This window comes from Colwellia sp. Bg11-12, from assembly GCF_014076955.1.
Taxonomy (GTDB): Bacteria; Pseudomonadota; Gammaproteobacteria; order Enterobacterales; family Alteromonadaceae; genus Colwellia_A.
In genome coordinates, this window is record NZ_JACGUZ010000052.1 from 1 (window position 1) to 56,580 (window position 56,580).

Consider the following 56,580-nt stretch of genomic DNA (forward strand, 5'->3'; position numbering starts at 1 on the left):
GTTTAAGTTATTGTATTTACAAAGCTGTTCACCTAACAAGCAACTCAAGACGGACACAAACAGTTGGCTGTGCTCGTACCTCGCAAATTATAGCCAACTATTTTTAGCCGCTTAGTAGGGCGTTAGCATTACAAGGAAGCTTGAGTATTATAATTGATTATTCACAATATACTTTTGAAGACTTACTTGATGTAAAAGTAAATATTGATAAAGATAAATATCCAGAAAACTTTAACGCATTAATGTGCGAGTTATCAAAAAGGGATAATGAACTTGAGCAATTCAATATTGAAACCCTAGAAGAGGCAGTAGTAAAAAAAGAGATAATGAAGGTTAGTTGTTCTTTTAAAAGGGTTACTGGTGTTCTTTTTTTTAGTTTTATAGTTAGTATTCCTGTTGTACTGTCAGCAGAACCTAGTACATTCAAAGGCTTAGATAGGTTTTATTCCACACTTATTTTATTAATGGTTGGTTTGCCTTTGTTGCATTCTTTTCGAAGTGGTTGGACGTTAAGTAGGAGCGGCATAGTTACAGTCACCGAAGACGCTTTCTCCTTCACGATTATGCAATTGTTTTATGGGTATGTTTTTTGTTTAACTTTATTATTTACCGTAGCTAGGTGGTCGTAGTACAGCTAACAAGAAAATTAAGTGGGACTGCTAACAGTTGGCTAGGTTTCGCTCCGCTTTACATATTAGCCAACTATTAATCAGCCCCTTATTTGGGCGTTATATTCGTGAGGCACGATGAAATACCAGTTAATTCCTATTCTACTTTTAATCTTTTGTACATCTAGTGCTTTTGCTTGTTCACCTGGTACGCGATCTCATTTTTATATCGATTCAGATGCTGATGTAGAGTGGAGTAGTGATTTATTTCCCCCTGAGATAAACAGCATAAATATAGAAAGAGGGCAATTCCCCTGTAACCACGGAAGATTAAAAATCGAAGTGTCACTACCAAAGAATAGCTTTTATAAAATGACAGATGTAGGGTTTTATTTTATCCATGATAGCTACAATCTTATTGATTCGATTTATCCTGATAATCCGCTAATTGTCAGAAAGAGTGAAGATGGTAAATTCTATTTGGAATTTGAGTGGCTTGATTTTGAAAAAAAATTGAAGACATCATTTTATCTTGTAACTGTTCTAAAGGACTCTAGCATTAGCAGTTTAAGTAAGCGTATTACGATTAACGACGAAACCGAATATAACAAGCCACTCAAGCAGGACAAATAACAGTTGGTTTTGTTCGCTTCGCTCTCTATTATAACCAACTATTATTTGCCGCTTAATATGGGCGTTAGTTGCCTATGAAACTTAAGCGTGTAATTTACGAGTTGTTTGAAATTGACTTCGGTTCTCTGAAGGGACAATCAGATTCTGAATCTCATGAAATAGATCGTGAAATTTACTTAGAATTTGAAACGGGTGAAAAGTTTTATTTCTCTTGGTGTAACGAGCCTGTTCAATGTTGTATTGGGTTCAAGCCTGAAAGGTTCAACGAAAACGAACCTGATCATGTTATAGAAGCTACTAGCTGGAAAGTTTGGCGTGAACTAATAGGGCAAGATATAAGTTTTGTGTTTATTGATGAGTCACATCAAGTTTTAGAATTAAAAGGTCAGTCGTCATCTACCTATTTATCAAGCCAAGAAAACGGTTCTTGGGTAGCTGATGTATTACATATTTCAATAAGTTTACCGGTAATCGGCAACTAACAAGGCATTCAAACGGACAAAAAAAAGTTGGCTGTCGTTCGTTCCTCACTATTTTAGCCAACTAATTTTTGCCGCTTAATATGGGCGTTATGTGTAAATGATGAAACTGATATTATCGAGTCTATTTATAATCATATTATTATTAATTTATTTAATAGTGCCCAAAAATACAGCGGTATTAACAATAATTAATAGTTCTGATTTAATTGTGACTAATCTTGAAGTAAGTATTAGAGGTGAGCCTTGTATTAAGTCTCAATTGTTACCTCAAAAAAGCACAAAATGTACTTTTAAAATTAATGGCGATGCTGGTTATAAAATTTTATGGGATGGCAAAAAAGCAGAAGAACTTGGCTATGTAACTAACAGTATGGATTTTCGAGATCGATTAACAATATACAACAATGGCAAATTAGATTTAGAATCTGTTGCCTTGTAAATTACACATAACAAGCCATCAAGCAGGACAAATAACAGCTGGCTATTTGCTCCTTCGTCGCTTATTTTAGCCAACAATTATTTTCCTCTTAATGGGGCGTTATATTTTCAAAGAAGGTTGAGTATGCGAATTCTTTTAGCTTTATATTTCTTTTCATTTTTTACAAATGCAACTAGCTGTATTGCAAATGAAGAGTAAAATGCTAAATGGGATGCTACTTATGCAAATAAATTTAAAATAATTAGTAAGTTAAATAAAGGCAGTTTTAGTGTTGTCGTTTCAATGCCTAAATATATTGAAGAACAACCATTTAATTTAGCTGGGATCATTATCGGTGATGAAGATAATCCTAGTTTCTTTTCCTCATTAAAAGTTTTTGAAGATGAAGGTGAAACTAAAGTTTGGTTTCTAGTTAAAGCAGACTCAACTGAAAAGCATCAATTGATTTTTAGTTACGGAGATGGATGTGGTATATCTATAACTGTACCAGTTGTATTAAACTGAAAATATAACAAGCAATTCAAACGGACAAATAACAGTTGGTTTTGTTCGCTGCGCTCTCTATTTTAACCAACTATTATTGGCCGCTTAATTGGGCGTTATACGCAAGGATGAACATGGTCACAAATTTCACTAAATTTTTATTTACAGCTTTTTTGATAGTAACAATTTCTGGTTGCTCTTCTCGTGGTGCCGCTGAAGTAGGTTGTAATTTTACTTCTGGAGCCGATCATAATAAATATGACAAAGAAGCTTCTGGTAGCTCTAATTTTTTAAATAGTATCTTTTTAGGTTTATTCAATACTGTTTTACAAGGTGCGCATAGAGTTGTTTCACCAGACACTTACGACTCATGCGGTAAAGAAGATGTAGCAACTTGTATCGATTCTGATGGTAATATTAAGAAAGAATGTACATTAACTAAATAACTTATGGTTTAGTGTTATTTGCGTATAACAAGCCATTCAAGCAGGACAAATAACAGTTGGCTATTTGCTCCGTCGTCGCTTATTTTAGCCAACTATCATTTGCCTCTTAATGGGGCGTTAGGCATAACCATAATGTTCAAGTTGTATTCACTGTTAGCTCTTTCAATAATGATGTCTTCAGCATTCGCAGGAGTGAAAAAGGTTGAACCAATAACTTCCTATGGAGGTTTTACATACTTTGGTAGTTATGAGCCTGAAAAACCAAAATCTCCATTAGATATACCAAAAAATATCCGTTCACAACTAATTCAGCATCTAGTAAAACGACTAGGTTCAGAATTCTATAGCTCTCTTACTTTTAATGGGGGGCAGATTGTTAACATAGGTGAGCTATATGAAATGGAGCCGAATGTTAAAAATCACGAGTGGGAAGTTCATTCTTTCGATTTGCACTTTGAATTGAGTAAACCTGAAATAGGAATTCAATCATACATTGCACAGATACAGTTACGTCAAGATGGCTCAATTATAAATGAAATTAACTTACCGGATTTTTCAAAGAACCCAGAAAAATTAAAAATTTATTCCTTATCTGATGCATATAATAAATCTCAAGAGTCAGGATTTGACACCGAACATGTAAATGTTACTCTCGCCTATGATACTAAAACTGATAATTTAGTTTGGAAATTTGAGCAGAGAACCTATGATGATGGTTTAACCATGGTTTATAAAAACATTGAAATATCTGCGCATTCAGGTGAAATCATTAAAGAGTATCAAAGCCATGGAATACGATAATATGCCTAACAAGCCATTCAAGCAGGACTTTTAATAGGGCGTTAGAGTTTTCTCATGTCATACGATAAATTGTTAGTTGAGAGTAACGGTGAAGAATATCCGTATTCAGAATTGTTAGAAAATGAAAGGTACCAATATTTTATTAGTATTACTTGGGATGACAAAGATGGTGAACTAGTTGTTTTAAATACAGGCGCACATATAGAGTTTGATGTTGATGGTAGTTGGTTAATTTTTAAAGTTGCTCCTGAGAGTATATTTCAAAAGCGACTAAATTATCTGAAAGCGAGTTAGTTAGATTTCTTTCAATTCTAGAAGAGAATGTTGCAAGTGCAACGCTTCACTCTAAAGAAGAAATGGATTCTAAATATCAACATTATTTACAGAGTAAAAAACTCTAACAAGCCATTCAAGCAGGACTTTTAACAGTTGGTTAGGTTCCGCTTCGCTTCACATTATAACCAACAATTAAAAGCCTCTTAATGGGGCGTTAGAGTTACAAGGAGCTAGAAGTATTTTGGAATTCGAATTTTCTTTAAATAAAGATGATATTTTTAAAACGTGTCAAATAATACAGAAGTCGAATAAAAAGCCGAAAGGAGCATTTGTGAAGCTATTCGGTTTACTTTCTGCTTTTTTATTTATTTATGGGTTTAACCATTATCAATCTGGTGGTCAACAAGGACTTGTATTTCTATTTGTTGGTTGTTTTACTGGGTTAGTTTACTCTGCAATACTTTTATCGTTCTACTCAACTCAAGGCCAAAATAACTTCAATCTGAATTCAGATGGTATGATTCTAAGCCAACGTAAGTTAACTATTTCTGACAAAGGCATTACTCAAGGAAATAGCAAATATACTACTATTTATTATTGGGGATCTATTAATAATATCATCGAATCTGATGAATATATTATAGTATTACTCGATAATTTATTATTTCAAACTATTCCTAAGTCGATCTTTAGTGAACAAAATTTAAACGACTTCATTGATTTAATAACTGAATATTATGGTGTTCCTAAAAAATTAATGTCATCTACTAACATAAATAAAGAAAATAAAGGGGAAGGGTGGTAATTGTAACTCTAACAAGACGTTCAAACGGACAAAAAACAGTTGGCTGTGCTCGTACCTCGCAAATTATAGCCAACTATTATTTGCCTCTTAATGGGGCGTTAGCAGGCTCTCGGGCTTTGCACTTATCAATCAACTTCAATTATTAAAAAGGAATTAAAATTATGGAAAAATCAAAAAACAAATATACAGCTGGAAGTTTAATGCTAATTACGATTGGAACTTTATTAAGCATTCAAAAACCACCGTTTTATTTAGATATAGTTATTTTATGTGCAGCTTTGGCTTTCGGCATAATCGGCTACAACAAGGGTGAGAAATAAGCGCACTGTTAACAAGGCGTTCAAACGGACAAAAAACAGTTGGCTTTTGTTCACTACGCTCTCTATTTTAGCCAACTATTTTCTGCCGCTTAACGTGGCGTTAGAGCTATAGGTCAATTTCTGGAGATGTAATGGATAATAGAGATGAGTTAATACGTTTTACTAAAAAGGGGATCGGTTTTCCATTTGCTGGATTAATCGTAATGTGCCTTTGCGCTTTAGTCATTAATTTTCTCCCACAAAGGCAGGCTTTGATAATGGTTATCTTTGCTACTGGTAGTACATTTCCAATAGCTTTCTTTATATCAAAAATATTCAAAGTTAATCCATTTGCTAAATTACCGCCATTATCAAACTTGGCCACAGTTTTAGCCAGTGCTCAATTTTTATATTGGCCAGTGCTTATCTTAGTACTTCAATTAACTCCCAATTGGTTTCCATTCGTTTTAGCTATTCTTTTTGGCTCTCATTTCATTCCTTTTGGATGGCTTTATAAAAGTAAAGCTTATTACTTTTTAGGTTTTGCTATGCCTGCTGTAGGATGTGTAATGGCTTTTGGAGGGAGCGAGTTTTCTTATACATATACTTTTTTAGCTCTTATCCCTCTGTATTTACTTACGTGTTTACTTCTTCTTAAAGAGAATTCAACAGTCAAATATGCAGTAATATAGCCCTAGCAAGGCGTTCAAACGGACAAAAAACAGTTGGCTGTTTCACTCCGTTCACAATTTTAGCCAACCGTTTTTAGCCGCTTAATATGGGCGTTAGGTTACATGGAGAGTAATTTGAAGTATCCAGTATTTATCACATCATTTTTATTATTGATTTATTGCGCCTCAGGCTTTTATTTACCTTCATATGTTGAAGAGTTATCTATTATTGAACCTAAAACAGAGTTAATCGAGAAACTAGAATCTAAAATTGAAAGTGCTGATGAAGATATACTTAGAGGTTTAACGAGAATGATGTTGGATGATCTAAAGACGGACTTACCTAAAAGAAATGAAGTTCAGTATCATACGATAGGGATGTACTTGGGTTTTAATAAGATTTTAGTTGGTTTATTAATCTTTCATTTTATTGCATTATTTGGTTTTTACAGGGCTTGGCGTAAAAAGTAACCTAACAAGCAATTAAACAGGGATAAAAAACAGTTTGCTGTTTTCGTTCCTCAACATTTTAGCACACAATTTTTTGCCCGTTAATTGGGTGTTAGGTTAATAAGGAGGATTCACATTGAAGTGTCCACATTGCGATAAAAAAATAAGTCTATTTTCTAAAACTTTGAATAAATTTGGCAAAGTTAAAGTATGCCCTCATTGCTCTGAACAATTTAAATCATTTATAAATTTTAAAGTGGCCGCTATTTTATTTATACCTACTCTTGTATTATCGTTATTTATTTTAAAGCCATTCATTATATCCCTTGGACTCACTGGAGGTGTTTCTAAAGGTATTATGGGCGGATTACTTGTTTTATTATCTATGCGACTAAAGAAGCTAGATTAACCTAACAAGGCATTTAAACGGACAAAAAACAGTTGGCTGTTTTCACTTCGTTCACAATTTTAGCCAACAATTTTTTGCCGCTTAACGTGGCGTTAGTTGCCAAGGAGTTTGCATCATGGATGAGTCTACAGTTGAAGCTTTATTTATTATTATTTTCGCAGTTTTACCTTGTGGCATTTTCGGGTATCTAATCGCTTTTAAAGGGCGCAGAGGTTTAATTTCGGGTTACAGTGAAAAGAACTTTTCTAATCCTCAAGCATTTGGAAAAGGTGTAGGTGTAAGCCTAATATTGTTTTCTGTTTTTATGGTATTTATCGCATATTTTTGGCACTTGGGTCTCCTTACAGAAAACCGAATGGCTTCTTATGTTTTATTACTCATTATTGGTGTAGTGTTAAATTACTTTTATGGTATTGTTAAATATCGTAAAAAAGGCAACTAACAAGCAACTAAAACGGAACAAAAACAGTTGGTTAGGTTTCGCTTTACATTTTAACCAACTATTTTTATCCGCTTAAGTGGGCGTTAGTTGCCTTCTGCCATCACTTGTAGCGCATTAATCAAATTTAAAGTAAACTGTATATATACAACCGCATGTTAGGAGATGTTATGAAAGCTTTATTAGGTAATCTAGCCAAGAAAATAAAAGGCGACCCTTCTGGAAGTGAGCAGTTGAGAGCTTTTATATCTAGTAGCTCAAAAGAGTACGAAGTTATCACCTTGTCAAACGGTAAAAAATATCGAGTTTCTACTTCTCCTAAAGAGAAAGCCGTGGCATGAATATAGCTTTTCCTGCTTTTTTTATTTTAGTACTTATTATTCCCGGTTTTATATTCCAAAACTCTTACGAAAAATTAGAAAATACAAGTATAGAAAAAAAGCCATTTGATGTTTCTTCATCTTTGGCTTTTTTTTATGCGTTAATTTTACATGTTTTTTTAATTGCTGTTGTAGTGCCTCTATCAGGTAACGAAATTAATTACGATATCTGTATAAAACTGTTAACCGGCTCTAAATCAATCTCTGCATCTGATTTAGGAGCTATAAGCGGTAACATCACTAAGATTATTTTATATTTTTCTAGTTCTTTTTTACTTGCGTATGTATTTGGTAAATTTTTTCAAAAAATAATTTTTTATTTTAATCCCTACAAATCATCAAAGTATGCTTTTGACACTCCATGGTACTATGAGCTTACAGGTAAATTGTCTGAAACTCAGGACGCAGAGTTAATTAAATTATCCTGCTTAGTAGAGTCTAAAAACACATCCTTCTTATATTATGGTGTTCTTGAAGATTTTTATCTTGATTCTAACGGTCAATTGAATCGAGTTGTTTTATCTGGTGCAATGAGAAGACCAATAGAGTCAGACGATTCTGAACCAACAACCCCACCAACTACACGTTTTTATGAGATAAAGGGAGATCGCCTTATTCTCAAATATGAAGACATTAAAAATATAAATATTGAATATCTTTATATTATTGAGGAAGAGTAGGCAACTAACAAGTCACTCAAAATGACAAATAACAGTTGGCTGTGCTCGTACCTCGCAAATTATAGCAAGTTATTTTTAGCCGCTGAGTAGGGCGTTAGGTATCAATATAATTACTGGAGGATTTATGACCAAATCGGAGTTTGCAACCAAATTGGTAAGATACGAAAAGAAGCAAGCTAGAACTAAATGGGTGTGTTTTATTATTGGAATCTCTTTAGTTATTTTTGCTTTCATTCCAAATATTGATGTTTTTATAAATGAAAGTTTATTTTGGCTTCCATCAATTTTTTTTGCTTGTGCCGGTGGTTTTTATTTGAGTAAAGCATGGGATATCAAAGTTGGTACAGAAGAGCATGAGCTTTTAATTGATGCTTTAAATTTACTTTCTGATAAAACTGATACCTAACAAGCAACTCAAGACGGACACAAACAGTTGGCTGTGCTCGTTCCTCGCAAATTATAGCCAGCTATTTTTTGCCGCTTAATGTGGCGTTATATGTTAAAGAATATATTCCACATGGAGGTTATAAATGCGTAAAGTTGTAATATTTAACAAAACTAAAAAATGGTGGCATGAAACACCCAATTTAGACTTACTAAATTCTCAAATAGCTGAAATAGAGGGTGATAATTGGAAAGTTATTTCCGTAGCAGCCAATACAAATCTGTTTGGAATTGTCGCTTCATTCACGATATTAATAGAATCAATTGGTAATTAACATATAACAAGCCATTCAAGCAGGACAAATAACAGCTGGCTATTTTCTCCTTCCTCGCAAATTATAGCCACCTATTTTTAGCCGCTTAGTAGGGCGTTAGGCTTTTCTATAATTCAGGTGTACATGGATATTATGACGAATAAAAGTACCAAATTGGAAAAAGTAGGTTTTGTATTAGTCGCACTCATAGTTTTATTGCAGGGCTTTTATGGTACTTTTGCTTTCATTGACCCAACGATGTTTTCTGTTGTCAGAGGAACTGAACTTTTCTCGGTTATGGATGCTGACTGGGTGGCAATATATGGTTCTCGTACAATCTTTATTACCTTGATTTTCGGATATCTTTTATATACTCGAAATTATGCTGTTTTAATGTGGGGCGCATTATTTGCAGTTGTTATGCCAATTACAGATGGGTTACTTGCATATGAAGCTCAAGCACCATTTAAGGTTGTTGCTAAGCATGTTGTCACTATTTTATACTTATTAATTATATTCTTTGTCTTAAAGAAGGTTGTTGCCAACAAAGCCTAACAAGCCATTCAAGCAGGACTTTTAACAGTTGGCTAGGTTCCGCTTCGCTTCACATTTTAACCAACAATTAAAATCCCCTTAGTAGGGCGTTAGTTGTACAACCATTGAGTAAATCTTATGAAGCAAAAGTCTACTATTTTTTACTGGGTTATAGTGTTAATTTGTTTAATTGTAATACTAGTTGGTGTTTATCAATTAGGTAACATAATTGGTTCTGCGCTGTACTCCAGTAGTTTCAGTTTTGAATCAATTAGTATTTGGCAAATAGGGCTTATTGGTTCCGGCGTTTGCGGGATATTCGAATTTATAAGAACGATTAAAAAACTGAAAGTGTCACAACAGTACAACTAACAAGGCATTCAAACGGACAAATAACAGTTGGCTATTTGCTCCTTCGTCGCTTATTTTAGCCAACTATTATTTGCCTCTTAATGGGGCGTTATGTTTCTTTCAAGGATGGATTATGAATATACTAAAAGGGATTACTCTCACTGCTTTTTTAAGCTTATTAGTAGCATTGTTATTTGCTTTTTTTTATCGTTTACCAATCCCTATGGGAGGAATAATTGGTCCTTTTGGGGAGTATGGTTCGGGAAGCAATATCTTAGAAACGATTAAGATGGTATTCACAGCTTGGGTATTTTACGGGTTGTTTGGTGGTTTTATTGTTCTTTCAATTTTTGGTGTTCTTGCTGGATATTTTGGTTCTAAAGTTTCAGATACATCAATTAACTCAAGTCTAAAAATTATACAATACTCATTTATAGGAGGTTTTGTTCCCGTTTTATTTATTGCTACATTAGATTTTATTATTGGTCCGTGGTAAAAAACATAACAAGGCATTCAAGCAGGACTTTTAACAGTTGGTTAGGTTCCGCTTCGCTACACATTTTAACCAACAATTAAAAGCCGCTTAGTAGGGCGTTAGCAGTTTAAATGCATAGGTTGAATCATATGAACGTAGTATGTGAAACAGAACGACTATATATCAGACAGTTTAATACTCAAGATACTGAGTTTATTGTTAAGTTATTAAATGACGAGTCGTTCATTCGGAATATAACCGATAAAAAGGTTAGAACTAATGCTGATGCATTGAATTATCTTATTAATGGCCCTTTATCTAGCTATCAAACCTTTGGTTTTGGTCTTAGTTTGGTTTTACTCAAGGAAACAAAAACTCCAATAGGAATGTGTGGGTTGTTAAAAAGAGAAGAATTGGATTATCCAGATTTGGGTTATGCGCTTTTACCTGAGTTTTGCGGCAAAGGTTATGCAAATGAAGCGTCTTCTTCTCTTATCAAAGAAGAAATGGCTTCTTATTCTTTAAATACGGTTTTGGCTGTTACGTTTCTAAATAATTTAAGATCTAATAGTTTATTGAACAAAATAGGCTTTAAGTTGAAAGGAAATATAGAGTTGTATGGGTCTCAGAATAATTTATATGAGTACAGTTGTAAAACTGCTAACAAGCCATTCAAGCAGGACAAATAATAGTTGGCTCTTAATGGGGCGTTAGGCAAATTTGGAGATTTAATGAAATTTTTTACATTGTTTTTACTTGCTTTATCTTTATCTTCATTTGCGTCAGAAGAGTATTCCAATAAAATTTTTATGGAAATTGATAACGCATTGGTTAGTCAGTTATTGTATGTAAAAGAAAAGGAAATTTATACTCCTACTAATAAATTCGAACCAATAGTTAATTTTGCTTGTGGTTATAGTGTGTCTATCTATACGTTTGATGAACAATTAAAGTCAGAATATATTAATGGCAAGGTACGAGTTGTTTCTACTTTTAAATCAAGTGGTAATATAATATCTTATACGCCATTAAGGGATTTAAGTGGTTCTTCTATAAGACCTGCATTGTTTAAAGGCCACTATTTTATTTCCAAGTGATATTTTGCCGAACAAACAACTCAGACGGACACAAACAGTTGGCTGTGCTCGTATCTTGCAAATTATAGCCAACTATTTTTAGCCGCTTAGTAGGGCGTTAGGCAATATTAAATAAAGGGGTGCTTGGTTCATGTTAGATTCTTATTCAGTTGCTTTTTTCGGTATATTAATAATCATATTGACTGTTGTAGTACAAAGTCTTGTTGCGGCAAAATCTAAAGCTTCACAGCCAGATGCTATACCAGGAAAAATTGACTCATCACTAAGTCACTCTTCATTCGTGTTTCGTTCAAATAGAACATTCGCCAATTCTCTAGAAAATATCACGGTAATGCTTGGTGCTTCATTTTTAGCAATACTTGTTGGGGCTAATGTTTTTTGGACTGGAATCATAATTTGGGTCATGGCAATATCCAGAATAATTCACATGATTCTGTATTACGCGATATCAACAGAAAAAAATCCAAGTCCAAGAAGCTATTTCTATTTAATCGCCTTAGTAGCAAATATAATACTTCTTGGTTTATGTGGTTGGGCTATTGCCTAACAAGGGAATCAAAAGGACTAAAAAGTGCTGGCTGGCGTTCCTCACTATTTTAGCCAACAATTTTAGCCTCTTAATAAGGCGTTAGGCATACAAGGAGAGTTCAGTGAAAAAATTAACTTTAGTATTTATATCCCTTATTTTATCTTTTTCAAGTTCCGCGAATGACAAATTCACGACAGATCAGTTAATCGAAAAAGCTAAGGCATTTGTATCAGCAAAAAATGCTCGCCAACAACCAAATACAACTACTAAAGAAATTGACCATTATATATCGCTATTATCTGATGACTTTATTGATGAACATGTTAAATTCAAGTTTACGTATACTGAGAAGTCTAAACTCCGTACAGACATGGTTGGTAAACTAAAAGATGAAATTATAAGCAGTAATATTGAGATAAACGAAATTATGGTAGGGGCTAATGTTGTTTTTATAAAAATGTCTGAAATGGGTAAAGTTAAGCCTGCACATTTAGATAAAACTATTGAATATAGTAAAACTAATATTGTCTCATTAGAGTTTAACGAATCAGGTTTAGTAAAGCATATCCGCCGACACCACGGTTAATGTATACCTAACAAGCAACTCAAACGGACACAAACAGTTGGCTGTGCTCGTACCTCGCAAATTATAGCCAACTATTTTTAGCCGCTTAGTAGGGCGTTAGCATGATTAGGATGTTCAATATGAGACAAATGCTTTTATTAATATGGATGATAGTTTTTTGCCCAATTGTTCTTGCGGTAGAATCCGAAAAAGATATTCAATATCATCATGTTGTTGAAGAAACGATTGCAAACACTGGGTTTAATGGCACCGTTTTGATAAGTACAGATGGACGTATAATTTTTCATAAAAATATAGGGTTTTCCGATGATGATAGGAAAACCCTAATATCAAACAAACACTTGTTTTGCCCTGGCTCAGTAGGTAAAGAGTTTACTACCATATCGATTATGCAGCTCGTTGAGCAAGGGAAATTAAGTTATGAAGACAGCATTTCTGACTATATATCAGGTTTTCCTTCTTGGGCAAAAAATATAACTGTAGAGCATATACTTACTCATACTTCAGGTTTACCTAAGGTCAAATGGGAAAAATATATTGATACTTCCGATGTGATAAAGCAGATGAAAAATAGCACTCTAGCTTTCGAACCTGGAAATGATTATCTTTATACAAATTTAAATGTAGTTTTGCGAGCTTTGATTGTAGAGAGAATAACGGGCGACACTTATTCTAATTTTGCTAAAGAGTTTATTTTCGATGTTGCAGGAATGACTGATTCATATTTTCAAGTAGATGCTAATAATCTTTCCAAGTTAAAAGTAACAGGTGACTATCCAACTGCTGTGAATGGGGTGACTTTATATGTTACACCACTCGACTTGTTAAAATTTGAAACTGCCTTAAGAGGGTCCTTATTTCTGCCCATCGAGAAGATAAAAAAGGCCTTGCTAGGTGATGAATTATCCGGAAAGCGTAATCGCGCTTACTTTGACTTTGGGAAGTTTTACAACGATAAACATGGAAGTATTGTCTATTGGGAGCATGATGGTTCTAATCCTAGCCATCACACAATTAAACATTCTGATTTTAAAAACAACTATACAATAATACTAATGTCGAGTGATGGCAATAAATCAACTCTGTACAAAATTAGAAATGCGTTAAAGATCCAGTTAGGAAAGAATAATTCGGGTGAGACATAAGGACATCATGCTAACAAGCTGTTCAAGCTGTTCAAGCGGGACAAATTACAGTTGGCTGGTTCCGCTCCGCTTCACATTTTAGCCAACTACAATTTGCCCCTTAATAGGGGATAACTACGTAATCATTTAAATATCATTATGAACCGCAATGAACAATGTTATTATTTATCTATTTGATATTAAACGTTAATATTCAATTGCTCTTGTTTGTTGTTGTTCTTGGTTCTTGGTTGTAGCATAATGATGTTGCTACAAATGAGCTACAAGGATGATTACTATCTGCCAATTAAAAGTAAGATAACCAATATCAAAAATCTAGTACCAACCGATAAGCGTCTAAATGACACTGATATTTCTGGTTTTCATGCCCGTATTACTCCATTAGGTTTGATAACGTATTATCTGTTTTATCGCTTGAACGGAAAACAGGTAAATTACCGATTAGGTGTTGATGGTCAAATGACACCTGCTCAAGCAAGATATTTAGCAAAAGTAAAATTGCCGACGTTACTCAAGGTGTAGATGTTCAAGCGTTAAGAAAAAAGAACGTATTAGTACCAAGTATTCCAAATACCCTACACTCCAATACTTCTTAGATGTAAAAATACACACCTTGGCTTAAATCACGCAATCCAAAAGCAGCCGAAAATACAGTTAAAGCCTTTAAATCGTCATTTCCTAAGTTGATGGACTTTCAATTATCCGATATTAACGCGTGGGAGATCGAGAAATGGAGAAATAAGCGTTTAGCTGATGGTAGCCTGCAACCCTTAATCGTCAAATAAACACGATTAAGGGTTGTTTAAGTCGGGCGGTTGAGTGGGGTGTTATTGATAGTCATGATTTACGTAAGGTTAAAACACTAACTGTTGATAACTCAAAAGTACGTTACTTGTCTAAAGATGAGGAACGTAGATTACGTGAAAGCCTTAAAGCATGTGATACAGCGTTTTTAGAAGTCATCGTTTTACTCGCAATAAATACAGGCATGCGCAAAGGGGAGTTACTATCTCTACAATGGCATGATATTAATTTTGATAATAAAATACTGACAGTAGATTTTCAAAACGCTAAGTCTGGTAATACTCGTCATTTACCGCTTAATATAAAGGCGTTTAATGAACTTATCCAGTGGCAAAAACTATCAGGTAACGAAGGTTATGTTTTTAAAGATAGGAACAATCAACCTTTAAAAGACTTTCCCTCTCTTTGGGGGGTAATATTAGATGAAGCTAACATTGCTGATTTTCGTTTTCATGATTTACGTCATCACTTTGCCAGTAAGTTAGTAATGGCAAGCGTTGATTTAAATACAGTGCGTGAGTTATTAGGTCATAGTGATTTAAAAATGACACTAAGGTATGCGCATTTAGCGCCGGAGCATAAAGCGGCGGCAGTTAATTTGATTTGCTAATGACTTCTTCGTGCGCTTTACTTTAGAGATGATTTTTTTGCGATATATTTTCTAATGAATTATTCGTGTCTTATTACTGAGAAGTCTTAGTAATATCCATGTTCTGACAAAAATATAAAATTTGTATTTCCTAAAGCTATGAAATTATGGGATATTAATATCAATTAAATAATATTTATGGGGCGGACATTACTGAGAAGTCTCCATAATAACCTGTTAGGTTTAAAATAAACTATGAGTCATAAAATTGAAATCATTGAAAATCATGAGATAATTATAGTCACTTATGAAGGAATTATGACTTTAGAAGAACGATTGTCTTCAGTTCATGAGTTGTGTTGTAATTTTAATATTTTTAAGAGATTCAAGCTATTAATTGACGTTAGAAGTATAAAGCAAGAAATGACTAACATTGAACAGGAAATTTTTGGAAAGTATATAGCTACCAAAGAAGAGTTTAATATGGCCTCAGTCGCGGTGCTTGATAACATTGAAAAGCCCACGGATCAAATTGTAACTAAAGAAGCCGCTGAAATGGGTTATCAAATACAAAAATTCAATAGTGAAAAAGAAGCATTAGCTTGGCTTGAAAATTAAACCTAACAAGCTATTTAACAGAGAAAAATAACCGTTGGCTTTGTTCGTTCCTCACAATTTTAGCCAACAATTATTTGCCCGCTAATTGGGCGTTATGTACCAATTTATATAATCAAATTTTGGAGTTGTTTTGAAGAAAGTAATATTAGTTTTAGCTGTAGTTATCGTTGGATACTTTGTAAATTTAAAGTTTGTAGAGGTAGCATATTCATTAGGCTTTGCTGAGTTAAAAAAAGAAGCTGTATTAATTAATTCTGAAAAAATGAAAGTTAAATGTCATTCATATGCTCTTGGCTGGTTTGATGAAATTAAATTAGAGAATAAATTTCAAGCATGTGTCAACGAGCATGAAGCTAAAGGCTATAAGGTTGTTGATAGTTCTAGCACATAACAAGCAATTCAAACGGACAAATAACAGTTGGCTGTTTCACTCCGTTTACAATCTTAGCCAACAATCTTTTGCTGCTTAATGTGGCGTTATATGCAATTTATGGTTAAGAGTAATACCCAAGAGTATAGTATGAAAAATATAGTTGTAATTAGAGAATCACAAGAAAGTGATCACTCATTTATTTATGAACTGTCACCTAATTTAGCTGAAGTTGCTAAGTTAGAGTGGCACACTGATGATGTTATTCAAAAGATGCAAGACGATTACATTTCTGAAATGCTTGCTGAAACATTGCAACCTAATTCCACATTTATTGCTGAAAGTAATAATATCCCGCTGGGTTTTATTCATGTGCGCACACATAAAGATAGTATTTCGGGTGAAACGTGTGGAACTATACCGCTACTCGCTGTATTACCTAAGTCACAAGGTTTTGGTGTTGGTAAGCTTTTAATTACTCACAGTGAAAAGTGGGCTAAAAATTTAGGGTGTAGGTTGTTACATTTAGAGGTGTTTGCCAATAATACAAATGCAGAAAGTTTCTATCAAAATTTGGGCTTTAAACCTGAAACCGTTCACATGATAAAAGCAATATAGAGTCATTTGCATATAACAAGTTACTCAAACGGACGTTAAACAGTTGGCTAGCGTCCGTTCCTCGTAAATTTAGCCAACAATTTCGCGCCTCTTAGAAGACAAAGGTTTAACACTATTTATCAGGATTGATCACCAAAACAATGCCAAAGGTGTCAATTTGGAACTAAGGCCAACGGAAGTCATTATTTTTGGTAACCCTAAAATTGGGACTCTATTAATGCAATGTGCTCAAAATTCTGCAATTGATCTTCTCAGAAAGTTCTAATTACAGAAAATTCAGAAAACAAAGTTTGGCTTTCATATAACAACCCTGAATACATTAAAGTACGCCATCATATTCAAGGTTGAGATAAAGTCATAAATAAAATTTCAGCAGTACTTAATAAACTTAGCACTGCTGGAACACCCAAGTAGTAACCGCCTAACAAGGAGTATTCAAATTATGTCGTCTAATTTAAAATTGAATTATGTCGAGTTCCCCTCAAGTGATATAGCAGCTACAAAGCTTTTTTTCGAAAAAGCCTTTCACTGGTCATTTCAAGATTATGGCCCAGACTACTCTTCATTTTCAGACCAAGGTCTTGATGGTGGTTTTTATAAATCTGAGTTAACATCCACAGTTGCTAACGGTTCAGCTTTGTTGGTTCTACTAAGTGAGAACCTTGAAACATCTCTTTCTAATGTTGAGCTAGCTGGTGGGGAAATTACAAAAGCTATTTTTTCATTCCCTGGAGGTAGTCGTTTTCACTTTATCGAACCAGGCGGTAATGAATTAGCGGTGTGGTCAAAATTAGCACATAACAAGCCACTTAATTAGGACGTTTAATGATTTTGCAGATTTCGGCATAATTTAACTTTAAAAGGGAATTAAATGAAAGTATCACCGAGTCAGTTATTTAGTTTGTTACTTTATTTCAGTTATTAAGGAAAGTTTAGTGTTTAAAATTATAATTTTGGTATCAAGTTTATTTCTTGTATCGTGTGTGACTGTTGCACCAGTTGTGAATTCAAATAGTCCTATCAACATTTATGGCGTAACGACATTCCCTCCACAAAATGGAAGTTGGGTGGTTATGGCGGCTTCAGGCTATCAGTCATCTCTTGCCCGCAAAGGTTCTAATAAAAATGAATCGTTTGTTGTAAACGTTTCTATATTTCAGTTGCCAATATTAGACTCAGATCACAAGCTTCTAGAACATATTGTAAATTCAAGAGCTTCTACTCCAAGAACAGGACGATTTGAAAACCAACAAAATATCGAAAACCTATCGACACTTAACGGTGCTGTTTGCGTAAAATACCATTCAATATCAAAAGATACGAATGCAAAAATTGAAGGAGGTAAGGCCTTAATGTTATTGGAAAGTATTGGCTATAATTGTCAACACCCCAAAAAGAATACTGTAGGTGTAAATATTGAGTATTCGAGTCGTTACTTTGAAGGTAGCGAAAACTCATCATTAGAAAATGATAGTGATGCATTTTTCAATAACGTTAAGTTTACCGAGTTTTAGTAGCATAAAAAGCCGTTAACAGGGCGTTAGTTACCAAAGGGAATTGTATGTGTAAAATTCAAGATGATTAAATTCTATTTCTGCATGGGTTTTTGGTTATACGTACGGTAAAGGTATTCAATTCAAAAAAGGTAAGAGTCCAGCCTCAAAATTGGAATGTCATGATGTATTGATTCCTTATATAAAGGAATACTGCAATACTAATAATGACTCTACACTTTTCCATGCATTGGATAGTTATGCCACTTAAGTAGCTTTATAACTTCTAGGGACAATTATGAATCAAGAGCATGGTAAAAATATCATCTCAGTTGAAGGTGATATAATAATATCTAAAATTATAGGGGCGTTTAATGTCGAAGGTGTTAATAAATCAATTACAGATCTAAAAACTGTCGTTGATAGTTTTTGTCAAAATAAATTTAAATTGTTGATTGATTATATTGATGCAGAGGGAGCTACACCCGAAGTATATGAGAAAATAAATGAGTGTAATATCTGGTTGAATAGTCAAAATATGGTGGCTAAGGCGTTAGTCACGAATTCTAATGTAGCGCTTAGCATTTTAGAAAGTAGAACGCCTGCTAGAAGTTCATTAAATGAAAGAATTTTCGACGACAAAGCTAGTGCAATGAGTTGGCTTAAGTCGCAGACATAACAGGCGGCTCAATACGGACAACAAATAATGGGCTGTGCTTATTTTTGGCTAATTATAGCGAATTTTTATACTTAAGGAGGAGTAGATTTGAAGTATATATTTTTTTTTATTACTTTGTTGTAGTGGCAGATCTCAAGCAAGCGACCATTACATGGCATTGCAAAGTACATATTTCGCGTTGGTTACCGACGTTTTTTTAGTCAAAACTTAGATTTTAATGCGCTACCTGAAAACAAAGTGGTCAACTTAACTTATTGGGGCAGCAGACCAAAAGCTGAAATTAACTACAATGGAAAAAGCTTATCGATTACTTGCCATAATAACGAACTTAAACGCTTGTATAAAAAATTAACGAAAGAAAAAATTATTGATCTCTATCCCTCAATGATAAGTTGGTTAAGAAACAATTCAAAAACACATACAAGTGTGTAAAACAGCATAACAACAGTAAATTTTGCTGCTTTACTGAACATTTTAACTAACGATTAAAAGTCTCTTAAAGGGACGTTATATTTATGGAGTATTTAGGTTGTTATTTCCAGTATTAGAGACTAATCGTTTAAGGTTAGATAAATTAGCGAGTGCAGATTCAAATAGTTTATTTGATTTATTCTCTAACAATTCAGTTGTTGAATATTATGATCTAGAGGCCTTTACTGAGCGATCACAAGCGATTAATTTAATAGCGTTTTTTAACGATCGCTTTAAAGACAATTCTGGTATTCGCTGGGCTATACGTTTAAAAAAAACCAATCAATTAATAGGGACTTGTGGCTTTAATACGTGGAGTTCTAAAATGAAAAACACTGTTATAGGTTATGATTTACTGCCTAACTTCTGGGGTAACGGTTTCACAACTGAAGCGGTGAATAGGATTGTTAAATCAGCATTTTCTGGTGAGTTACCGTGTGGTAAGTTGAATCGTATTCAAGGTGATACCGTTCCAGGGAATTCAGCCTCAGAGGCTGTTTTACTCAAAGTAGGCTTTAAAGAAGAAGGTATTCGCCGTCAAAGTGGATATTGGAAAAATCAGTTTCACGATCTTAAATGTTTTGGCTTAATTAAGTCAGAGTATCGTGAGATATAACAAACCGTTTAAGCGCGAAAAAATTTCACCTAATCGAAATCATTCCTTTTTCTATGGAATTTTATGTCAGCAACCTGACAGTAAAGGCCATACGCAAAATTTATTTCAAAGCATCTAGACAAATACCAATGTGGCAACACATTAAATTTCTCATCGGGTTATTTACGGCCATTATTCCTGACGATTAATATGTTATTGAAGACTAACCCGCTTCTTAATGACATTTATATTAATAAAAGTGACATGTTTTCTTAACCTAAACGTCATTACTTTGAACATATTTAGTCATATTTCAAAGGCATGCTATCGGCATTATAAATACTCAAAAATGTCCTAAAGGGAAAACAATGTCTAACTCTCGTAAAAAAAGTTTAATTGCTTTAGCTATATCATCAACATTTGCGTTTAATGTTTTAGCAGAAGAAGTGAAAACCCAAGAAAGCACCATGGAAGAAGTGTCTGTTGTTGCTAAAAAGTTATCTCATGCCAACCATGAAATTGACGTGAAAATGGTGCAACAACAGTCGAGCATAACCAGTGTCTTAGCGTTAATGGACAACTTGCCCGGTATCAGCATTAACGAAGGCGATGCTTTTGGTGGTGATGATTGGTCTACTTCCATAACGATGCGTGGCTTTAGTATTGATGGTAATCAACAACAATTAGGCATGACTATTGATGGAATTCCTAATGGTGGCTCTAACTATGGCGGTGGTGCAAAGGCCAACCGTTATCTTGATTCAGAAAACATGGAGACTATACAAGTATCACAAGGTACTTCAGATATTTCTTCGGCCTCATTAGATGCCTTAGGGGGAACATTTAACTTTGTCAGTGCGATGCCCGCTTTTGAAAAAACAACGAAATTTGCCTTAACTAAAGGTGATCATGATGCGACAAGATATTTTGTTCGCCACGACACTGGCCTATTGTTTGACAATACGTACGCCTACGCTAGCTATTCATCAACATCAACCAGTCGTTGGGTTGGCGAAGGTTCAAATGGTGGAATGGCAAGAGAGCATGCTGAATTTAAATTTGTTACCGAATTAGGCCAATTAAATATTACTGGGCGTTTGTCTTACGATGATGCCGATGAAGACAATTATAACTCAGTCAGTAAGACCCAATTTGATCAATCACCTGACTGGGATCAATTAACGTGGAATTGGACGGGTGTTCCTCATTTTGATCAAATGTTTGCTGAAGGCTGGTCAACCTTGCGTGAAAATACGTTAGGTTATTTAAAATTTGAATACGATATTTCATCAACGATGGGTTTTCAAATCTCGCCTTATATGCACAACAATACCGGACGTGGTGATTGGATCCCACCTTATTTAGTGTCTGCAGTTAATGCTCAAGGTGAGCCAACCACAGAAGGTGGTTCTATCGACAGCCAATATGGCTTTACTGATCCACTAGGTAACCCTTTAGCACCTTCGGCTGGGTGTACCGACAATTTAGCTTATCCTTGGGACTCAGGCCCAGAGTTAGCGCCTTCTTGTTACGACCGAAGCGCCGTTCCTGTTATGTCATATCGTCATACTCACTACAAAAAAAGCCGTTTAGGTATGACCGCTAATTTTGATTGGTCAATTGGCATCAATGATATTTCTCTGGGTTTATGGACTGAAACTACAGACCGTGACGAGTCACGTGACTGGCATAAAGTTATAGACGCTCGTGTTTATCATCACTTTGATGAAACGCCTTATTGGACACAATATAGTAATAGTTTTCAAACAGACACCTTAAAGCTCTACGCCCAAGACACGCTAGATTTTGGTGATCTTACGGTTAACCTAGGCATGCAAAAATACTTTGTTGATGTAGAAAAATACGATAACTTTGCAAAAGGTGTTACGGGTGAAGTAAACAGTGACTCTGATGTTTTATTAAGTACGGGTGTTATTTATAGAGTTAATGACACGACTGAAGTCTTTGCGGGTTACAGTGAAAACTTCTCAGCAATTAAAGATGGTGTTTTAGAGCGAGATTCATCAACACTTAATGAAATTGAGCCTGAAACAGCTGAAAACATTGATGTTGGTGTACGTTATAACAATGAAAACATTGATTTTTCTGCAACTTACTATTCAATCTCATTTGATAACCGCATCACGTTTATCTCTCCAGGTAGCGATACCTCAGGTATTGATTACAGCATAGGTACCAATGGTACTTATCTTAATGTAGGTGGCATCGACTCTACAGGGTTTGAAATAAGTGCCAGTTACCGTTTTAACGAGAATTGGGATATTTATTCGTCGTACACGAACAACGATTCAACATATGTCGGTAATGCCCCTGGGTTTGAATCAGGTAGTAAAGTGATTGATTCGGTTGACGATATGTTTGTTTTATCGACTAACTACACACTTGAAAGTTTTCGATTGGGGCTTTCTGCCAAGTATACCGGTGAACGTGGCGATGCAGATTCCTATACGGTTGTTGACTTTAACGCAGGTTATGGCGCAAGTATTGATAGCAATGTCCTTAAGTCTTTTGACTTAGCATTCGTGGTTAATAATTTAACAGATGAAAGTTTCTTGTCGACAGGGACAGGTAATGGCACTGCTTTCTTTATTGGTGCACCTCGTACAGCATCAATGACCTTAACGGTAAGCTTTTAATCTTAGCGTTGGGTGAATGAGCGTTATATTTAATAAAAACCAAGTAAATTTTATTTACTTGGTTTTATCTATTTTTAACCCCTTTAAATGGGCTACAAAAATGTCTAAACATTTATTTTTTACTTTACTATTTCTCAGCATTTCTTCTTTCGCTGAAACAACGTCCTTAGCGCCGAATACTCCTTTAGTGAAAGACAGCGCTAAAAACTTAATATTAATTACGATAGACGGATTACGCTGGCAAGAACTCTTTGGCGGCGCTGATAAAAAATTACTCAACGATGAAAATTTTGTTCGAGAATCAAACCACATTACTGAAAAATTTTGGCATGAAAAAGAAGAAAAACGTCGTGAACTTCTTATGCCTTTTTTTTGGAATACCATTGTTAAAGAAGGTATTGTTATTGGTAATCGAAAGTTAGGCTCTACGATGTCTGTTGCTAATAACTGGCATTTTTCGTATCCGGGTTACAGTGAAATATTTACAGGTATTACCGATCCAAAGATAAATAGTAATAAAAAGGTGCCTAATCCGCATGTTTCATTTATTGAATGGCTAAATAATAAAGAGTCATATGTTAATAAACTTGCCGCTTTTGGCAGTTGGGATGTTTTTCCGGCAATCTTAAATGTTGAACGTAATAACATGCATATTAATGCTGGGTTTACGCCAGCACACGGGTATCCCTTGTCTGATGAGATGACGTTACTTAATGCAATGCAACAAGAAATCCCTAGCCCTTGGCATAACGTAAGGCTCGATAGTTTTACCTATCGCTTTGCTAAAGATTACTTATTAAGCCAGAAACCAAGAGTGATGACTATTTCGTTTGGCGAGACTGACGATTTTGCCCACGACGGTCAATACGATAGTTATTTGAGTTCTGCTCATCAAACCGATAAATTTATTGAAGACTTATGGCAGACTATTCAAACAACTCCTGAATATAAAAACAAGACGGTTTTATTAATTACTACCGACCATGGGCGTGGCAGTAACGCTGATGATTGGCAACATCATGCGTCTGAAAATGCGGTAAAAGAATACATGAAAAATTTAGAGGCTTTTCCTCAAGGCATTGTTGGCTCAGAAAATATTTGGTTTGCGGCAATAGGAACGGGCATCAAAGCAAAAGGACAAGTGATCACTCAAAATGAGGTTAAGCAAAGTCAAATTGCTGCAACGGCCTTAACGTTATTAGGTGAAAACCCACAAAAATTTAATGCTGATATAGCGTCAGCAATTAAGGAAGTATTTTAATGAAAAAAGTTAAGTTAATCGCGTTACTGTTCGTTAGCGCTTCGTGCATGGTGCTAACGGCACAAGCAAAAGTAGAAAAAATACTGTTTGGCTCTTGTAGCCACCAAGATAAAAGTATGCCGATTTTAGAGGCAATAAACAAAGAACAAGCCGATTTATTTATTTTCCTTGGTGACAATGTCTATGGCGACACTGAAAATATGCAAGCACTCGCCGATAAATACACACGTTTGGGGAATATACCTGGTATTAAAGCCTTGCGTGAAAGTACAGAAACAATCGCGATATGGGACGACCATGATTACGGTGAAAATGATGCTGGTGCTGAATACCCTGAAAAGGAAATCTCACGAAAGTTAATGCTAGATTTTTGGCAAGAGCCTAAAGACTCTGACCGTTATTCTCAAAAAAATGGTATTTATACTTCCTATATCTATGGCACAGGTCAAGAAAAAGTACATGTTATTTTACCGGATTTACGCTGGAACAGAGCAGCGCTAAACCCCGTATCACTCATTGACTACAAGCTTGAACGCAAACCTAACAATATGGGACCATATTCACCGAGTACAGTTGAAAATGCGTCAATGTTAGGGGAAGAACAATGGCAATGGTTGGAAAGCGAACTTAAAAAACCTGCTGCAATTAAAATTATTGGCTCAAGCTTACAGTTACTGTCTGAATTTACCGGCTGGGAATCATGGGCTAATTTTCCGAGTGACCGAAAGCGACTGTTCGCTTTGATCAAAAAGCATAAGGTTAATGGCGTACTGATTATTAGTGGGGATACACATTGGGGAGAAGTATCCAAAGTTTCTACCGATGTTGATTATCCGCTCTGGGAAGTAACAAGCTCTGGATTAACGCAAGAATGGAAAAACGTTAGCCCGAATAAACATCGCGTCGGTGATTTTACCAACAAAGTAAATTATGGTGAAGTACTTATAGACTGGGCACGTAAAGATCCAACCATTACGCTGCGATTAAAAAATGTAACAGGTGATGTTTTTACTCAGCACGTTATTAACTTGTCAGATATTAGTACTTATTAATGTATAGCTAAGGGTTGTCCTTGGTTTTATCTTTAGAGAGGGCGTTTTCAGCGACTTCTTTAAAGATAATATTATCAACAACAGATAAAATAAACCAAGATGACTATTGGTTTAATAGCGCTTCAGTTCATCAGTCAACCGTTAAGGGGTCTTGAAGCGGAGCTTGGTTTATCTGTATTATAACAATATATCATCTATTAACAGGTAAATAACCAGACCAGACGTTCAAATTGTTTGTGCGACTAATTATCGAAGCAGTAGACATCAATTAATGTATTGTACGTGCTTGTTTGTCCCAGAGACTTTCTCGCCAATTTGATATGGTTCCGGTAGCTTCGCAGGTGTCACAATGCCACTCAATATTATCAAGCTCAATAGACTTTGCCTTAATCTCACCCGCACAAATAAGTCCACTCGCTCGGGTGTCACATTTGACTTGAACATCAATGAGGGGCTGTTCAATATTTTCAGACACTGACGATACAATTTTTGTTAAAAATTTGAAAATCGTTTTAGCTTGTTCAGTCAATGCGAGTACATGACCTTGCTCGTCGAGAAATTGTCTTAAATCTACTTTTAATGTCATCAGGTTTTTAATCAAAGGGTGTTATTACGCCTAACATATAGTACTTGAAGCTACGGGTATATCATTTCTAATGTAAATCAGTTTGAAGTTTTGCAAATTATTCGTTCCATATAGCTTAATGGGCTTTAATAAAAGTATAAACGTAACAATAAGAACAAAAAATAGTTGGTTTTTGTCTCTTCATCGCTTATTTTAGTTAGCTATTATTTTTACGTTATCTGGCTTTAAAACCCCAGGAGCAGTTCCGGTATGGATGCCACTATAGATTATTCAACATATACGCTTGATGAACTTTTCGACGAGAATTCCTACCATATTTGTTTATACGCCAGAGATGGAATAATAAATACCAAAGATGACAAACTACCATCCCAATAAAAAGGTGGGATTAATCGCTGATCACTCGGTGGAAGGGCATTTACAACAATAGAATAAAACTCACTAAAAAGCGGTTGGCTCATGTCTTTTCTCCATATTAGCCAACTATTTACCGCGTTAAACCTACATTATTATATGATGTAAGTTTCAGATAGAAGTGTTCATAATGAAAAGTAGAAAAACACATAAAATTATAGGTTTGATCTTAGTATTGCCAATGCTAGGTTGGACATTAACTGGATTAATCTTTTTTATAAAACCAGGTTACAGTGAAGCCTACGAACAGCTAAGTTTAAAAACTTATCCGCTTGAGAATTCATTGCTCGTCTCTGCTCCTGATTGGCAGGAGGCAAAGTTGATTAATACCATTTTAGGGCATCATTTATTAGTAAAAACAAAAGGAAAAGTTGAACATTTAGACCCTGTTTCTCTTTTACCTAAAAAATTTCCCACTCAGTTGCAATACGAAGCGCTTTTAGAGGATGCTTTTTTAAACCATAAAGAACGGTACGGAAAAATAATTAAGATTAATGGTGATCATGCCCTTACAAGTACAGGTGTTGAAATTAAGCTTAATTGGGATCGCTTAACCCTTAATCAAAAAGGTAATGATACTAGGCTTATAAACTTGTTATATAAAATACATTATTTGCAATGGACACCCTTTAATGGTTTTAACCAGTTAGTAGGCATTTTAGGGTTATTTTTACTGTTCACCTTAACGCTCTTTGGTGTGAGAATATATATAACAAGTAGAAAGTAAGATATGTATAAAACCCATGAAGTCATGGTATTGGAGGACGCCCATTGAATTTGTTTAAATTTATCTTAATTTTGTTATCCATATGTTCATTAAATGTTTTTGCTTCAACCCAAGAAGATGAAATTAATCATCTGCTACGTTTTATAGCATCAACAGATTGCCAGTATGAACGAAATGGCAACCTGTATAATGGCAGAGAAGCCGTTGAACATATAAAAAAGAAATACCAATATTACTCAGATGATATTGAATCTAGTGAAGACTTCATTAAATATTCAGCGACCAAGAGTAAAATTTCAGGCAAATATTATAAAATTCATTGCACTGATAAAGCCGTTGTTAAAAGTAAAAATTGGCTTTTAACGGAGTTAACCGTTTACAGAGAAACACAAAAGTAGTGCTTAGTTTGGAGGGTTTTGTCAGCATCATTGATACCAAATGGCGAAATACAGCATCAGTGGTGATTAATACCGTATTGAACCCATAAATATCATCTCATTGATAAATGGGGTAAATTAGCCATGTTGAAAATATATGAGGATATTTAAAATGACGTTAGCGCAAAAGTTTTACTGGTTAGTTTTGACTGTTGGTAACATCAGTAGCTTTATACTGGTTTACCGTATAGGCGGATGGTTTCCCAATTTTGTTATGTGGCTTACGCTTGCCTATTCGGTAATTGGCGCTTATGACCTTACCCTTAGCAAGCATACCTTAAATAAATTATACCCCGTCATTGCCTATTTTCGTTATTTTTTTGAGTCGATACGCACTGAAATTCAACAGTATTTTATTGCTAATAACACAGAAGAAATGCCCTTTAATCGTGAGCAAAGAGATTTAGTTTATCGACGGGCCAAGTCTGTAACTGACACTATTCCCTTTGGTACCCAACGAGATTTAATGCAAACTAACTATCAAAGTATATGGCATTCGTTAGCACCCAAAACAATAAAAGAAGCATCTAAGCACGTTATTATTGGTGGAGATCAATGCGGGCAGCCCTATAAAGCTTCAAGACTCAATATATCTGCACTGAGTTATGGGGCATTAAGTGCAGAGGCCATTGAAGCCATGAATATAGGCGCTCAAGCAGGTGGGTTTTACCATAATACGGGAGAAGGTGGCGTCAGCCCTTATCATTTAAAACACGGTGGTGACTTAGTGTGGCAAATTGGTACTGGCCTTTTTGGCTGTAGAAATGAAGAGGGGAGATTTAATCCTGCTGCGTTTGCCAAAACAGCCCAATTAAAACAAATTAAGATGATTGAAATAAAGCTTTCGCAAGGCGCTAAGCCAGGCCATGGTGGTGTGCTTCCTAAAGCAAAGATAACGGATGAAATCGCACAGATAAGAGGAGTTAGTAAAGATAAAGACTGTGTTTCTCCTGCGATTAACCCTGAATGTAAAACCCCGTTTGAATTACTCTCATTTGTAAATCAACTTAGAGAGCTAAGTGACGGGAAACCTATTGGTATTAAACTCTGTGTAGGCAACCCCGCTGAGTTTTTATGTTTGGGGAAAGCGATGATTGAAAGCAACATATATGTTGATTTTATTACTGTTGATGGCGCTGAAGGTGGAACGGGCGCAGCTCCGGTAGAGTTTAGTAATAGACTGGGCATGACTTGTTTAGAAGGTACATACTTTGTCCATCAGGCACTGGTTGGTTTAGGTCTTAGAGAGAAAATAAGTATAATTTCAGCGGGTAAAACAGCATCGGGTTTTGACATACTGAACAAGGTAGCCTTTGGTGCAGATGCCGTTAACGCAGCCCGAACGTTTATGATGTCTTTAGGGTGTATTCAATCTAGGCAATGCGATACTAATATGTGTCCGACGGGTGTTGCCACTCAAAATAAAAATCGCTCTAAAGCGATAGATGTTGATGTCAAGGCCAAGCGAGTAACCTCATTTCATCATCACACTTTGAATAGTTTTTTTGAGTTACTGGGGAGCATGGGGTTAGATGATGTCAGCCAACTGACCTACAACATGATTAAACGTAGAACACCTAATGGCATGCTAGAATCAAGTACTCATACAGTACCTGAATTAACAGACCATCAATTGATGCAAGGAAACCTTGATGGAATGTGGTTAACTTGGTGGGATCAAGCATCGAGTGATTCTTTTTATGTCAACGATATTGCCCCTTTGGTACCACCCGAATTAGCGGTAAAACAGGTTTGTTAATATACAGTTTTTTTATAGGTTATATTAGGATGCGGTTAGCTTGGTTTTTTGTCTACGTTAAATCATGAAAACCCTCAGGATATGTTACGGTGCATAATGTTTGAGAACCTTTAAATTTTTTATGATCTATTAAGGGAATATAATGAATAATGATATGAAAGGGATGTGCCTTTTCTTAGGTTTAATAGGCGTAGGTTATGCAGTATTACTGATACTATTTACCTTATTCACAGGTGATAAAATTATAAAGAGTATTATGTTTATCTCTATATTTTCGACTGGCCTAGTAAGTTTGGGCTTACATTCCCAAGTAAAAAGTAGACTATTGAGTTTGGCTAAGACTAAAATATCAAAATAGTTAATGTAGGGTATTGCGAACAAGGCGCTCAAATGGCTAATAAATAATTAGCCGCTAGTAGAACGCTATAAAGCAAAGAGGGTGAGATGGAAAATTTGAACACAGATGCAGAAATAAGTTTTAGATTTAATCACTTAGATAAGATGCAAGCTTTTACACTAGAGCGTGAGATATTAGGGGCTTTTCGTAATAATCATGTTGAAAATAATCGTTATGTTGTTTGTGTGCCATTAACAGATAAAAATTTTGATGATATAAATGACTATTACGTACGTCAAAGAGTTGAGATAGATGATTGTGATATATTCATTTCAGTAAGCGCTGATTCAGGGACTAATAGCATTGATATACCCACAATAGTTAATCGCATGCTTAAGTATATTGATTGTAAATTAACCTTTTCATTTACGGTAGTATAAATACTTTATAACAGGACACTCATTACGAGTACCTTAAATTATTATGTTCTTATCTCGTGGATTATAGTTAACTTTTTTTTGACAGTGAATCAGACGTTAGATAGACAAAAGGGTTGGGATAGATAAATGAAAAACGGATTTACCGGAGTGTTTGCTATTGCATCAGTATTAAAGATATTAGTGCTTTGTGTGTTAACACTTGGCTCATATTTGATGTATAAGCTGTATCAATTCTCAGGTCAAATAAACCAACATACCGAATTAAAAATATCTAAAACCTTTATTTTTATAACCCTTTTTTTATATATGCTTTCATTGGGTAGCTTACTTCATGCGCTAGCCAATTGGCAGGAGCCTGATATTTTAAATGTTATGATTGGTTTTCATGTAATATCCTCTATTTTCGATGTAACATGGATAATTATGGTGCGTAAACGTATTAATTTAATTGCTGGTGCCAATAAAGGTGACAAACTTTGGTTAAACCCATTTATTACCTCAATATTCCATGTTATTTATATGCAACATAAAATCAACCAAGGTTTGGCTAAAAGTGCCATATAACAAATAACTCAAATACCCGCTAATCAGCTGACTAGTTTATACTTCGCAGCGTTAGTTTATTAGTTATTGTTGTTTAATTACGCTTTATATAAAGGAATCTATGCAAAATTTTTCATGGGTCTATGAACAATCTGCCATTGATTGGGAACAGTTATCCGCATTATATCGTATTGCGCCATTAGGTCATAAACCAGCAGACGATCTCAAAATTGTATTTTCGAATAGTAAATTTAAGTGTTTTATTTTTGAAAACCAAGAACTTATTGGGGCCGGCCGAGCGTTAGCTGATGGACTTGATTGCTCATATATATGTGATGTTGCAATTCATCCTAAATACCAAGGTATTGGGTTGGGGCGTGATATTATTAAACAATTAATTAAATTATCTTTTGGTCACAAAAAAATAATTTTGTATGCGAGTCCCGGCAAAGAAGGCTTCTATAGTAAACTTGGCTTTAAAAAAATGAACACGGCTATGGCTATTTTTAGTAATGAACCGCAGGCAATCGCGGTTGGATTGGTAAGCTCAATATAAGCAGGCGTTCAAACGAACAATAACAGCTGGCTTTTATTAGCTCATACGCACTTCAGCATTTTTGAGTATCTAAATGATTTCACGTAAACATCACAAAATAGTATTCTCTTTTTTTATGGCGTTACTTATGTCATGCATTATGTCTTTTTTTATAAGTATTTTTAACGTGGGTATGGTGTCAAATATTGTTGATATTTGGTTAAAGGCTTGGAGCTTTGCTTTTATCATTGCCTTTCCAGTCATCATTATCATCTCTCCAATTGTTCATAAATTGGTTAGTTTTGTCTTGCATGAAGAAGAAAATATCACCTAACAAGTAAAACAGATATAAAATTGGATGGCACTTATTTTAATCAGTTTCAACTAGCCATTATCATTTACTTAACTAGGCTTGAGTCTATTAATGAACCAACCTATTGTGGGTTATCATAAAGATGAAGAAGAGGATTGGGTCGCCCAATTACAATGTGGTCACTTTCAGCACGTTAGGGATAATCCCCCTTTTATATGTCGTCCTTGGGTAACGACAGAAAAGGGTCGAAGTGCGATGTTAGGCCATCAATTAAACTGTATGAAGTGTGACTCAAAAGAGCCACAGGATATCCAATAAACCACTGTAGGTTAGGTGATAGTTTTCCTTGAAAATTTAATGCTAAACTCAGTAATACCCGTTTACCCGATGCAATTCCGATAAAACGGACACCAAAATCTAACTAAAGATAAGGTGTCTATGTTCGTGTTGGAATTTAGTTGGGCTTACTACAAGGTAGTCCGGCAGCCTGCAAATCGTTAAAGCCTGCTTCTGATGCAAGAACTGCAATGTAGCCCATTTTTCGTAACGTTGCTGCGGCTAGCGCGGCACGACCACCGCTGGCACAATAGGTGACTATAGTCCGTTGGTGATCGCTTTCTTCGTCGGAAATTTTCATTTCCAATACACCACGTGGTATAGCGATGGCACCTTCCAGATGGCCTTCCTGCGACTCATTGGGTTCACGAACATCGAGCACTAGCGCGCCGCTGCCACGTAGGTCCTTTACCTTTTCAATATCGACAGTGTCAGCCACTTTTTTGGCTTCATCGATCATCTGTTGTGCAGTTAAAAACGTAAGCATAAAAATTTCTCCTGATTGTAGTGTGAATGAATGGTTAAACTGTCATTTTGCTATGCATCTGCAGCTAAACCGCAGTCAAGATTCGCCGGAACGGCAACATCCATCATCTTCGGATCAGGCAGATCTAGGTTGTTCATAATGTCGATATATTCCGCACGGCTCTTGCCGGCCAACCGCGGGTTATGAGCCTTTTCCTCACCAACGCTGCTGCGGGTCCAGCCCTTATAATCGTGCGCTGGGTATACCAGCGTTGAATCCGGTAGCGTAAATATCTTTTTAGTAATAGAATCATAGCTTTGACCAGCGTCACCACCTTGAAAGTCGGTTCGGCCACTGCCACGAATCAGCAACACGTCGCCGGTGAATACTGCTGGCCGTTCGCTATGAAGCAAAAAGCTATAAGACTCATTGGTATGGCCAGGCGTGTACAACGCTTCCAGATCAATACCATCCAACCGGATGTGCTCGCCCTCCCTAATTTTTTCAGACACACAGTCGGCTTCTGTCTGTTCGCCCATTACCGTGATGCAACCTGTCTTTTCCCGCAATTTTCCAAGACCGGTGATATGATCGGCATGGGTATGAGTATCGATAGCTCGTACTAGTCGAACATCGAGTTGTTCGACTAGTTTCAGGTACATATCCACCTTGTCTATTACTGGGTCAATTAGTAACGCTTCGTGGCCACTATCGCTAGCCAACAGATAGCTATAAGTGCTGGATTCAGAATCAAAAAATTGGCGAAATAACATGTTTATCTCCCATTCGTATTTAGTGTATATATAACAGTACCAAGCGCGATACCCAAAGGTATTTGTAATTGCACACTGGATCCATATCGATAATAAAAAGTAGCCTTATTGGTAAAGGCAAAGTAGCGGTTATTTTATCGTTGTACTTATAATTACTCTGTACGTTAACGTACTTAATAAAAGGATATTTTGTTGGCGAGTGATAGTTCGTTTATCTCCATTCATCGTTGGATATGATCTTTTTTATTTGAAATATATATCAAGCGCTAGAAACTTAGTTTTGGAAGTTCGATTCAATAATTTCAGTTTTATGTAAAGTCACTATCTTCAGAGAATTATCCTTTACCTTCTTACAAAAATAGCACAAAATAGTTTTATAAACTCCCTAAAAAAAACATAAGTCATTGATTTTATTAGTATGAAAAATGCTAAAAGTCATATGTCAAACACATGGAAATTGGTAGCTAAGCTTATGAATTATAAAGAAATAAATAGCATTTTATTTGTCTGTATGGGCAATATCTGTCGTTCGCCAAGTGCTGAGGCGGTCTTTCGTCATAAAGTTAAAGAAAAGGGTATTTCTTTAACTATAGATTCTGCGGGTACAACGGGTTCTCATGCGCGTGAAAAACCCGATCATCGTGCACAAAAGATAGGCATTGAACGTGGCTACTCATTTGACAAAATTAAAGCACGTAAAGTCATTATTGAAGATTTCACCAAATTTGATTTGGTCTTAGCAATGGATGAGCATAATGTTAAAGAGCTAAAAAAGTTAGCACCAGAGCATTTACATGAAAAAATTCAATTGTTTCTAGAGTATGCAGATAATTTTGAAGAGTTAGAAGTACCTGATCCTTATTACGGAGGGGCGAGGGGATTTAAGTTTGTATTAGATTTAGTTGAAGATGCTAGCAACGGCTTATTAAAAAAGCTGGTTTAATCGCCAATGATTGAACTCTAGATTTATCGATACATATTTAAAGTCATAAAAAAGCCCTGTGAATATTATTCACAGGGCTTTTAGCTTTATAGGGTCTTAATTATCTAGCACGGAAAATAATACGGCCTTTAGATAAATCATACGGTGTCAATTCAACCGTTACTTTATCACCCGTTAATATGCGAATGTAGTTCTTACGCATTTTTCCTGAAATATGTGCCGTTACAACATGACCATTTTCTAGTTCAACGCGGAACATAGTATTTGGTAAGGTATCAAGAACCGTACCTTGCATTTCAATATTTTCTTCTTTCGCCATTGGGCGCTAAACCTCTAAAGTTGTGCATAAACAAAAATCTGGGCAGATAATGCCGAAAACAGGCTGGAATGTAAAGCTATAGTGTTATTTATTTACCGTTTGCCAGCTGTTTTCTATTAAGACTTGGTGTGGGTAATAACGATTCTTGTAATTCATCTTTTTACATTCGTTAATTTGGTAACCAAGATAAAGAAAATTCTTCAGCATATCTTTTGCTAACGCAATTTGCTGCAAAATTGAAAATACACCTAAACCGTGCTTATTATAACCTGGATGGTAAAAGGTATATACGGCAGATAGAGCGTCTTTTAGGATATCTGTTACCGCAACACTGATAAGTTCACTTTTATGCCAAATTTCAAGGTATAGCTGCTCTGTAACATTACAATTGATAAAGCTGTTATATTGATCAGCCGTGGCTGGGAACATTGAGCCATCTGTATGTAAAGTATTGATATAATTTTCGTACAATGGGTAATAAATGGCTTTTTTTTCAGTTGAAACGTTAATGGTGAACACGTTGTTTTTTTTAATATTGCGCTTTTGACTTTTAGATAAACAAAATTCTTTCACTAAGACCCGCAAAGACTTACATGCAGAGCAGAGTTCGCAATGAGGCCGATATATTTGATCGCCACTGCGCCTAAAACCTTGTGACATTAACCAACCATAATGTTCACTGTTGTGTAAACGTTCGTCGGTTGCAATCAATAAACGTTCTTGTTGGTTAGGCAAGTAATTACATGGAAAGGATTGGGTAATACCTAGCTGAAAATTTGTGCTCATATCAAGTTTCTAATGGTAGTTATCGAATTAAGGCGCTAATGTCAGTTGGCGAGGTAGCCAAAAATCAGAAGGTAGTGAAACAGACAATGCTGTTGCTTGTAATGCCATGTATTGTGAACGTGGAATTTCTATGCAGCCCATATCTTCTAAAAATGGGTTAAGCATTTGGCAATCAATTAATGGAATGTTTTGGTGTTTTAATAAGTTGTTTAAATAAACCAGTGCTATTTTAGAACCATTACTTTTTCGATAAAACATCGATTCACCAGAAAAGCAGCCATTAATTGCTACACCATATAAACCGCCGGCTAATTCATCGTCCATCCAAACTTCAATAGAGTGTGCAATACCATGGTCATGCAACTGTTGATAGGCATCAAGCATATCGTCAACTATCCATGTTTCTTCTTTTCGAAAGGGAGCATCGGCGCAATAATTGATAACACGATTGAAGGCTTGATTTAATGTTACCGTAAAGTTTTGCTGTTTTAATACTTTTCTCAAGGTGCGATTAATGCGTAATTGGTCGGTTAAAATAATACCGCGCGGATCAGGGCTCCACCACATAATAGGCTCGCCGTCACTATACCAGGGGAATATGCCTGAACGATAAGCTGACTGTAATCGGGCTACAGATAAATCACCACCAAAAGCGAGGAGGCCATTTGGTTCATCAAGTGCATTTTCCAGAGGAGGGAAAACCAGATTATCGATACTCAGTAGTTTGATAATCTGGTTGTTCAATGACTAAGTGCCTTTAGCGTCTAAGTAACGTTCTGCATCTAGCGCGGCCATACAACCGGCACCAGCAGACGTTATTGCTTGACGATAAATATGGTCAGCAACATCACCGGCAGCAAAAACACCTTCAACGCTGGTTTGAGTCGCATTACCTTGAGTACCACTTTGTATCGTTAAGTAACCGTCTTTCATGTCTAATTGGTCTTTAAAAATATCAGTATTTGGTTTGTGACCAATAGCAATAAAACAACCCATTACCTCGAGATCTTTAGTCGTGTCAGACTGAGTCTCTTTCAAACGAACACCGGTAACACCCATGTTGTCACCTAAAACCTCATCCAACGTTTGATTTAAGTGAAGGGTAATATTACCGTTTTTAACTTTCTCGTATAAACGGTCGGTTAAAATCTTTTCAGAGCGAAAAGTTTCACGGCGATGAACTAAATGCACTTCAGAAGCAATGTTTGATAAATATAAGGCTTCTTCAACAGCGGTATTACCACCGCCAACAACCGCAACTTTTTGGTTACGATAGAAAAAACCGTCACAGGTAGCACAAGCCGAGACGCCTTTACCCATAAATGCTTCTTCTGAAGGTAGACCTAAGTATTGAGCTGAAGCACCAGTACAAATGATTAATGCGTCACAGGTATAACTTCCGCTATCGCCTTTTAAAGTAAAAGGGCGGCTCGAAAAGTCAACGTCGTTGATATGGTCAAAAATAATTTCAGTATCAAACTTTTCAGCATGTTTTTGCATACGATCCATTAATGCAGGACCGGTAAGGTCATCGGCATCACCAGGCCAGTTTTCAACTTCAGTCGTCGTTGTTAATTGACCACCTTGTTGCATACCAGTAATCATCACTGGTTTTAAATTTGCGCGTGCGGCATAAACAGCTGCAGTGTAACCAGCTGGACCTGATCCTAAAATGAGTAACGGGCAATGTCTTGCTTCGCTCATGTATGACTCCAAAAATTGATAAATGTAATTATAGGTTATAAGTTGGGAGTTTAAGCAAAGATCACAAGAGGGTAAATTACTTTTTTGATAAATAAATTTTATAAGTGCAATGTTAAATGTACAGTGATGGCATATAAACCCTTATATGCCATCACTCATCACTATTTTACGCCAAGTTCTTTTAATCTTTCTAAAAGATAACTTTTTTGAGTGTGTCGGTCAGATAGAACAACTTCATCTCGCGGATGAAGAAATAATGGTAGTGATATTCTAGACTTCTCACTGGCCTTTCCTGATGGATTTATTACGCGATGGCTAGTGGATGGAAAATAACCCCCTGAAGCTTCTTGTAACATATCACCAATATTAATAATTAAACTGCCAAAATCGCTCGGCACATCAATCCAAGAACCATCTTGTTGTTGTACTTGCAAGCCAGGTTCATTAGCCGCAGGTAATATTGTTAACAAATTGATGTCTTCATGTGCTGCGGCTCTAACTGCACCTGGCTCTTCATCACCTTTAAGAGGAGGGTAATGTAAAATACGGAGTAAGGTATTTGGCGTATCTTTAATCATATTAGAAAGTTGTTCTGAATATTTAGATGAAACTTCGACGGGGCTATATTTTTCAACCCAATCAAGTAACTCTGCAGCAAGCTCAGATGCATTATTATAATAGTTGAGTATTTCTGCTTTGAGTTGCTCTGGGATCCTGCCCCAAGGATAGACATGAAAATACTCTTTTATGTCTTTATTGGCGTGGCCTTTTGCTGTTTCAGAAATTTCTGTTGAAAAATAGCCGTCTTGTTTTTGAGGATCAAAATTTAGGGTATACTTTTCTTCGCTACAAAAAAACTCATACCAATTTTTATAAATAGACTCAACAAGCTGCTGTTGAATAGGGTGGTTAATTAACACACCAAACCCTGTTTCTCTCAAGCTTTGAACAAATAATTTTGGGGCATTTTTATCTTGGTAATCGACAACCTGAATTTGCATGATTGATTTCCTGTAGCTTATTTTAGTTTTATTAATCGAAAGATAGCATAACTTAACCATATGGTCAGTTTTATAGTATATGACAAAAAAAACCTCTGTTAAAAATATAACAGAGGTTTTATATATTAAAGAAATATTTTTATAAACGTGACTTCGTTATTATAAAGTCGCAATAGCCTGTTCAGGCGGCACATAATCGTAGCCTAAAACTTCGGCAACTGGCTTATAAGTAATTTTTCCACCTAACACGTTTAAACCATTCATTAAGTGTACGTTATCAAGCATTGCTTGTTTGGCACCTTTATTAGCAAGCATTACTGTAAATGGCATGGTTGCATTGGTTAGCGCCATTGTCGATGTACGAGCAACGCCACCTGGCATGTTGGCGACACAATAATGAACTACGTCGTCTACCACATAAGTTGGGTCTTGGTGAGTCGTTGCTTTTGATGTTTCAAAACAACCGCCTTGGTCAATCGCAACATCAACAACAACAGCACCTTTCTTCATCATTTTGATGTGGGCTCTTGTCACTAGTTTAGGAGCAGCAGCGCCTGGAATTAATACCGCGCCAATGACTAAGTCAGCTTCAACAATTAATTGGTCCATCGCATCAGCAGTAGAGTAAACTGTTTTTAAACGACCATCAAATTCAGTATCTAGTTGACGTAAACGCGGTAATGAACGATCTAATATAGTCACGTCAGCGCCCATACCTACCGCCATACGTGCAGCTTGAGTACCAACAACACCACCACCTATAATTAATACTTTCGCTGGTGCAACACCAGGAACGCCGCCTAATAAAGCACCTAAACCACCTTGTGCTTTTTCAAGGGCATGAGCACCTGCTTGAATAGACATACGGCCAGCTACTTCTGACATTGGCGCTAATAGTGGTAAACCACCTTCAGCAGCCGTTACGGTTTCGTAAGCAATACACGTCGCGCCTGAAGCAACAAGTAATTCAGTTTGCTTCGCATCGGGTGCAAGATGTAGGTAAGTGAAAAGGATTTGACCTGGACGCAACATTTTACATTCAGCAGGTTGAGGTTCTTTAACTTTGATTATCATGTCAGCGGTTGCAAAAATTTCTGCCGCCGTATTTATTATTTTTGCGCCAGCTGCTATATATTGGCCGTTTTCAAAACCAATTGATTCGCCGCCATTATTTTCAACAAGTACTTCATGGCCATTAACCGTTAATTCATTAACGCCAGCAGGCGTTAAACCAATGCGGTACTCATGGTTTTTAATTTCTTTAGGAACACCAATAATCATAATAGTCTCACTCGTTGTATGTTATGTTTTATAATATTTGCGGCTATTATAATGCGTTATTCTCGAATTATCCTATCGTATTATTTTATATATCAATATATAATCCTGTTACATTGAAAATATGTAGTGTTTTATATAATGTCCAGTTATCAAAGTAAAAGTATCGATCGAATCGATCGCAATATCCTTGTTGAGTTACAAAAGAATGCGCGTATCTCTAATGTAGAGTTATCTAAAATAGTTGGCTTAAGCCCAACACCTTGTTTAGAAAGAGTAAAAAGGTTAGAGAAAGAAAAGTATATCAAGGGATACCAAGCGATACTCAACCCTCAAAAACTTGAAGCTGCTTTACTTGTATTGGTTGAAATAACGTTAACGAAAACGAGCCCAGATGTTTTTGACGATTTTTCGAAAGCCGTGCATGAATTAGATGTTATTCAAGAGTGTCATCTAGTATCAGGTAACTTTGACTTCTTACTTAAAACGCGCGTTGCTGACATGGTCGCTTATCGCGAATTACTCGGTGATACTTTGCTTCGTCTTCCTGCCGTAAGTGAAAGTAGAAGTTATATGGTGATGGAAGAGGTGAAATCGACTAATTTCTTGCCAATTAAACGATAAATCAGCAAATCATATAAAGTAAGTCATTTAAACATTTAACTCCTTACGATAGTTTGTTATTTTACTGTATATAAACATACCTGTGCTAATGCTTCTTGCAGTGGCGCGGATATAAAATAGCTATTAACTCGGTTTATTATATTGTCTACAGAATCTCCTACCCAAAGTAAATTAAACGGTGTGCAACGACTACTTGAAGCTGGTTTGTTGGTTTCATTTGTTTTTGCCATGTTTATTATGCTGGCGCTGTTTAGCTTTAACCCTGCTGATCCAGGTTGGTCGCAAACAGGTTATCAAACCCCCATTCGAAATTTAGGCGGTGCTGTTGGTGCTTATCTTTCTGACTTACTTTTAAATCTATTTGGCTTTATTGCTTATAGCCTACCTTTTGTAGCCGCAATAACGGGTTGGTTGTTGTTTCAAAAATATCATCGCCTCATTCAATTAGATTATTTAACCTTAGGTTTGAAGTTTATTGGCTTTATTCTTTTTTATATTGGCATAACATCAATTGCAAGTATGAACTTTGATGATGTGTTTTATTTCTCTGCTGGCGGCATTATTGGCGACGTATTAAGTCAAACTGTCTTGCCTTACTTTTCGTTTGTTGGCAGTACCTTATTATTTTTAACGTTCTTATTTTCTGGTTTTGTATTGTTAACAGGGTTTTCTTTAATCGCCTTTATCGATAAAACCGGTGCCTACACCATTTTATTTGCGCAATACTTATTGACGATACCGCAACAAATAAAAGATTATTTGGCTGAATTTAAAGCAGAAAAACTTAAGCAATCACGATTGGTTGAATCTAATCAGCAAAAAGAACAATCGATAGTTTTACCCGACTTTGCAGAGCAACAAGTTGAAAATGTTCATCAAGATGACCGCTTAGCGGATGAAAATAAAGAGTTACACCATGCTTTTAATGCGATAAATGAAGAAGAACATCAAGATCTTATTGCGCCCAGTAAAAATGATGTTTCATTTGATCCCCCAGAAGATATTGAACACTTTGTCGCCATAGACGATTTAATCGGTGAACCTATCGCTTTTAATGTACAAGAGCACGTTAGTGAAGACGAAATAACGGCAGCCTTTGAAAACGTCGAACCAATAATTGTTGAAGAGCCAATAAAATTAACCCCTAAAAGTGAAAGCGCAACTTATCAAGGTCTACCAGGATTCGATTTGTTAGACCGTCCCAATAGAACTCAAAACCCTATTGATGAAAAAGAGCTTGAACTGGTGAGTCGTTTAGTGGAAGAAAAACTTTTAGAATTTGGCGTTGTAGCTGAAGTTGTGGGGGTTTTTCCGGGTCCTGTTATAACCCGTTTTGAGTTAAATCTAGCGCCTGGGGTCAAGGCAAGTAAGGTAAGCGGTTTATCTCAAGATATTGCCCGTTCATTATCAGCTAAAAGTGTCCGTGTTGTGGAAGTGATTGAAGGCAAATCAGTTATCGGTATTGAACTACCGAATAAATACCGAGAAACGGTCTACTTTACTGATGTTATCTCTGCACCGGCATTTGCAGCATCAGGATCTCATTTAGCAATGGCCATTGGTAGCGACATATCGGGTAAGCCTGTTATTGCTGATTTAGCCAAAATGCCGCATTTATTGGTGGCAGGTACCACCGGCTCAGGTAAATCTGTTGCTGTTAATACCATGATTGTGAGTATTTTATATAAATCAACGCCTGAAGATGTCCGAATGATCATGATCGATCCTAAGCAGGTTGAATTATCTGTTTATAATGGTATTCCACATTTGTTGGCAGAAGTGGTCACCGATATGAAAGAAGCGGCCAACGCACTTCGTTGGTGTGTCGGTGAAATGGAACGTCGTTACAAACTGATGTCTTCTTTAGGAGTACGTAATCTTAAAGGGTATAATGAAAAGGTACTCAATGCTATTGAAGCCGGAGAGCCTTTAATAGACCCCACTTGGCAACCTAATGATGCTTTTACTCAAACGCCGCCTTTATTAGAGAAGTTACCCGCGATTGTTATTCTTGTTGACGAATTCGCCGATATGATGATGGTTGCCGGTAAAAAAGTTGAAGAACTTATTGCACGAATTGCCCAGAAAGCGCGAGCCGCGGGTATGCATTTGATTTTAGCAACGCAACGTCCGTCAGCTGATGTTATTACGGGGCTAATAAAAGCGAATATTCCAACCCGTATGGCACTTCGAGTGCAATCACGAATGGAATCTCGTATTATTCTAGATCAACAAGGTGCAGAGCAGTTACTAGGTATGGGAGATATGTTTTATTTACCACCGGGTGAAGCTGTTTCTGTTCGCGTGCATGGCGCCTTTGTAAACGATGATGAAGTACATGCTGTGGTTGCTGACTGGAAAACACGTGGCGCCCCTAATTATGTTGACGAAATATTATCAGGTGATACCGATAACGAAATATTGTTACCTGGGGAGCAAGCAGAGGCTGATGAAGCCGTTGAACTTGACACCTTATATGATGAAGCTGTTGAATTTGTGACTAAAGGTCGACGTGTTTCAATTTCAAGTGTGCAACGAAAATTTAGAATCGGCTATAACCGTGCCGCCCGTATTGTTGAAGATATGGAAAACCAAAGTGTGGTCAGTTCGCCAGGACACAATGGTGCACGTGAAGTATTAGCTCCACCACCTGTAAGAGATCAATAGGGGGTTATATCTTTACCTCAACTTACTAAATTAATAAGGATAACTGAGTGATTTTTTCCCTAAAAAAAACAGCCGTCGTTTCATTTATTTCTGCTGTTCTTCTGAGCAACTCGAGTGCTTTTGCTTTACCAATAAATGATCCTATAAATACCCTAGAAAAACCGAAAAAAGCGTCTCAAATGGTAAAAGATACGCTCATTAAAAAATTAGCTTCGCTCGAGTACTTTACTGCTGACTTTAAACAGCAGGTGCTCGATGCAGAGGGCAATGAACTCCAAAATGCCTTAGGAACCCTAGCGGTTAAAAAACCTAATTTAGTGCATTGGAATACCGCTGAACCTGATGAGACATTAATTGTTTCAGATGGTGTAACACTATGGTTTTTTGACCCCTTTGTTGAGCAGGTCAGTGCGTACCTTTTAGAAAAAGCATTGATGAATACCCCTATTTTACTGCTAACGAGTAGTGATCCAACACTTTGGCAACATTACAGTGTTAGTTCAACAGATGAGAATAATTACCTTATTCATGCGATTGATAATAATGCACAAGTGAAGACATTAGAGTTACGTTTTAAAGAAAACAGCCACGAACTTAATAGTTTCACCATATTAGACGCTACAGGTCAGTTGAGTATCTTTAAGCTTTCACAATTTGATGACAAGCATTCTCCAGACAGCGCATTGTTTATTTATGAAATTCCTGAAGGTGTTCAGTTAGATGACCAACGTTAATGGCTAATATTACGCCTAATGGTTCTTTGCCTTTAGATTTCGCAGACGAAGTCAATAATGACACTGATATTGAACGTGATGAGTTTCAGCCGCTTGCCGCCAAGCTTAGACCAAAAACGTTAGCAAATTATCAAGGGCAGCAGCATATTTTATCACCGGGTATGCCATTAACCCTGGCTATTGAACAAGGTAAATGTCATTCGGTTATTTTTTGGGGACCGCCAGGTACGGGTAAAACGACCTTAGCAGAAATTATTGCCAGCCATGCTAATGCAGAAGTAGAGCGTTTATCAGCAGTAACTTCTGGCATCAAGGATATTCGTCAAGCGATAGAAAATGCCAAACAACGTCTACAGCGCCAACAAAAACGTACCGTGTTATTTGTTGACGAAGTTCACCGCTTTAATAAAGGTCAGCAAGACGCTTTTTTACCTTTTATTGAAGATGGAACGATTATTTTCATTGGTGCGACGACTGAAAACCCCGCTTTTGAATTAAACCAAGCAGTATTGTCACGTGCACGTGTTTATACCTTGAAAAAACTAACACGTGCAGACTTAACGATTATTTTAAAGCGTGCGTGTAACAACGAGCAACGCAGTAAAAAAGTCACCATTAATATAGAAGATAAAGCAGAACATCAATTATTAACCTTAGCTAATGGTGATGCTCGACGCTTATTAAATGTATTTGAAAATTGTGTTGATATTCTTTCAGGGGCATTGAAAACAGTTACCTTAGAAACTGTCGTTCAAGTGGCTGGAAATAAAGTTGCCTTGTATGATAAGGGCGGCGATGCGTTCTATGATTTGATCAGTGCTTTTCACAAATCAGTACGGGGTAGTTCTCCCGACGCTGCACTTTACTGGTATGCAAGAATATTAGCCGGTGGTGGTGATGCATTATATGTAGCACGCAGACTGCTTGCGATTGCGAGTGAAGATATTGGTAATGCGGATCCCCGGGCCATGCAACTTGCTATAAACGCGTGGGATACCTTTCAACGTGTTGGACCCAGCGAAGGAGAGCGAGCAATTGCGCAAGCTACTGTTTATATGGCACTAGCGCCAAAAAGTAATGCGGTGTACATGGCTTTTAATCAAGCCAAAGAACTTGCTAAAAACACCTCAGAATTAGACGTACCCTTTCATTTAAAAAATGCGACAAGTAGCATTACTAAAGAATTAGGCCACGGTAGTGAATACCGATATGCACACAATGAAGATAATGGTTTTGCCGCAGGAGAAAACTATTTTCCAGAGTCTCTTCAGCATACCTCGCTTTATCATCCGACAGACCGTGGTTTGGAAAAACAACTTAAAGATAAACAGCATTACCTCAATGAATTAAACCGGCAAAGTAATGAGAAACGTTATGACAAATAACATCAGTACTTTTTCATTATATCTATTTGTAGCACTTGGCGGAGCATGTGGGGCAAGCTTAAGATTTTATTTTTCACAATTAATATTTAATTGGCTCGGAAAAGGGTTCCCTTTTGCCACGCTGGCGGTTAATATTTCGGGCTCATTAATCATGGGCGCCTTATATGGCCTTATTGAAAATGGTGTTATTGAAGTCAGTGTCTATCGAACCTTAATTGGTATCGGATTTTTAGGGGCCTTCACGACCTTTTCAACCTTTTCACTTGATACATTATTATTAATGCAGCAGGGTGAATTCTTAAAGGGCATGATAAATATATTACTGAATGTCAGCCTGTGTGTTTTTGCCGCTGGTGTTGGGTTGTACTTAGTAACTTATGCTGCCAAGTAGACCCTTTTCAAATAAATAAACCACTCAACTTGTAGATGTGAACAAAATGCTTGATCCAAAATTATTTAGAAATGATATCGAAGCCACTGCGGCACAATTAGCGAAACGTGGTTTTGTATTAGACACTGCGTTATTAATACAATTAGAAGAGCAACGAAAAGCTTTTCAAATTAAAACTCAAGAGTTACAGAACCAACGCAATACACGTTCGAAATCTATAGGGAAAGCGAAAGCTCAAGGCGAAGATATTCAGCCATTATTAGCTGAAGTGAGTCAATTAGGTGCTGATTTAGATGCAGCAAAAGCCGAACAAGACGATGTACTTGCGAAAATTGATGACATTCTGTCTGCCGTACCAAATTTAATTCATGAATCTGTACCCGAAGGTGCAAGTGAAGATGACAACGTTGAAATTAAACGCTGGGGAACGCCACGCGTATTTGATTTTGAGGTTAAAGATCATGTTGATGTTGGCGCTGGCATCGGTAATGGCTTAGATTTTGAAAGTGGTGCTAAACTCGCAGGGACCCGTTTTGCCGTATTACGTGGTCAAATAGCTAAAATGCACCGCGCGCTTGCACAGCTGATGTTAGACGTTCATACACAAGAGCATGGTTATCAAGAAATGTACGTACCTTATTTAGTGAATCAAGAGTCACTATACGGTACAGGGCAGTTACCAAAATTTGGTGAAGACTTATTTCATACCGACTTGAGTAACAAGAAGTTTTCTTTGATCCCAACGGCAGAAGTTCCTTTAACGAATTTACTCAGAAATGAGATTGTTGAAGAAGCTGAACTACCTATTAAAATGTGCGCGCATACTCCATGTTTTAGAAGTGAAGCTGGCTCAGGCGGTCGTGATATTCGTGGTTTAATTCGTCAACATCAGTTTGATAAAGTTGAAATGGTACAAATTGTTAAACCTGAAGATTCGTTTGGCGCCTTAGAAGCACTCACAGGTCATGCTGAAAAAATTCTTGAAAAATTAGAGTTACCTTACCGTACGGTTATTTTGTGTACCGGTGATATTGGTTTTAGTGCCACTAAAACATTCGATATTGAAGTTTGGTTGCCGGCACAAAATACTTACCGTGAAATATCTTCATGTTCTAATATGGGCGATTTTCAGGCACGCCGTATGCAGGCTCGCTTTAGAAACAGTGAAACTAAAAAACCAGAATTGTTACATACGTTAAACGGTTCAGGTTTAGCCGTTGGCCGTACTTTAGTGGCTATTTTAGAAAATTATCAACAGGCTGATGGTAGTTTAAAAGTCCCTACGGCATTACAACCTTATATGAACGGTTTAACGCAAATCGGTTAATATCGATTTATTCGTTCATCATAATAATCCAATGCTTAGGTATTGGATTTTTTTTATTAATTTTTTGAAGTTTTATTGTGATGTTCGGGTCTATAAATAATGCTATTACATTATTAAAGTAATGATTAACTTATTTATAAAGGTGAATTTTTTGAAAAGTGTATTGATTCAAATTATTGTATTTTTTACTATCTTTCAAGGCCTCTCGATGCTTCGAGAAACAGACATGCTGCCAACAGGAGAGCAGATAGCCGAGCAAGTCATTGTTGTAGAAACACTCGATTATAAAACCATTGTACTATCCCCTTTAAAGCAAACAACGGTTGTTTACTTTTTTGCGCCATGGTGCCAAATTTGTCATGCAAGTATAAGTAATCTACAGGCATTATATGAGAAAAACCCACAAATAAATGTCATTGCGGTTGCACTTGATTATGTTGACCAAAAAGAAGTCTTTGAATTTTCAAGTCTTCATCAATTAACTTTCCCTATTGCACTTGGCACGGAAGATATAAAAACCAAATTTAAGATAGAAGGGTACCCAAGCTATTACGTTATTGATGATAAAAATACTGTCATTGCAAAGTCTATGGGTTATTCGTCTGAAATTGGGCTGTTTCTTAGAACACTTTAGCGCATATTACTTCTGATCTTTTCATTGATTGTGTACACTGTGGCTATTCATAACAAAAATAGCAGATCACGATATGCAAATTACATCAAACTTTGACAGTGGCAATATCCGCGTTATCGACGAAAGCCAAGCCAATAACATTCAACTTGAAATTGTTAAAGACAATCAATCAGATTTTTATCAGTGGTTTCATTTTAAACTTCATAATACAGAGCGATGCGAGCATACCCTGCATTTAATGAATGCGGGTACTTCAGCTTATACCGAAGGTTGGACAGATTATCAGGCCGTCGCTTCTTATGATCGAGAGCACTGGTTTCGTGTACCAACAGAATTTGATGGTGAAAAACTCAGTATTACGTTAACCCCTGAATACGACTCCGTTTATTTCGCTTATTTTGCTCCATATAGCTATGAACGTCACCAAGACTTACTACATCAAGCCCAGTTAGATATTGATTGTCAGTTACAAGTATTAGGGCAAACATTAGACGGCCGTGACATTTCAGTATTGAAAGTAGGTGAAGAGGGCGCAAATAAGAAGGTTATTTGGGTAACTGCACGCCAGCACCCGGGTGAAAGTATGGCTGAATGGTTTATGGAAGGTTTTATAGACCGTTTACTTGATGAAGATGATGGGGTTGCTCGCTCACTATTAGACAGTTCAGTGTTTTACTTAGTACCTAATATGAATCCCGACGGTTCAGTTCGAGGACATTTAAGAACGAATGCCGTGGGCACTAATTTAAACCGTGAATGGGCAGAACCTTCAATGGAACGTAGCCCTGAAGTATTTTTAGTGCGTGAAAAAATGTTAGCAACTGGCGTTGACATGTTCCTTGATATACATGGCGATGAAGCTCTACCGTTCAACTTTGTTGCAGGTTGTGAAGGAATACCTAGTTACGATGCTAAACATCAAGCCTTAGAAGAAAAGTTTAAAGCGATTTTATTAGCGGTAACACCAGAATTTCAAGATGATAAAGGCTATGACAAAGATGAACCTGGCCAAGCAAACTTAACGGTTGGCGCTAATTGGGTCGGTAATAATTTTAAATGTTTGTCTTACACGGTAGAAATGCCATTTAAAGACAATGATTTATTACCAGATCGCAGTGTTGGCTGGTCAGACACGCGCAGTAGCTTATTTGGTCGTGATTTTCTAACGGCCATTTATCATGTTGTTGGCGACCTTCGTTAAACAATATCTTCAGTTAATAAATGGAACACTGCTATATAAAGTGTTACAAAGAGCTACCTTGGTAGCTCTTTAAATACCACCTATAGCAAAAAGCTTAAAAAATTTTATATGTATTCGTTATCACTCAACGTGCTTTAGCACGTTGATACTTATATCTTGATTGTTAACGAATATACAATTGATAAAAAACTAAATAATAATAATAAATCAGGAGTGTCATGTGGAAGAAATTGTAAATACGATTAATGGCTATATTTGGAGCCCATACTTAATTTATCTCTGTTTAGGTACAGGTGTATTTTTCTCTATTTTAACGCGATTTGCGCAAGTACGTCATTTTCGTGAAATGTTTCGCTTATTACTCTCAGGCAAAAGCTCAGAGAAAGGTATTTCATCTTTCCAAGCTTTAGCTGTTTCTTTATCCGGACGTGTTGGTACGGGTAATATTGCCGGTGTTGCAGCCGCGATAGGTTTTGGTGGTCCTGGTGCAGTTTTTTGGATGTGGGTCGTTGCCTTCTTGGGTGCTGCCACTGCTTATATTGAATCAACCAATGCCCAAATTTATAAAGAAGAAGAAGAGGGGCAGTACCGAGGTGGTCCCGCTTATTACATTGAAAAGGCGCTGGGCCAAAAGTGGTATGCATGGATATTTGCCTTATCAACTATTCTCGCCTGTGGTGTGTTATTACCGGTTGTGCAATCAAACGGTATCGGCGATGCAATGGTCAACGTGTTTGGATCAGGTGGTTCGGTAACTTCTTTTATGGGTGATTTACCTTTAACTAAAGTCTATACCGCCGTGTTTATTGTGTTATTACTTGGATTTATCATTTTTGGTGGTGTTAAGCGTATTGCTAACTTTACCCAAATTGTTGTGCCATTTATGGCATTAGCTTACATTATTATTGCCTGTACTATTATTGCATTACATATTGATCAATTGCCGGGTGTCTTTATGTTAATTATTACCGATGCCTTTACGCCAATGGCAGGTTTTGGTGCTGCAATAGGTTGGGGGGTTAAACGAGGGGTTTATTCCAATGAAGCGGGACAAGGTACTGGTCCACATGCCGCGGCTGCTGCCGAAGTTGAACACCCAGCGCAACAAGGTTTAGTGCAAGCCTTTTCTGTTTATATTGATACTTTGTTTGTCTGTTCTGCAACCGCATTTATGATCTTAATTACTCAGTCGTACAATGTTATGCCAGAGGGTGCGACGAGTTTTGTTGTTAGCAACTTAGCGAGTGATGTTGTGATTAGTGGTCCTGCTTTTACGCAAATTGCTGTTGATAGTGTTTTAACAGGATTTGGTAAGCCTTTTATTGCTATTGCCTTGTTTTTCTTTGCTTTTACAACCGTATTGGCTTATTACTTTATTGCTGAAAACAATGTGTCTTATATCAATAAAACCATTAAAATGCCGGCACTTAGATTTTTTCTTAAAGTTGTTTTAATGTCCGCTGTATTTTATGGTACGGTTGCCGAACCAAGTGCCGCTTGGAGTTTAGGTGATATTGGCGTAGGATTAATGGCATGGTTGAATATATTTGCGCTTATCGCCATATTCTTTATGGCAAAACCTGCAATTAAAGCCTTAAAAGATTATGAAAGCCAACAGAAGTTAGGGGTAACAAAATTTACCTTTGATCCCAAAAAACTCGGTATCGAAAAAGCTAAGTTCTGGGAAGATCGCTTCAATAAAAACAAGTAACATTGTTAATAATTGCTTTAGGGTTATTAATTAACAATAAAAGTAAAATTACTTTAAAAAACGTCCATTAGGACGTTTTTTTTTGCTTAAATTTAGGTAGAATATTAACACTAATTATTTTATGAAAAGTTATCTTCCTATGGCTGTAATTAATTGCCCGAACTGTAAGAAAAAGATATCTGACAAAGCGAAGTCTTGCTCTCATTGTGAAATAGATTTAACCACAGTTGATGCGAGTCAAATGGCATCAATGAAAAAACTGAGCAAAATAAATCAATCGCAAAACCTGATGAATCACTCCTTTATTGCCATGCTACTTTTTTGTGGTGGTTTTCTCTTTTTGTATTGGCAAGATGCTCAACAAGGCACATGGCAATATTATATGAGTATAGGTTCTGCAGTCATTGGCTTTATTTGGTATATTGCGACCCGAGTTCGTTTACTTATGCTTAAATACCGAAATTAACATTAACTTTCCTCGAAAGAACGAAGCAATAAAGGCTGTAAATAAAACAATGGATATTATTTCATTAGTAGACAATATGTCAGAAGAAATGTACTTGCGGCTAAAGTGTGCTGCTGAAACAGGTAAATGGCCTGAAGGTACAGTAGTTGATAAACCACAAAAAGACTCCGCATTGCAAATTACTATGGCGTATCAATCAAGACATTTAAATTCAGATCAAATCTTAAGTGTTGGCGCAGACGGTCATATTGTTGATAAAACTAAACGACAGTTAAAAAGCGAATTTGCTGAGCTTAAAAACAATCCAGACAATAATATTGCAAGGTTTTCCGATCTATGATTTTTTCTAAATTTTTCAAAGCAAAATGGCAGAGCAAAGAACACAATGTGCGGTTAACCGCGATTAATGAAGATTTATCATCGAGTAATCCTGATGAATTAGTTATCTTAACAACCCTCGCACAAACAGATCCTAATGAATTAGTACGTCGTGCTGCGCTCCTTAAAATCGCCAAATTTAGTGTTTGGCATCAAAACAGCATAGACAACGACAATAAAAAAGTGCGTGAGTATTGTATTAAGCAAGTTGAGAAAATTTTACTTGGCCAGCATGACATTACCATCAGTAATCAAGATAAATTGGCGTTATTAAAAACTAATGATAAATTGCCATCTTTGGAATTATGGTTACAAAGTGAAACACAAGCAGATGTTGTTATCGCCTTGTTTGAAAAAATAAATAAGCCGTCGTTAACGCTTTCTATATTTACACATAAGCAAAATGAAATAGTACAAACATTCTTGCTGCAACAAACACTACCTGTTGATGTGTTAGACAAGTTGATAAAGAAATCGTGTAATGAACAAATAAAAAATCAGATTGAGCAAAAGATTGAACAATTAAAAGTCTTAGCAGAGCAGCCCGACAAAATAAAAAAAGGTGTCCAGTTAGTTTTAGCCAAGTTACTCGCTTTAAAAGACGTTAATGATTATCTGCAAATCAAAGAAAAACAAACAGACCTCGAAGAGCAGTGGCACAGTTACCATCAAGATTTTTCTTGTTTAACATCACACGAATCTGACAGTTTTAATCAAAAGTATAAAGTTATCAATGCACAATTGATTAAACATTTTGCTCCGCTGCATGAAGCTTATGAACAACAAATTATTGCTGATAAATTAATTCACGATAAAAAAGTCGCAAATGAACATTTTAATCGTCAGCTTAATGAAATTAGTCAAAAACTTACCACAACAATATTTGAAAGCGGTGAGTTAGATGAAGCACAATACCAGCATCAACTTGAACAATTAATTTCAGAAATATCAGCATCAATACTCAGTAAGAAAGAGCAAGACTCATTTATTGTCTTAGTTAAAGCACAGTCAAAAAAATTGGCGTTGTTACCTGAAATTGCACAATCAGTGAGTGACGCCACTCATTTGATTTCAAAAATTTCACAAGTAGCTTTACCTAAAGACATTGATGAGCTGAACCTGCGCAAACCTTTATTCGATGAATGGTTACAAGAATGGAAAAGTGTTGAGCAAAAAGCGGCAGGGGTTTTACCACAAACAATTGTTGATGCGTTTAAGGAAATAAAGAAACAATGGCAACAAGGCCTGAAGTCTTTACTTAAAGAGCAAGGATTATTATTAGCGCAATGTCAGAAAAAAATCGCTGATGTTAAACGATTAATTATCAGTGGCAAGTATAATGCTGCTTTTGGAGTTTTCAAAAAAGCTAAAAAACATTATGACGGTTTATCCGATGAGCAAAAATCACGTGTGCAACGAGACTTTGATGATATCTCAGATAAAATTGCTGAACTAAGTGACTTAGAGCATTCAATTGCAACGCCAAGAAAACACCAACTACTCGCTGATATTCAGTTATTAGTAAACCAACCACTTGATAACCCAAATGACCAAGCAGCGAAAGTAAAACAATTTCGTGTTACTTGGAACTCTTTAGGACACGCAGAAGAGACTGTTGAAAAAGAATTAAACTATCAATTTAATGCGCTTTGCGAACAAGCTTTCGCTCCCTGTCGTTTATTTTATGCAGAACAAGAAAATTTGCGTGAGCAACATCTTGTCACGCGCCAACAGCTTATCGTTAACGCTCAAAGTTTTGCTGATGACTTTACAAAAAAAATCAGTGAAGGTACTGACAATAAAGCTATTGATTGGAAGTTCACCGACGGAACACTTAATAAATTAAGTCAACAATGGCAAAATTCAGGGCAGGTCGATAAACAGAAGTTTCAGTTACTTAATGAAGCGTTTAATGAAAGTTTACAACCCGTAAAGCTTGAATTAAGAAATTATCACCAACGTAACAGTGACAGTAAAAATTTGCTGATTGCACAAGTCACCCAAGCATTAACTGATGAGGATGTTTTTTCTGCTATTGAAAGTGTTAAAAAACTACAAACACAATGGCAAGCGATAGGTTACAGCGGACAACGCGAAGAGAATCAACTTTGGCAAAAGTTTAGGAAAGTTAATGACCAACTATTTGCCAAACGCGATGAAGCTAAATTGGTTGAACAATCTGACCGTCAACATCAACAAGTTGAGTTAACGGAGCAACTGGGTAATTACCAACAACAGATTGTTGACCAAAGTTCTGCTTCTGATTTATTGACGATACAAGAAAATATTGAAGCATTACGTTTAAAGATTGTTAGCCAAAAACCGGTGATCAAAAGTGCAGTAACACAGGCTGAAAAACTACTTACACAAATAACACAAAAATTAGCAGAGATTAACGAAAACAAAAAGACTGAAACTTGGCAATTGATTTTCAATTGTTTAGAAAATATAGCCACTGATGAAACACCATCAATTGAAAAGTTCAGTGAGTCGCTGGTAGATTTACCCAACGTTTGGCAAAAACGATTACAAGAATGTTATCAAAATACCCGTAGCGTTGACCGAAGTGATAAGACATTAGAGCTTGAGATATTAGCAAGTAAGGAATCTCCGGCAGAATATAAAGCGAAGCGCATGCAAGTTCAAGTGACATTATTGCAAACCCAGATGCTTTCGGGACAACCTATCGACTTAACAAAATCATTTGTTGAATGGTTAAAATTAGGTAAATTATCACGTACTGACTTGCCGTTACTCTCAAGAGTTAAAGCCATTTATTGTTGATATTCTGTGAATAAATAACGTTAAAAGCCACTGATTATTTAGTGGCTTTTTTATATTTGTTGCAAAATAAGCTCACCTTTAAGGTTGTTTATTTTCAGTAGATATTTGATAAAAACATAAAATTTATATATTTGTTGAGCAATAACACCTTGTTTTTGGTTACGTGTTACTGGTTTTGTAAGTGTTATTTAATATGATTTTCAATTAAAGCAGAATGAATGGTTTGTTAAGCTACTGATAATAAATGATTTTATTTTTTTATGTTTGGAGGCAAGGGCGTTTCAGATAACCCGATGTAAATAGTTCGATAATTTAGGCTATTTTGCTTATTCTGCAAAATAGCCTAACTATAATGTGAATAACATCTTAGTGAGTGGTGAGTTCGCCGCGTAAATTTTCTTTTAATAAACGACAAATTTCAGCTTGTGGTAATTCTTTGCTCAGTAAATAATGTAGCTTAGTTAATGTTGCTTCTAACGTCATATCGCCACCACCTACAACGCCACATTTACTTAACGCGACACCCGTTGCATAACCATCCATGTTAACGGTACCTTTTATACATTGGCTACAATTAACGACAACAATACCTTGATGGTAAGCTTGTGTTAAGCAAGCAAGTAGTTGTTCATCTTGCGGTGCATTGCCAACGCCATAACTGCGAATAATTAATGCTTTTACGGGTTGTTTAATAATGTTGGCGACCAACTCACTTGATATCCCAGGGTATAAATGAACAACCCCAATGGGTTGTGGTGTGATTTGCGCTAGTGTAAATGGCGCATCATTCACTACATTTATTTTACCTTCAACTAATTTTATATTAATGCCCGCCTCTAAAAGTGGTGGCATATTGGGTGAGTCAAAAGCGTTAAAACCATCAGCATAAGCTTTAATACAACGATTACCCCGGTATAATTTATTATTAAAATATAACCCCACTTCATTAATAGGGTAGTTTGCCGCAATATAAAGCGAATTTAATAAGTTAACTTGTCCGTCTGAACGTAATTGGCTTAAGGGAATTTGAGAGCCGGTAACAATGACGGGTTTGGCTAAATTTTCAAACATAAACGAAAGGGCAGAACTGGTGTAAGCCATTGTATCTGTACCATGCAACACAACAAATCCATCGTAATTATCGTAATTAGCCTTTATATCATCAGCGATACGTTGCCAATCTCTTGGGGTCATGTTCGATGAATCGATTAAAGGCGAATATTCATTGATAGTAAACTCTGGCATCTCTTGTCGATGAAAATCTGGCGTCCCATTGATCGACTCGGTTAAATGGCCTTTTACCGGTACGTAACCCTGGCCACTGTTCTTCATTCCTATTGTGCCGCCCGTGTAGGCGATATAAATCCGCTTTTTCATTTATTTGCCTTGAATACTTACTTACATTATTTGGTTGGTTATCAAAATAGCTTGTTCATCCTGAACATCGTCACTCTTTCACATCCATGTGATCATGACATACCGTTCATCCTGAACATAAAGAGTGGCTAATTAATTTCACAAGCCATACACAAAGAATAGATGCCTTGCGGATCATTAAGTAAGTTGAGGTGCGATAATTGATTTTTCAATTGTAAAAATAACTTGTCTGTATTGCTTAAGCTTATTATTTCAGATTCAGGGAAAAAGCTTGTTGCTTGGCCCACTAAACCTTGTAGAAAAAGGTCTTTAGGTGATTTTTCTATTTCGATTAATAATGTGTCATACGTTTCAAGATCAGCTAATTCTGCGGCTGCATCAATGGCGCTTGTTAAATTACCTAGCTCATCAACGAGTCCCAACTCTTTTGCTTTTAAGCCAGACCATACGCGCCCTTGAGCAATATTATCAACCTGTTCTAGGGTCATATTTCTATTCTCAGCAACAAGGCTGATAAAGTCTTGGTAACCTCGATTAATATTTAATTGAAATACTTTTGCCATACCCTCAGTCAGTGGGCGGGTAACACCAAAACCTGCAATATCGGTTGTACCAACACCATCGGTATACACGCCCAGTTTACTTAACGAATTTTCAAAGGTCATGAAAAAGCCGTAAATACCAATAGAGCCGGTAATGGTTGCAGGTGATGCTATTATTTTATCAGCAGGTGCTGATATCCAATATCCACCTGAGGCTGCATAAGTTCCCATTGAAGCAACAACAGGTTTTCCAGCTTGTTTTATCAGTTCTATTTCTTGACGAATAATTTCAGAAGCATAAGCACTACCGCCTGGGCTGTCGACACGTAAAACAACCGCTTTTACCTTGCTATTTAAACGTGCTTCTCTTAACAATGCAGCTGTACTATCGCCGCCAACAGCACCTGGCTTTTGGTTACCATCTAAAATAGTCCCTTTAGCTACAATAACGGCAACTTTATCAGAGTTTGGGTTAATAATCGGATACAGAGGAGATGTTGCTGATAAATAATGTTTAAAACTGATGTGATTATAACTGTCACCTGCGGCATTCTTGCCAACAAGCTTGATCAAAGACTTTTTCATATCTTGACGATTTTTTAAGGCATCAACCCATAGGTTATCTAAGGCGTATTGCGCAATATTACCCTCAGCTTTTTCTAATTTTGCGACTAAAACATCAGCATCTTCATCGAAGTTATCAATTGAAAACTTTCTGTTACGTGCAACATCACTTTTATATTGTGACCACAGATCACTTAACCATAATTTATTTGCTTCTTTAGCTGCAACCGACATATCGTCACGCATATAAGGTTCAACAGCCGATTTATAGGTGCCCACACGAAAGATATGCTGGCTTATCGACAATTTCTCTAATGCTGATTTGAAGTAAAGTTGGTAGCGACCATAACCGTCAAGCAATAACCAACCGCGCGGGTTAAGCCATACTTCATCAGCTGAACTTGCTAAGTAATATTGATCTTGAGAATATTGATCGCCAACAGCGATTATTTGTTTACCCGTCGCTTTAAACTCTTCTAAAGCTTGGGCAATATCTTGTAACTTACTCAGACCGGTACTATTCACTCCTTGAAGTTGTAAAACGATCATTTTGATACGTTTGTCATTTTTTGCGCTTTCAATGACATTAATAATATCGGTGATTAACACTTCAGGATTTTTTTCTTTTTCTTCTAGTGCTTCAGTAATCAAAGCATCCATCGGGTCTATGACATGTTTTTGTTCAACAATATCACCGGTAATATTTAAAACTAATGCAGTATTCTCTGGAACAACAATTGTTTCGTCGTCGCCACCTATTGCAGCAATAAAGAAGAAAAGTACTATAAAAAAAACAAGATTAACAATTATTTTTCTAAATGAATTTAATAAACTAAAAATTTTTAATGTAACTCGTTTTAAAGCACTTTGCTTTACTGGAGCATTTGGTAATGATGTATGTTCTGTCATAATAGTCGGCATGATAAGTCTGTAATTATAATTACTGCCATGCTACTTAATTATTGATCATTTATGTAGTCTCAATAGTAAATAAATGTGTTTTTGCGTAAATTAATCTCATTATTTACCATGCTTTATTTTTTATTGGCAGTGCTTGCTTTACCGTTATCAAACATTAGCTTTATAATCATCACAACGAAAATATAACCGGGTCTTTATACTTAATGAATGCTAAAGAATTATTATTACAACGACAATCTAATCCCAGACTAATA

At 36.3% G+C, this 56,580-nt stretch carries 71 protein-coding genes (1 of these 71 only partly in view); 59 read left to right on the forward strand and 12 right to left on the reverse strand.

Annotated elements, in window-relative coordinates; translation table 11 throughout:
• The first annotated feature begins 140 nt into the window (after positions 1-140).
• The 37 genes from H4J39_RS02980 (at position 141) to H4J39_RS03155 (ending at position 24,923) form a co-directional block, all read left to right on the forward strand.
• Entirely contained in the window at positions 141-629 is a 489-nt protein-coding gene (locus tag H4J39_RS02980; RefSeq protein WP_182225929.1) for a hypothetical protein, read from the forward strand.
• Between the two features lie 117 nt (positions 630-746).
• A complete protein-coding gene (locus tag H4J39_RS02985) occupies positions 747-1,241 on the forward strand; it encodes a hypothetical protein (RefSeq protein WP_182225930.1) in 495 nt (164 codons plus the stop codon).
• 74 nt (positions 1,242-1,315) lie between these two features.
• Positions 1,316-1,723 carry a hypothetical protein gene (locus tag H4J39_RS02990; RefSeq protein ID WP_182225931.1) on the forward strand — a complete coding sequence of 136 codons (408 nt, stop codon included), beginning with the start codon at positions 1,316-1,318 and terminating at the stop codon, positions 1,721-1,723.
• A 97-nt stretch (positions 1,724-1,820) separates the two neighbouring features.
• Positions 1,821-2,162, forward strand: coding sequence for a hypothetical protein (locus H4J39_RS02995; RefSeq protein ID WP_182225932.1), 342 nt, complete (start codon positions 1,821-1,823; stop codon positions 2,160-2,162).
• Between the two features lie 282 nt (positions 2,163-2,444).
• Complete coding sequence (locus tag H4J39_RS03000) at positions 2,445-2,666, forward strand: hypothetical protein (RefSeq protein WP_182223891.1); 222 nt, start codon at positions 2,445-2,447, stop codon at positions 2,664-2,666.
• Positions 2,667-2,779: 113 nt separating this feature from the next.
• A complete protein-coding gene (locus tag H4J39_RS03005; protein WP_182225933.1) occupies positions 2,780-3,091 on the forward strand; it encodes a hypothetical protein in 312 nt (103 codons plus the stop codon).
• Between the two features lie 132 nt (positions 3,092-3,223).
• Positions 3,224-3,892, forward strand: coding sequence for a hypothetical protein (locus H4J39_RS03010; RefSeq protein ID WP_182225934.1), 669 nt, complete (start codon positions 3,224-3,226; stop codon positions 3,890-3,892).
• A gap of 54 nt (positions 3,893-3,946) precedes the next feature.
• Positions 3,947-4,186, forward strand: coding sequence for a hypothetical protein (locus H4J39_RS03015; RefSeq protein WP_182225935.1), 240 nt, complete (start codon positions 3,947-3,949; stop codon positions 4,184-4,186).
• Positions 4,187-4,409: 223 nt separating this feature from the next.
• Positions 4,410-4,973, forward strand: a complete 564-nt coding sequence (locus H4J39_RS03020; protein WP_182225936.1) for a YcxB family protein — start codon at positions 4,410-4,412, stop codon at positions 4,971-4,973.
• A 161-nt stretch (positions 4,974-5,134) separates the two neighbouring features.
• Entirely contained in the window at positions 5,135-5,293 is a 159-nt protein-coding gene (locus tag H4J39_RS03025; RefSeq protein WP_182225937.1) for a hypothetical protein, read from the forward strand.
• Positions 5,294-5,424: 131 nt separating this feature from the next.
• A complete protein-coding gene (locus H4J39_RS03030; RefSeq protein WP_182225938.1) occupies positions 5,425-5,964 on the forward strand; it encodes a DUF7010 family protein in 540 nt (179 codons plus the stop codon).
• A gap of 114 nt (positions 5,965-6,078) precedes the next feature.
• Positions 6,079-6,414, forward strand: coding sequence for a hypothetical protein (locus tag H4J39_RS03035; protein ID WP_182225939.1), 336 nt, complete (start codon positions 6,079-6,081; stop codon positions 6,412-6,414).
• 503 nt (positions 6,415-6,917) lie between these two features.
• Positions 6,918-7,244, forward strand: a complete 327-nt coding sequence (locus H4J39_RS03040; protein ID WP_182225940.1) for a hypothetical protein — start codon at positions 6,918-6,920, stop codon at positions 7,242-7,244.
• A gap of 167 nt (positions 7,245-7,411) precedes the next feature.
• Complete coding sequence (locus H4J39_RS03045; protein WP_182218451.1) at positions 7,412-7,582, forward strand: hypothetical protein; 171 nt, start codon at positions 7,412-7,414, stop codon at positions 7,580-7,582.
• On the forward strand, positions 7,579-8,301 hold the full coding sequence (locus H4J39_RS03050) for a hypothetical protein (RefSeq protein WP_182225941.1): 723 nt from the start codon (positions 7,579-7,581) through the stop codon (positions 8,299-8,301). Before H4J39_RS03045 ends, H4J39_RS03050 begins: the two co-directional genes overlap by 4 nt.
• 124 nt (positions 8,302-8,425) lie before the next feature.
• Positions 8,426-8,707, forward strand: coding sequence for a hypothetical protein (locus H4J39_RS03055; protein ID WP_182225942.1), 282 nt, complete (start codon positions 8,426-8,428; stop codon positions 8,705-8,707).
• 124 nt (positions 8,708-8,831) lie between these two features.
• A complete protein-coding gene (locus H4J39_RS03060; protein ID WP_182225943.1) occupies positions 8,832-9,020 on the forward strand; it encodes a hypothetical protein in 189 nt (62 codons plus the stop codon).
• A gap of 132 nt (positions 9,021-9,152) precedes the next feature.
• Complete coding sequence (locus H4J39_RS03065; RefSeq protein ID WP_259368738.1) at positions 9,153-9,554, forward strand: DUF4267 domain-containing protein; 402 nt, start codon at positions 9,153-9,155, stop codon at positions 9,552-9,554.
• Positions 9,555-10,017: 463 nt separating this feature from the next.
• Positions 10,018-10,380 carry a hypothetical protein gene (locus H4J39_RS03070; RefSeq protein ID WP_182225945.1) on the forward strand — a complete coding sequence of 121 codons (363 nt, stop codon included), beginning with the start codon at positions 10,018-10,020 and terminating at the stop codon, positions 10,378-10,380.
• Between the two features lie 128 nt (positions 10,381-10,508).
• Positions 10,509-11,048, forward strand: a complete 540-nt coding sequence (locus tag H4J39_RS03075; RefSeq protein ID WP_182225946.1) for a GNAT family N-acetyltransferase — start codon at positions 10,509-10,511, stop codon at positions 11,046-11,048.
• Positions 11,049-11,090: 42 nt separating this feature from the next.
• Positions 11,091-11,456 carry a hypothetical protein gene (locus H4J39_RS03080; protein WP_182225947.1) on the forward strand — a complete coding sequence of 122 codons (366 nt, stop codon included), beginning with the start codon at positions 11,091-11,093 and terminating at the stop codon, positions 11,454-11,456.
• A 130-nt stretch (positions 11,457-11,586) separates the two neighbouring features.
• Complete coding sequence (locus tag H4J39_RS03085; RefSeq protein ID WP_182225948.1) at positions 11,587-12,003, forward strand: MAPEG family protein; 417 nt, start codon at positions 11,587-11,589, stop codon at positions 12,001-12,003.
• A 103-nt stretch (positions 12,004-12,106) separates the two neighbouring features.
• Positions 12,107-12,571, forward strand: coding sequence for a nuclear transport factor 2 family protein (locus H4J39_RS03090; RefSeq protein ID WP_182225949.1), 465 nt, complete (start codon positions 12,107-12,109; stop codon positions 12,569-12,571).
• A gap of 119 nt (positions 12,572-12,690) precedes the next feature.
• The gene (locus H4J39_RS03095) at positions 12,691-13,716 is read left to right on the forward strand and encodes a serine hydrolase (protein WP_182225950.1); all 1,026 of its coding nucleotides are present in this window, start codon (positions 12,691-12,693) and stop codon (positions 13,714-13,716) included.
• Between the two features lie 240 nt (positions 13,717-13,956).
• Positions 13,957-14,238 carry an Arm DNA-binding domain-containing protein gene (locus H4J39_RS19065; protein ID WP_259368739.1) on the forward strand — a complete coding sequence of 94 codons (282 nt, stop codon included), beginning with the start codon at positions 13,957-13,959 and terminating at the stop codon, positions 14,236-14,238.
• Between the two features lie 370 nt (positions 14,239-14,608).
• Complete coding sequence (locus tag H4J39_RS19070) at positions 14,609-15,130, forward strand: site-specific integrase (RefSeq protein WP_259368740.1); 522 nt, start codon at positions 14,609-14,611, stop codon at positions 15,128-15,130.
• Between the two features lie 234 nt (positions 15,131-15,364).
• Complete coding sequence (locus tag H4J39_RS03105) at positions 15,365-15,727, forward strand: hypothetical protein (RefSeq protein ID WP_182225951.1); 363 nt, start codon at positions 15,365-15,367, stop codon at positions 15,725-15,727.
• A 130-nt stretch (positions 15,728-15,857) separates the two neighbouring features.
• Positions 15,858-16,118 (forward strand): hypothetical protein, encoded by a 261-nt coding sequence (locus H4J39_RS03110; protein WP_182225952.1) that lies wholly within the window; start codon positions 15,858-15,860, stop codon positions 16,116-16,118.
• 129 nt (positions 16,119-16,247) lie between these two features.
• Positions 16,248-16,715: an N-acetyltransferase gene (locus H4J39_RS03115; protein WP_182225953.1), complete on the forward strand. Its 468-nt coding sequence runs from the start codon at positions 16,248-16,250 to the stop codon at positions 16,713-16,715.
• Between the two features lie 157 nt (positions 16,716-16,872).
• Positions 16,873-16,980 (forward strand): DUF302 domain-containing protein, encoded by a 108-nt coding sequence (locus tag H4J39_RS19075; RefSeq protein WP_259368741.1) that lies wholly within the window; start codon positions 16,873-16,875, stop codon positions 16,978-16,980.
• 177 nt (positions 16,981-17,157) lie between these two features.
• Entirely contained in the window at positions 17,158-17,532 is a 375-nt protein-coding gene (locus H4J39_RS03125) for a VOC family protein (RefSeq protein WP_182225954.1), read from the forward strand.
• A gap of 118 nt (positions 17,533-17,650) precedes the next feature.
• Positions 17,651-18,229 (forward strand): hypothetical protein, encoded by a 579-nt coding sequence (locus H4J39_RS03130; RefSeq protein ID WP_182225955.1) that lies wholly within the window; start codon positions 17,651-17,653, stop codon positions 18,227-18,229.
• 277 nt (positions 18,230-18,506) lie between these two features.
• Entirely contained in the window at positions 18,507-18,887 is a 381-nt protein-coding gene (locus tag H4J39_RS03135; protein ID WP_182225956.1) for a hypothetical protein, read from the forward strand.
• Positions 18,888-19,416: 529 nt separating this feature from the next.
• On the forward strand, positions 19,417-19,974 hold the full coding sequence (locus H4J39_RS03140; RefSeq protein WP_182225957.1) for a GNAT family N-acetyltransferase: 558 nt from the start codon (positions 19,417-19,419) through the stop codon (positions 19,972-19,974).
• 347 nt (positions 19,975-20,321) lie between these two features.
• On the forward strand, positions 20,322-22,610 hold the full coding sequence (locus tag H4J39_RS03145; protein WP_182225958.1) for a TonB-dependent receptor domain-containing protein: 2,289 nt from the start codon (positions 20,322-20,324) through the stop codon (positions 22,608-22,610).
• 100 nt (positions 22,611-22,710) lie between these two features.
• Positions 22,711-23,871, forward strand: coding sequence for an alkaline phosphatase family protein (locus tag H4J39_RS03150; RefSeq protein ID WP_182225959.1), 1,161 nt, complete (start codon positions 22,711-22,713; stop codon positions 23,869-23,871).
• On the forward strand, positions 23,871-24,923 hold the full coding sequence (locus tag H4J39_RS03155) for an alkaline phosphatase D family protein (protein ID WP_182225960.1): 1,053 nt from the start codon (positions 23,871-23,873) through the stop codon (positions 24,921-24,923). Before H4J39_RS03150 ends, H4J39_RS03155 begins: the two co-directional genes overlap by 1 nt.
• Positions 24,924-25,191: 268 nt before the next feature.
• Here the strand turns inward: H4J39_RS03155 and H4J39_RS03160 are convergent, their stop codons facing one another.
• Both H4J39_RS03160 and H4J39_RS03165 read right to left on the reverse strand, forming a co-directional pair.
• A complete protein-coding gene (locus H4J39_RS03160) occupies positions 25,192-25,509 on the reverse strand; it encodes a hypothetical protein (RefSeq protein ID WP_182225961.1) in 318 nt (105 codons plus the stop codon).
• Positions 25,510-25,817: 308 nt separating this feature from the next.
• Entirely contained in the window at positions 25,818-25,970 is a 153-nt protein-coding gene (locus tag H4J39_RS03165) for a hypothetical protein (RefSeq protein ID WP_182225962.1), read from the reverse strand.
• 83 nt (positions 25,971-26,053) lie between these two features.
• Between H4J39_RS03165 and H4J39_RS03170 the strand changes: the two genes are divergently transcribed.
• The 8 genes from H4J39_RS03170 (at position 26,054) to H4J39_RS03205 (ending at position 31,332) form a co-directional block, all read left to right on the forward strand.
• Positions 26,054-26,650 (forward strand): hypothetical protein, encoded by a 597-nt coding sequence (locus H4J39_RS03170; RefSeq protein WP_182225963.1) that lies wholly within the window; start codon positions 26,054-26,056, stop codon positions 26,648-26,650.
• 44 nt (positions 26,651-26,694) lie between these two features.
• Positions 26,695-27,048, forward strand: a complete 354-nt coding sequence (locus tag H4J39_RS03175; RefSeq protein WP_259368742.1) for a DUF5329 domain-containing protein — start codon at positions 26,695-26,697, stop codon at positions 27,046-27,048.
• A gap of 151 nt (positions 27,049-27,199) precedes the next feature.
• Positions 27,200-28,846 (forward strand): FMN-binding glutamate synthase family protein, encoded by a 1,647-nt coding sequence (locus H4J39_RS03180; RefSeq protein ID WP_182225964.1) that lies wholly within the window; start codon positions 27,200-27,202, stop codon positions 28,844-28,846.
• A gap of 444 nt (positions 28,847-29,290) precedes the next feature.
• A complete protein-coding gene (locus H4J39_RS03185) occupies positions 29,291-29,623 on the forward strand; it encodes a hypothetical protein (RefSeq protein WP_182225965.1) in 333 nt (110 codons plus the stop codon).
• Positions 29,624-29,749: 126 nt separating this feature from the next.
• The gene (locus H4J39_RS03190; protein ID WP_182225966.1) at positions 29,750-30,187 is read left to right on the forward strand and encodes a hypothetical protein; all 438 of its coding nucleotides are present in this window, start codon (positions 29,750-29,752) and stop codon (positions 30,185-30,187) included.
• Positions 30,188-30,287: 100 nt separating this feature from the next.
• On the forward strand, positions 30,288-30,722 hold the full coding sequence (locus H4J39_RS03195; RefSeq protein ID WP_182225967.1) for a GNAT family N-acetyltransferase: 435 nt from the start codon (positions 30,288-30,290) through the stop codon (positions 30,720-30,722).
• A 115-nt stretch (positions 30,723-30,837) separates the two neighbouring features.
• On the forward strand, positions 30,838-31,035 hold the full coding sequence (locus H4J39_RS03200) for a DUF2798 domain-containing protein (RefSeq protein ID WP_259368747.1): 198 nt from the start codon (positions 30,838-30,840) through the stop codon (positions 31,033-31,035).
• 90 nt (positions 31,036-31,125) lie between these two features.
• Positions 31,126-31,332 (forward strand): DUF3565 domain-containing protein, encoded by a 207-nt coding sequence (locus tag H4J39_RS03205; protein WP_182225969.1) that lies wholly within the window; start codon positions 31,126-31,128, stop codon positions 31,330-31,332.
• A gap of 136 nt (positions 31,333-31,468) precedes the next feature.
• Here H4J39_RS03205 and H4J39_RS03210 read toward each other — a convergent pair whose 3' ends face one another.
• Positions 31,469-31,837, reverse strand: coding sequence for a rhodanese-like domain-containing protein (locus H4J39_RS03210; RefSeq protein ID WP_259368743.1), 369 nt, complete (start codon positions 31,835-31,837; stop codon positions 31,469-31,471).
• 50 nt (positions 31,838-31,887) lie between these two features.
• Positions 31,888-32,589, reverse strand: coding sequence for an MBL fold metallo-hydrolase (locus H4J39_RS03215; protein WP_182225970.1), 702 nt, complete (start codon positions 32,587-32,589; stop codon positions 31,888-31,890).
• A 472-nt stretch (positions 32,590-33,061) separates the two neighbouring features.
• On the opposite strand from H4J39_RS03215, the gene H4J39_RS03220 reads away from it, so the two are divergent.
• Entirely contained in the window at positions 33,062-33,532 is a 471-nt protein-coding gene (locus H4J39_RS03220; protein ID WP_182225971.1) for a low molecular weight protein-tyrosine-phosphatase, read from the forward strand.
• A 100-nt stretch (positions 33,533-33,632) separates the two neighbouring features.
• Here H4J39_RS03220 and infA read toward each other — a convergent pair whose 3' ends face one another.
• From infA to ald, 6 genes are all read right to left on the reverse strand, one after another.
• A complete protein-coding gene (infA, locus tag H4J39_RS03225; protein WP_011043571.1) occupies positions 33,633-33,851 on the reverse strand; it encodes a translation initiation factor IF-1 in 219 nt (72 codons plus the stop codon).
• Between the two features lie 84 nt (positions 33,852-33,935).
• Positions 33,936-34,637, reverse strand: a complete 702-nt coding sequence (locus H4J39_RS03230) for an arginyltransferase (RefSeq protein WP_182225972.1) — start codon at positions 34,635-34,637, stop codon at positions 33,936-33,938.
• Between the two features lie 27 nt (positions 34,638-34,664).
• Positions 34,665-35,381, reverse strand: coding sequence for a leucyl/phenylalanyl-tRNA--protein transferase (aat, locus tag H4J39_RS03235; protein ID WP_182225973.1), 717 nt, complete (start codon positions 35,379-35,381; stop codon positions 34,665-34,667).
• Positions 35,382-35,384: 3 nt separating this feature from the next.
• Positions 35,385-36,341, reverse strand: a complete 957-nt coding sequence (gene trxB / locus H4J39_RS03240; protein ID WP_182225974.1) for a thioredoxin-disulfide reductase — start codon at positions 36,339-36,341, stop codon at positions 35,385-35,387.
• Between the two features lie 161 nt (positions 36,342-36,502).
• The gene (locus H4J39_RS03245; RefSeq protein WP_182225975.1) at positions 36,503-37,342 is read right to left on the reverse strand and encodes an isopenicillin N synthase family oxygenase; all 840 of its coding nucleotides are present in this window, start codon (positions 37,340-37,342) and stop codon (positions 36,503-36,505) included.
• 159 nt (positions 37,343-37,501) lie between these two features.
• Positions 37,502-38,623 carry an alanine dehydrogenase gene (ald, locus tag H4J39_RS03250; RefSeq protein ID WP_182179464.1) on the reverse strand — a complete coding sequence of 374 codons (1,122 nt, stop codon included), beginning with the start codon at positions 38,621-38,623 and terminating at the stop codon, positions 37,502-37,504.
• A 138-nt stretch (positions 38,624-38,761) separates the two neighbouring features.
• Here ald and lrp point away from each other — a divergent pair, with 138 nt between their 5' ends.
• The 12 genes from lrp (at position 38,762) to H4J39_RS03310 (ending at position 52,922) form a co-directional block, all read left to right on the forward strand.
• A complete protein-coding gene (lrp, locus tag H4J39_RS03255) occupies positions 38,762-39,244 on the forward strand; it encodes a leucine-responsive transcriptional regulator Lrp (protein WP_220462111.1) in 483 nt (160 codons plus the stop codon).
• 141 nt (positions 39,245-39,385) lie between these two features.
• Positions 39,386-41,911 (forward strand): DNA translocase FtsK, encoded by a 2,526-nt coding sequence (locus tag H4J39_RS03260; RefSeq protein ID WP_259368744.1) that lies wholly within the window; start codon positions 39,386-39,388, stop codon positions 41,909-41,911.
• Between the two features lie 47 nt (positions 41,912-41,958).
• Positions 41,959-42,645 (forward strand): outer membrane lipoprotein chaperone LolA, encoded by a 687-nt coding sequence (gene lolA / locus H4J39_RS03265; RefSeq protein ID WP_182225976.1) that lies wholly within the window; start codon positions 41,959-41,961, stop codon positions 42,643-42,645.
• Positions 42,645-44,030: a replication-associated recombination protein A gene (locus H4J39_RS03270; RefSeq protein ID WP_182225977.1), complete on the forward strand. Its 1,386-nt coding sequence runs from the start codon at positions 42,645-42,647 to the stop codon at positions 44,028-44,030. Before lolA ends, H4J39_RS03270 begins: the two co-directional genes overlap by 1 nt.
• The gene (gene crcB / locus H4J39_RS03275) at positions 44,020-44,421 is read left to right on the forward strand and encodes a fluoride efflux transporter CrcB (protein ID WP_182225978.1); all 402 of its coding nucleotides are present in this window, start codon (positions 44,020-44,022) and stop codon (positions 44,419-44,421) included. The genes H4J39_RS03270 and crcB overlap by 11 nt, the downstream gene beginning before the upstream one ends.
• Before the next feature lie 46 nt (positions 44,422-44,467).
• The gene (gene serS, locus H4J39_RS03280; RefSeq protein WP_182225979.1) at positions 44,468-45,748 is read left to right on the forward strand and encodes a serine--tRNA ligase; all 1,281 of its coding nucleotides are present in this window, start codon (positions 44,468-44,470) and stop codon (positions 45,746-45,748) included.
• A 208-nt stretch (positions 45,749-45,956) separates the two neighbouring features.
• Positions 45,957-46,382 carry a TlpA disulfide reductase family protein gene (locus H4J39_RS03285; RefSeq protein ID WP_182226048.1) on the forward strand — a complete coding sequence of 142 codons (426 nt, stop codon included), beginning with the start codon at positions 45,957-45,959 and terminating at the stop codon, positions 46,380-46,382.
• A gap of 73 nt (positions 46,383-46,455) precedes the next feature.
• Positions 46,456-47,583: a carboxypeptidase family protein gene (locus H4J39_RS03290; RefSeq protein ID WP_182225980.1), complete on the forward strand. Its 1,128-nt coding sequence runs from the start codon at positions 46,456-46,458 to the stop codon at positions 47,581-47,583.
• A gap of 220 nt (positions 47,584-47,803) precedes the next feature.
• Positions 47,804-49,294 carry a sodium:alanine symporter family protein gene (locus H4J39_RS03295; protein WP_182225981.1) on the forward strand — a complete coding sequence of 497 codons (1,491 nt, stop codon included), beginning with the start codon at positions 47,804-47,806 and terminating at the stop codon, positions 49,292-49,294.
• Positions 49,295-49,433: 139 nt separating this feature from the next.
• The gene (locus H4J39_RS03300) at positions 49,434-49,760 is read left to right on the forward strand and encodes a hypothetical protein (protein WP_182225982.1); all 327 of its coding nucleotides are present in this window, start codon (positions 49,434-49,436) and stop codon (positions 49,758-49,760) included.
• A 49-nt stretch (positions 49,761-49,809) separates the two neighbouring features.
• Positions 49,810-50,100 (forward strand): YeaC family protein, encoded by a 291-nt coding sequence (locus H4J39_RS03305; RefSeq protein WP_182225983.1) that lies wholly within the window; start codon positions 49,810-49,812, stop codon positions 50,098-50,100.
• Positions 50,097-52,922, forward strand: coding sequence for a DUF349 domain-containing protein (locus H4J39_RS03310; protein ID WP_182225984.1), 2,826 nt, complete (start codon positions 50,097-50,099; stop codon positions 52,920-52,922). Before H4J39_RS03305 ends, H4J39_RS03310 begins: the two co-directional genes overlap by 4 nt.
• 366 nt (positions 52,923-53,288) lie before the next feature.
• Here H4J39_RS03310 and ansA read toward each other — a convergent pair whose 3' ends face one another.
• Both ansA and sppA read right to left on the reverse strand, forming a co-directional pair.
• Positions 53,289-54,299, reverse strand: coding sequence for an asparaginase (ansA, locus tag H4J39_RS03315; protein WP_182225985.1), 1,011 nt, complete (start codon positions 54,297-54,299; stop codon positions 53,289-53,291).
• Positions 54,300-54,427: 128 nt separating this feature from the next.
• Entirely contained in the window at positions 54,428-56,326 is a 1,899-nt protein-coding gene (gene sppA, locus H4J39_RS03320) for a signal peptide peptidase SppA (RefSeq protein ID WP_259368745.1), read from the reverse strand.
• A gap of 203 nt (positions 56,327-56,529) precedes the next feature.
• Here sppA and H4J39_RS03325 point away from each other — a divergent pair, with 203 nt between their 5' ends.
• A protein-coding gene (locus H4J39_RS03325; RefSeq protein WP_182225986.1) for an NAD(P)H nitroreductase crosses the window boundary here: on the forward strand, positions 56,530-56,580 show its 5' portion. The gene runs 498 nt beyond the window's last position; the window shows 51 of its 549 coding nt (coding positions 1-51); it begins with the start codon at positions 56,530-56,532; its stop codon lies off the right edge, out of view.

Bases quoted from the DNA above. Each gene is read 5' to 3' on its own strand.
- H4J39_RS03145 (WP_182225958.1), top strand. From the start codon at position 20,322: ATGTCTAACTCTCGTAAAAAAAGTTTAATTGCTTTAGCTATATCATCA.
- H4J39_RS03205 (WP_182225969.1), top strand. From the start codon at position 31,126: ATGAACCAACCTATTGTGGGTTATCATAAAGATGAAGAAGAGGATTGG.
- H4J39_RS03075 (WP_182225946.1), top strand. From the start codon at position 10,509: ATGAACGTAGTATGTGAAACAGAACGACTATATATCAGACAGTTTAAT.
- H4J39_RS03045 (WP_182218451.1), top strand. From the start codon at position 7,412: ATGAAAGCTTTATTAGGTAATCTAGCCAAGAAAATAAAAGGCGACCCT.
- trxB (WP_182225974.1), bottom strand. From the start codon at position 36,341: ATGAGCGAAGCAAGACATTGCCCGTTACTCATTTTAGGATCAGGTCCA.
- H4J39_RS03270 (WP_182225977.1), top strand. From the start codon at position 42,645: ATGGCTAATATTACGCCTAATGGTTCTTTGCCTTTAGATTTCGCAGAC.
- H4J39_RS03200 (WP_259368747.1), top strand. From the start codon at position 30,838: ATGGCGTTACTTATGTCATGCATTATGTCTTTTTTTATAAGTATTTTT.
- H4J39_RS02995 (WP_182225932.1), top strand. From the start codon at position 1,821: ATGATGAAACTGATATTATCGAGTCTATTTATAATCATATTATTATTA.
- serS (WP_182225979.1), top strand. From the start codon at position 44,468: ATGCTTGATCCAAAATTATTTAGAAATGATATCGAAGCCACTGCGGCA.
- H4J39_RS03195 (WP_182225967.1), top strand. From the start codon at position 30,288: ATGCAAAATTTTTCATGGGTCTATGAACAATCTGCCATTGATTGGGAA.
- H4J39_RS03010 (WP_182225934.1), top strand. From the start codon at position 3,224: ATGTTCAAGTTGTATTCACTGTTAGCTCTTTCAATAATGATGTCTTCA.
- H4J39_RS03095 (WP_182225950.1), top strand. From the start codon at position 12,691: ATGAGACAAATGCTTTTATTAATATGGATGATAGTTTTTTGCCCAATT.
- H4J39_RS03005 (WP_182225933.1), top strand. From the start codon at position 2,780: ATGGTCACAAATTTCACTAAATTTTTATTTACAGCTTTTTTGATAGTA.
- H4J39_RS03245 (WP_182225975.1), bottom strand. From the start codon at position 37,342: ATGCAAATTCAGGTTGTCGATTACCAAGATAAAAATGCCCCAAAATTA.
- H4J39_RS03230 (WP_182225972.1), bottom strand. From the start codon at position 34,637: ATGAGCACAAATTTTCAGCTAGGTATTACCCAATCCTTTCCATGTAAT.
- H4J39_RS03210 (WP_259368743.1), bottom strand. From the start codon at position 31,837: ATGCTTACGTTTTTAACTGCACAACAGATGATCGATGAAGCCAAAAAA.
- H4J39_RS03060 (WP_182225943.1), top strand. From the start codon at position 8,832: ATGCGTAAAGTTGTAATATTTAACAAAACTAAAAAATGGTGGCATGAA.
- sppA (WP_259368745.1), bottom strand. From the start codon at position 56,326: ATGCCGACTATTATGACAGAACATACATCATTACCAAATGCTCCAGTA.
- ald (WP_182179464.1), bottom strand. From the start codon at position 38,623: ATGATTATTGGTGTTCCTAAAGAAATTAAAAACCATGAGTACCGCATT.
- H4J39_RS03215 (WP_182225970.1), bottom strand. From the start codon at position 32,589: ATGTTATTTCGCCAATTTTTTGATTCTGAATCCAGCACTTATAGCTAT.
- H4J39_RS03125 (WP_182225954.1), top strand. From the start codon at position 17,158: ATGTCGTCTAATTTAAAATTGAATTATGTCGAGTTCCCCTCAAGTGAT.
- H4J39_RS03115 (WP_182225953.1), top strand. From the start codon at position 16,248: ATGAAAAATATAGTTGTAATTAGAGAATCACAAGAAAGTGATCACTCA.
- H4J39_RS03155 (WP_182225960.1), top strand. From the start codon at position 23,871: ATGAAAAAAGTTAAGTTAATCGCGTTACTGTTCGTTAGCGCTTCGTGC.
- H4J39_RS03050 (WP_182225941.1), top strand. From the start codon at position 7,579: ATGAATATAGCTTTTCCTGCTTTTTTTATTTTAGTACTTATTATTCCC.
- H4J39_RS03135 (WP_182225956.1), top strand. From the start codon at position 18,507: ATGAATCAAGAGCATGGTAAAAATATCATCTCAGTTGAAGGTGATATA.
- crcB (WP_182225978.1), top strand. From the start codon at position 44,020: ATGACAAATAACATCAGTACTTTTTCATTATATCTATTTGTAGCACTT.
- H4J39_RS03070 (WP_182225945.1), top strand. From the start codon at position 10,018: ATGAATATACTAAAAGGGATTACTCTCACTGCTTTTTTAAGCTTATTA.
- H4J39_RS03055 (WP_182225942.1), top strand. From the start codon at position 8,426: ATGACCAAATCGGAGTTTGCAACCAAATTGGTAAGATACGAAAAGAAG.
- H4J39_RS03080 (WP_182225947.1), top strand. From the start codon at position 11,091: ATGAAATTTTTTACATTGTTTTTACTTGCTTTATCTTTATCTTCATTT.
- H4J39_RS03030 (WP_182225938.1), top strand. From the start codon at position 5,425: ATGGATAATAGAGATGAGTTAATACGTTTTACTAAAAAGGGGATCGGT.
- H4J39_RS03185 (WP_182225965.1), top strand. From the start codon at position 29,291: ATGGAAAATTTGAACACAGATGCAGAAATAAGTTTTAGATTTAATCAC.
- H4J39_RS03170 (WP_182225963.1), top strand. From the start codon at position 26,054: ATGAAAAGTAGAAAAACACATAAAATTATAGGTTTGATCTTAGTATTG.
- lrp (WP_220462111.1), top strand. From the start codon at position 38,762: ATGTCCAGTTATCAAAGTAAAAGTATCGATCGAATCGATCGCAATATC.
- H4J39_RS03285 (WP_182226048.1), top strand. From the start codon at position 45,957: ATGCTTCGAGAAACAGACATGCTGCCAACAGGAGAGCAGATAGCCGAG.
- H4J39_RS03305 (WP_182225983.1), top strand. From the start codon at position 49,810: ATGGATATTATTTCATTAGTAGACAATATGTCAGAAGAAATGTACTTG.
- H4J39_RS03040 (WP_182225940.1), top strand. From the start codon at position 6,918: ATGGATGAGTCTACAGTTGAAGCTTTATTTATTATTATTTTCGCAGTT.
- H4J39_RS03300 (WP_182225982.1), top strand. From the start codon at position 49,434: ATGGCTGTAATTAATTGCCCGAACTGTAAGAAAAAGATATCTGACAAA.
- H4J39_RS03085 (WP_182225948.1), top strand. From the start codon at position 11,587: ATGTTAGATTCTTATTCAGTTGCTTTTTTCGGTATATTAATAATCATA.
- H4J39_RS03000 (WP_182223891.1), top strand. From the start codon at position 2,445: ATGCCTAAATATATTGAAGAACAACCATTTAATTTAGCTGGGATCATT.
- H4J39_RS03160 (WP_182225961.1), bottom strand. From the start codon at position 25,509: ATGACATTAAAAGTAGATTTAAGACAATTTCTCGACGAGCAAGGTCAT.
- H4J39_RS03290 (WP_182225980.1), top strand. From the start codon at position 46,456: ATGCAAATTACATCAAACTTTGACAGTGGCAATATCCGCGTTATCGAC.
- H4J39_RS03015 (WP_182225935.1), top strand. From the start codon at position 3,947: ATGTCATACGATAAATTGTTAGTTGAGAGTAACGGTGAAGAATATCCG.
- H4J39_RS03025 (WP_182225937.1), top strand. From the start codon at position 5,135: ATGGAAAAATCAAAAAACAAATATACAGCTGGAAGTTTAATGCTAATT.
- H4J39_RS03065 (WP_259368738.1), top strand. From the start codon at position 9,153: ATGACGAATAAAAGTACCAAATTGGAAAAAGTAGGTTTTGTATTAGTC.
- H4J39_RS02985 (WP_182225930.1), top strand. From the start codon at position 747: ATGAAATACCAGTTAATTCCTATTCTACTTTTAATCTTTTGTACATCT.
- H4J39_RS03150 (WP_182225959.1), top strand. From the start codon at position 22,711: ATGTCTAAACATTTATTTTTTACTTTACTATTTCTCAGCATTTCTTCT.
- H4J39_RS03190 (WP_182225966.1), top strand. From the start codon at position 29,750: ATGAAAAACGGATTTACCGGAGTGTTTGCTATTGCATCAGTATTAAAG.
- H4J39_RS03310 (WP_182225984.1), top strand. From the start codon at position 50,097: ATGATTTTTTCTAAATTTTTCAAAGCAAAATGGCAGAGCAAAGAACAC.
- H4J39_RS02990 (WP_182225931.1), top strand. From the start codon at position 1,316: ATGAAACTTAAGCGTGTAATTTACGAGTTGTTTGAAATTGACTTCGGT.
- infA (WP_011043571.1), bottom strand. From the start codon at position 33,851: ATGGCGAAAGAAGAAAATATTGAAATGCAAGGTACGGTTCTTGATACC.
- H4J39_RS03165 (WP_182225962.1), bottom strand. From the start codon at position 25,970: ATGAGCCAACCGCTTTTTAGTGAGTTTTATTCTATTGTTGTAAATGCC.
- ansA (WP_182225985.1), bottom strand. From the start codon at position 54,299: ATGAAAAAGCGGATTTATATCGCCTACACGGGCGGCACAATAGGAATG.
- H4J39_RS03180 (WP_182225964.1), top strand. From the start codon at position 27,200: ATGACGTTAGCGCAAAAGTTTTACTGGTTAGTTTTGACTGTTGGTAAC.
- H4J39_RS19065 (WP_259368739.1), top strand. From the start codon at position 13,957: ATGATGTTGCTACAAATGAGCTACAAGGATGATTACTATCTGCCAATT.
- H4J39_RS03220 (WP_182225971.1), top strand. From the start codon at position 33,062: ATGAATTATAAAGAAATAAATAGCATTTTATTTGTCTGTATGGGCAAT.
- H4J39_RS03105 (WP_182225951.1), top strand. From the start codon at position 15,365: ATGAGTCATAAAATTGAAATCATTGAAAATCATGAGATAATTATAGTC.